This is a genomic window from Flavonifractor sp. An4, from assembly GCF_002161755.1.
Taxonomy (GTDB): domain Bacteria; phylum Bacillota; class Clostridia; order Oscillospirales; family Oscillospiraceae; genus Flavonifractor; species Flavonifractor avicola.
The window spans coordinates 115,344-168,818 of record NZ_NFIL01000003.1; the positions used below are offsets into that span (position 1 = coordinate 115,344).

The window sequence follows — 53,475 nt, forward strand, 5'->3', positions numbered from 1 at the left end:
AATTCGGCGGAGTTCCATTCAAGGATTGGGTGGCAGCTATATTGTCCACGAACTTTCTCTCCGTGACTAATACCTTCGTATTCACTTCGAGAAGCACTTTCATCTCCTCGGATTCCTGTGAAGGCCATTCCCCTAAAATGAGGATTATTGGTATACTCTCTCAGTAAGATGATTTGAGGCGCAGTTTTATGCACACTACAACACCATCGCATCGTCTGCGCTGGCGGTCCAAATTCCCTCCATGTGACTTTCGGGTCGAAGTCAGACTTTGCTCTTAAAAATTCAATCTTTGCGTCTTTACAGTGCTGTTCAATCTCTTCGACTATTTTATATGTATCCGGGAATTCCATTCCCGTATCGCCAAATAGCACTTTGAATTTATTGTGCGGCAAAGCACGCTGCACCAGATCGAGGGCTACTACACTATCCTTGCCGCCACTGAACGCCACATAGAAGACATCGACCCGATCCATGTATTCAACATAAATGTTGTATATTTTCTTTATTGTTTCTGCGGCCAGTTTCTCCAACAAATCCCGGTTCTTTTCGACCATAGCGGGAATATCAACAAAGCGGAGAGGTTGTCCATCGGGCTCTGGCTCGTCCATAATCACAATTTCAGGTGGGGTATAAAGACTGCCGCCTTTGGTCTTGGCAACCTGCCGTCCCCGGTAGAAATAATTGTTGGCTTCCGCCCACATATAGGGGTAGGAGTCATTCTTTGCATAATTCCAATACCGGTCAAATCCAAGAATATCCAGTTCTTTGTAATACACCGGACGAGGTTCCTTACTGAAGGAAAGCGGTGAGCTGTTCAGCAGCAGTCCGCCCGTCTCGGCATCCCAGGTATATGAGTACATATTAGTCGGTGTCCTTCCTTTGCCTCTGTGCTTTTGCTCTGATAATGAGCGATTCTATTTCTGAGTATCTACGGCGGGCAAGATATCCATTGTCACTCAGATATTGAAGCACGGGGGCTTTTTTCATCTCTATTTGATTGTTGTTGGCCAGCAGGTCAATGATCAAGTCATCAAAGCTGCCGATGCCTGCGGAACGCTTCACAATTGCACCGGCGCATTCAGTTCCATTAAAGCTGCTATGTAGGAGCAGATATTTCTGACTGTAACTTGCCACATAATGTTCCAACAAGAAGCTGTTCCAGGGAAATCCCACATAGGGGAGTGCGCCAAAGTTCGTTACTTCCGGCAAGGGAATATACTTTTCCGTACAGATTCGGTCCAGCACCTCATCTATGTCAGCAACGGGGAACTGGGCCGCTGCTTTCGATACAAATTGATCCCGGCTGATTCTCAGGCTGTTTTCGTAAACGGTATCAAAGTATATGGTCGTAGCGAGGCTATCCGCCAATCCCTGAAGCTCAGACAGCGTGAAACTATCATGACTTCTTGCATATTTTGCAAACACATCCACCATCGAGATTTCCTGACCCGAGCGGCTGATGATATTTCCTTTGAACGAAAATTTATCACCTAATTTTGCCTTTAGTGCATCCCGGAACCCATACACGGAGAGGGTGTGATTTTCCTCTATGATATAGGGATATTTTGCCCGGATTGCATCATAAAGCTCATTACCACCAATGAAATCCCTTTCGTCAATGGTCCTCTGGATGATTTCAGCAATTCCATCCAATTCTTCATCAGACAAATGGACAATACTTTCGTGGAAGTATTCGCTGCGGCCATTGTTGACGAATTCAACATTGCTGGCAAGGATCAACTTTATTTTACTCTGTGGAAGATGCGGCAGTGCAGCAAAAAGCTCATCATAAGTCGCCGGTCTTCCAAAGTTTTGCAAGCAAGAGCGAACTTCCGATAGCGGGTCCATGCTGACATCGGGCGTTTTCGATATAAAACTTCTGTTGATGAAAAATCTTCCGTTTCCGATAGAGGTCAAGTACGCTTTCAGCATATCGGCATCGTGAATATGGTAGTCCAAGAACACATCAGAAAATTCGGCAAAAATCGCTTGATAATAAATAGCTGCTTTCCCGTCTGCAAAGGCGCTCTCGATGTAATCCAGCAGTTCTTCCTTTCGATCTTCGCTCAACATGACATCTGGGAGAAAGGCTTTCCCCTCGTAAAGAATGCATAGTTGCTTGATTTTGTTGCTGATGTCATCATCAGAGTCAGTCAGCTCTGTGGCATGGGTTGCTGTGTAATACCTCTTAAATTTGCGTATCTCAAGAGGCGAATCCATACGGAATCCCTTCATGAAATATTCTCTGAGCACTTGCTCATAACCTTCATTCCTGTAAGGACTCGCAGAATCTATGTCCGCTTTTGTAGGAACAGTCTGTTGCGGCTCAGCCCCAATGAACATAAGAAACTTCTGCAAAGCCGCTCGGAAGCGATTATGCTGCCTCGCATTGTAACTCAAAAAATCCGCATCGTTTAAGAGTAAGCGAATCGTTTCCTGCGCAGCTTGCCGATCAGAAGTGTAAAGTTGCCAAGAAGGCAGTTGGTGTTCTCTTGCAAACACCTCACAATTATTTATTGCCGAAGAATAACTCCGACTGGTAGCATCGGCCATTTTCAGTGTTTCCGACAGGTATCGAGAAAAACTTCTGCTGTTTATCTCATCCGACTGTTCACTCGCAACAGATTTTGACATTGTATCGTTTGCGATATTATGTGTGTGTTGTGGCTGAAATGTCTGAGTGGCGGTGTTGGATTCCTCAACTGCTGTTTCCTCAATGCCAATACGAGAATAGAGCCCTTCTTTTATGTAGTTGTAGTAATATCGCCCTGCAGCAACAATTTTATTGATCTGCTTTCTGCGGGTTATTCTGAAGAATTTATTTTGTTCAATTGTGCGCTGAACTTTCTTTATGGTTTCGATGTCTGTTGTCTGGAACAACGGTTTTTGCAGGACTTTTATTTTCAAGCAAAAGGTTTCGATTTCAGAATAACAAATATAAAAGTCAGAAAGCTGGGCAGGAGACACTTGTTCGGCAAGATACCGCATGAAATCATCTTTAACGGTTTTTCCATCGATTATCATTGCTCTTGCCTCCTTCAGTAATTTTTGATACTCGTCATGGGAGTCATGATACAAACTTGCAACCCCTGTAAAAAGTCTGGTAGCCGGTTTGAAAACTGTGCGTCCCAAATATGCTGACTCCATGCTTTTCATTTGAAATGAGATTCCGTTTGTATTACGATACACCGCATCAATTTCTATGCCCCGATGAACTGCCATTGCTCTTAAATCGTGAGATACTGCCTTAACTGCGTCTGAGCGTGTGAGCTCGCCTTTCATAGAGGCAAGGATCCCTTCTAACAGGATAGCGGCTTCATATTTATCCCAGGACGGTTGCCTCTCTGCCATATACAACTACTCCTTTGAAGATGTTTGCGTGTTTGAACTATTTTTTGATTCTTTTACATATTCCATAATATCGCCGAAATCACAGTCGAGGGTCTCACATATACGGCCCAAAATAGCGAGATTTACCGTTTCATCTCGCCGTAGCTTTGTCATTGTATTCGGCGCAATATCTGCGGCTTTTCTCAAATCCGCTTTGCTCATTTTCTTATCTACAAGTAACTTCCACATACGGTTATAAGAAAGCGCCATGTACTCTCTCCTTCTTCCAGATAATACAGATATTTTGTAAGGTGATTCTCAAAGAACGGGCCTTAATGCACACTTGACTTATATTTTACCGCTAATCTCTATTATCTTCAAGAGCGTATCGCAATTTTATGCGAACGCACAATCTCTCCGGCAGAAGAAAAGCAGGGACTTGCCGGGAGCGCATTGCCGACAAGTCCCCGCCGTTCTTCCGTTAGTTTCTTTCTCTGCATTAAATCTCAGTTAGAGTGAGTCCTTCTGGGCGGTTCACAATGAACCGCCCCTGGGTCCAGCACATGAGCGCAGCCTCCCCTTGGTGGAAGGTTTTAAAAATTCGATTCCTTCAAAAGTGGTTTGTACAACTTTTTGGTACAAACCACTTTCTCTTTATTTTACAGTATAGAGATTGGAGGTACTGCTGCCGTTGGGACGGTATCGGGGGGCTTTGACCAGATATCCGGCTTTTTCCAAATCGGATACAGCCCGCTTGACCGTGGAGCGGGACAGCTTCATGTCCGAGGCGATGGTCTTGATGCCGGGCCAGCACTTGCCCTCAGCGTCTGACCGATCCCGCAGGTACATATAAACTGCCCTTGCTCTGGAGGGCAGTTCGGTGTCGGCGTAGATGGTTCCAAAGTAGCTCATGTGTTTTCTTCCTCCATGGATTTGATACTTTTACCCCGCTTTCGGGTTCTCTCCTGTACTGGTTCATGCGCCATACCGCCGTGTCCGGACACCGCATAGCCCCGGTGTTCCGCTGCTTCCTCTGCCTTGGCAGACTTCGGAAGATTCCGTTCCAGATCCACACGATTGGCATAGGCCACCGCTCGGTTTGCCCGCTCCGGCACAGTGTACGGCTCCCCGAAGGTGATGCCCCAGTTCAGGAAGAGCTGGAGCCGGGTCCGCATGGGATGGGTACCGGTTTTCATGACAATGAAGCTGCCCTTGGGGATGGATTTCAGCTCGTCAGGGGTGAGTAGTGCCCGTTCCATCATCTGCAGGCTCTGGCTGGGATCGTTCTTCCCTCGGCTCACCGAGCCGGAGAGGACGGTGCGGCTGCCCAGGGCTTTGGACAGGACTTCCGCAGTCTGGCTGTTGGGGGCGAAACCGCCGAAGATGGTGTCCTGGCAGTTGTCCTGAATGATTTCGCAGCCTTCCTTGCCGTAGTTTTTCTCCAGCTGCGCCAACGACTGGATGATGGGTACCAGCGTCAGCCGGCGAGATCGACCGGCGGAGAACAGGGGCAGAATATCAAAGGGCGGCATGGTTCCAAACTCGTCGCAGAACAGCACCACCCGGTTTTTCAGCTTGCCGCCGTTCTCATCGGCCACGGCAAACAGCTCCCGGCTGAGATTCTGAATCATCAGACCGGCCATAAAGTTCTTGGTGGTGTCCTCCTCCGGCAGGATCAGGAAGATGGCGGACCTCTCCGACGCAAACTTCTCGGCGTCGATGGCGCTGTCAAAGCACAGGATCTGCTCCAGTTCGCTGTCCAAGAAGGCATTCAGCCGGGACAGGACCGTGGACATGACGGAGGCCATGGCCTGCTCGGCGCTGTTGAGGGCGGCTCCGGCGAACCACCGCGCCTTGTGGTCCGGAGGCAGCTTGCCCATCAGAAGCTGGAAGTGGCTCTTGCCCTTGACGCCACTGGGTTCCAGAAGATCCTGCACCAGCTTGAACACGGAGACGATGTGTCGGCGCTCCTGGGGATGGTCTTCGTCGGGCGGCAGGAACTCAGCCAGCATCAGGATGACAGAGGTGAGCAGACCTTCGGCGGCATCGTAGAAGAAGGCGTTTTGCCCACGGTTGCTGTCATCGCCGTCCGGGTTGACAATGGTCTTGGACAGGATCTTGGCGTATTTTTCTGCTTTTGCGCGGGCCGCCAGATTCCCCGGCTCCTTTCGGGCGATATCCATGTACCGGTTGACCAGCGTCAGCAGATTGTTGCCATCCGAGCGGGTGGGATTACGCAGGTCGATAACAGAGATATTGTACCCATAGCACTCCTTGGCGATGGTTCCGTAATTCCGGGCAAGGTCGCCCTTGCTGTCCAGCGCCAGCCAGCTCATGCCGCTGGCACAGGCATATTCCAGATTGGGATAGAGGAAATAGGCTGTCTTGCCGATGCCGGAAGCGCCGATCATGAGGCAGTGGATATCGTCGCTGTCCACCAGAGCGGTAAGCTCGCCCTTCTTGCCCTTGCACCCCAGCACCAGCCCCTGCTCCGCGGGGCGGTTGTGGCCGCTGCGCCAGTCCCTGACCCGGAACGGGACATGGGCATAGATCTTTTTGATCTCCTTTGCGGTGGCCCACCTCGCGGTACCGTGCTGTCCGTCGCCCACCGTCCTGGACTTGATGCCGCTCAGGGTGTAGCAGTGGGACAGCGCAGCAAGTCCTCCGATGACAAGAAACATTCCGGCGCCGGCCAGAATCAGGAGAGCCACCTTTGACTCCTTGAGCTGCTCCAACAGAGTTATCCAAAACTCTGGCATAATGTGTTCACCTCGCATTTCTGTTCTCTGACTGTAGTCAAGTCATCGTTCCAGTCCTTGTTCTCCGGAACGAGCCGTTCCACGGTGTAGTCCGCTTCCAGCTGGGCCATCATGCGCTGGTTGGCCAGGTGGCCAGCCTCGTCGTTGTCCAGACAAAGCAGCACGGTGTGAATCTGGGGCATCCGCTCCAGCATCTTCGCCACCGGCTGGATGGAGGTGCCGCAGCAGGCCACATAGCTGTGGCGCTGCCAGTCCTCCGGATGGAGCGTGATGTAGGAGAGCATATCGATGGGCGCCTCGAACACATAGAGGCTTTCGTCTGTTCCCATATGGTGAAAACTGTAGCGGGGATTGCAGCCCTCCACATTGAGCCGGAAGGCTTTTCCGTAGCTGTTGGTACTCCGTTTGTGGGCGTGACGCGGGACGCCTTCCTCATCTGTGCCCACAAATACTGCATTGTGGTATTTCGCATCTTCGTACAGGAGCCTTTCCCTGGCGAAGTGGGCTACCACACTTCGGTCAATGTTCCGATGCTTCACCAGATAGGCATAGACCCTGCGCATATCGGAGTGGACCGGCGGCAGGACAAAGGGCTTTGGCGGCTCCACCACCCGCTCTGCGGCAGAGGGGTAGATGGTACCCACTTCTCCGCCCAGCAGCATGGTCACCGCTTCGGGATAGCTGAGGTTGTAGAAGCGCTGCACAAAGCTGACGGCGTGACCGCCCCTCTCCTCGGCATGGTCGTACCACTCGTTTCCGCGGACGGTGACGCTGTGGTCCTTGGCCAGCCGTTTCTCTCTGCCGGACGGAATCAGCTTCTCGCCACGGAACCGGAGGAACTCCTCCAAGTCCACAGCGGCGGCACGCTGCCTTTGCTCTTCTGTAAAGTGAATATAGGTTGACATGGTTCCCTCCTGTTACATGGTCTGCTGATACGACACCTGCTCCTCGTGATCGTCTGCCTTGTGGCCTATGGCCATACGTTTCTCCATCAGGCGTGTGCGCCGTTTGGAGTCAATGCGGATTCCGGCCGGGTTATGAGGCGGTACAGAATTATCCCGGAAGATCCGGCTCATGTGATGGAGCAGCTTGGTTGCCGCCAGCATCACGGACGGATCACGGAACTGGTCGAAGCGGTCGAGGAAGAATTGAGCGTACTGGTTGCCCTGGGCGGCTGAGCGTGTGAACCACTCCCTGGCCTGCTCCCGATCCTGCTCCACATCCCGGCCCAGGAGATACAGCTTGCCCAGGGTATATTGGGCAAAGGAATTTCCCTGTTCGGCGGCAGCGGTCAGGTACTCCAGAGCTTTTCTCACATCCTTCTTTACAGACTCGCCGGCGAGGTAGAGCTTTCCCAAACGATATTGGGCAAACTGGTTTCCATGCCCGGCAGCCTTATCCAGCCAGCGCAATGCCTCCGCTGTGCGTTTCTGAGAAAGGAGCAGTTTCCCAAGGGCGTATTCCGAGAAGTCATTTCCGGCCTCTGCGGACAATCGAAACCACCGCTCGGCTTTTTCATGATCCCGCATGGTGGAGAGGTCGTCCCGGTAGAACTTACCCAGCTGGTGGGCTGCCACCGTATATCCCTCTGCCCAGAGCTGCTCCAGCTCCCGAACCGCTTCCGCGTGTTCCTCATCCAGCGCATAGACATCCTGCAGCACGGATTTGGCGGCACGGTAGCGCTGTGCCTGATCGTATACGCTGGTGGATCGATGTTCCTCCTGTGCTTCCTCCGGCTCAGGCTCGTCCTGCAGTGCTTCATCTTCAAAAGTTGGGAGGCCGAGACGGATGTTCTCGGCCTCCCGGATGATGTCGTTCTTGATTCTGCGAAACTCCCTCTGCTGGGAGAGCGGGAGATGCTCCCGTGGTGTGCGGCTGCCGTAGCACTCGTTCAGCTCGTCCCGGATCTGATTCCAGATTTCGTAGCACTGCGCTACTTCCGGCTGTCGGGACAGCTCATCCACGATGGTGTCCACCAACGCTTTCAGTGGCTTTTTCAAATAGCCATACTGCTTTTTCCCGGTGGTGGTTTCCAGAGCCTGCACCAGCTGGCGCATCTGCTCCTCGATGACGGGGTTGTCGCAGAGCTGGTGATTCATCCTGTGGATCAGCTCCCGCATGGTGTCCTGGGCTGTCTCGACCAGATCTTTGTAGGCTACATCCTTCCGCTCGTAGATCTGATTCATCTCATCCCGGAAGATAGTGTTGGTCAGCTTGGAGCGCATGGCCGCAATGCCTTCTCTGGTCAGGAAGCCCTCCTTGGGATTGTCCGACCAGACCATCATGTGGATATGGGGGTGATGTCCCTCATTGTGGAAGGCTGCGTACCAGCGGAAGTGATCCACCGGTATCCGCATAGCCCTGGCCAGATCCTGTGTGTGCATCATGAGCAGAGTGCGCCACGCATCCGCGTTGTCGTATTCCAGGCGGGCGGCATCTTCCCGGCGCAGGGAGTAGATGATGGTCCACACATTTCCTTCATGGGCCTCCAGCTCGGACATGGCTGCATTCAGGTCAACTGCCGGAGCGGAGCTGAACAGGCCGTGTGCGCCGTGACGCTCCACACGAGGACGGGTGGCAATGTAGGACATGTATCCGCTCTCTGAGTTCATCTCATGAAGGTTTGCATCCAGCGCCATGGTGATGAATGCGGAGGCAGTTCCAAGCGTTGGGGTCTTGCAGTAGTCCTCGTACTCGAACAGCTCCGCAGCATCGGGAAAGTCATGGAGCAGCTTTTGGATCAGCTCCCGCTGGCCTTTGGTAACCGGACCGTTTCCGGACAGCTTCTCCACGCCTTCACGGGTGGCGATGTACTTCATGTACCCGCCGGCCTTGTCCGATTGGATATAGCCGCTTTTCTGTACGAGCTTTGCCATGGGTTACACCGACTTCTGGAAGTCCAGTGCGTCCTTGAAGGAGATGCGCCCGTTGGTGCGCTTCATATCCCGGATGGCTTTTCCGCGCAGGCGCTGGTATTCGCCTTCGTCGATGTCGGTGTCGTAAGCGATGATCTGTCCCAGCACATGGAGATCCACGCCCTGCTTGAACAGGAGCGAGCCCATGCGCCCGGTATAGTAATCCAGTGTGCCGGTCATCATGGCAGAGAGTGCTTCGGGCAGAAAGGCGCCGGCGTTCTTGGTATGCAGATAGCCAAGATAGAATTCCACTGCTTTTTCGATGAACTCACTTTGGGTTCTACAGTTATCTGACCGATAGGTGTCCTCAATCTGCTCCTTCACAGATGGGGTCATCCATACAGTTACCTTCTGTTTTCCTTTTACCATAGTACCTCCTTGTTTGTTGGAACCGCTGTAAAACCCTTGGTACAGCGGCGTTCTCGTAAAATGGAGCGTTCCTGCTGCTGTTTAGGCTCAAAAGGAACGGCCTATCCAAAAGCCTGAAACTGCCCGCACTGCGGGCAGTTGTGAATGGCTCGGCGCACAAGGAGCGTCGGGCCTTTCTCCTGCTTGCCTTTCGTCGGCCTCCACCTCCCTCGAAAAGCGGCACAAACCCCGCCTGTTTCCCCAGGGCGGGGTACTCGGTCGGTCAGCCGCTGAAAGCCGCACACAGCGGCCCACAGGGGGCAACACGGCGCTACATCTGCATCTCCGGGGATGCCGGACTCTGCTCCGACAGATAGTTCGCACTGCACTCCTCCAGACTTTGGCCCCAGTACTCCTGACAGTAGGTGTTCATCCTGGGGAGGAGCAGGGCCTGTTCCTCGGCGCTGAGGCGATACTTGAACGCCTCCTCATCGCCGTTGCCCCGCTGCAGATACACCTCCAGCGTGTCACAGACACGGCGGGCATCCAGATCGTAGTTGGCATAGATGTTCAGCCAGTCATCGTTCTCGGTGGTACAGACGTTGGTTCCGAACACCTCGTCCGCATGGAACGATACTTCCATGTAGAACTCCAGCAGGTTGTCGTTCTGAATAATATCCTCCGCAAAGGAGATGTCCTCTGCGTGGAGCGTCCGGATACCGGTGAGATACTGGGGCTCCGTTTCGTATGTGATCTCTTTTCCCTGCAGACGATCCAGGAAGGTGCGCCACTGTTCGTCCGGTGACGCGGCGCTTTTCTTCGTGGCGAAGTAGACGGCGGTGCTGACATCCTGAATGCGGAATCGCTTCCAGCCGTCCATGATGTTGAGGGCATCGAGGTAGCCGCTGTCCAGGTCAATGTCGAATGCACCGACCACTCTGCCGGTGTTATCCAGCCGCTCCGACACATATGTTTCGAACTGCTCACGGGACAGTTTCTCTCCACGGGGAAACATTTCAGTGAAGTGTGCGGGGGCGTCGCCGTCTGCCTTGCGGATATAGCTGCGAAGGCGTCGGGCAGTTTGCAGGAACTCCATATGTTCTTCCGTCAGGAAGTAGTCGGCACTGCCGCCCTCCGTGACATGGAAAACGGCGAAGCGCCGTGTGGCCTCCCGAGCCTCCTTCTCCGCCTGCTGCTCTGCCCAGAGCTCGTGGCTGATGCGCTCGTACTCCCGCTGAGGAAGCTGGTTGCACATTTCATCAAGGACATTCTCCAGATGCTCCTCCAGCGTTTCATCTTTCAGATGCTTGCTGAGGGCGTCGTACCAACGCTCGTCAATCCAGAGGGTGATGTCTTTGCTGTTCACTGCGACGCCTCCACTTCTTCTGCGGGTTTGGGCGTGACAGGCTTCGGGCTGCGGCGGGACTTGTTCGGAGCAGCGGCGTTTACATCGCTCTCGTCGATGTATTCACGCACCGGAGCGGGCACATATTTTTCATAGAGTTTCACCAGCGCATCCGTCATCTCACGGTCCAGGTCAAGCTCCTTCTTGCCCATGTAGCGTTTGAGCGCCGAGAGCTTCTCCTCATCGAAGGTGATGGTCAGGTTCACTTGTTTCATTGGCACTTCCTTTCTCAGTTGTAGTTGATGTATTCGATCTCCAGCCAGTGGGTCCAGCCGCGGCCTTCCAGCTTGGTCTTGACCACACCGTACTTGGTGCCCATGGCCTCGATGACCTCGCCGTTTCCGATGTAGACGCCGATGTGTCCGTCGTGCCAGACGGCAAGGCCGGGAGTATCCGGCATGGTATCAATGGGACCGGACACCGATGCGGAGTAGTACATCTGGTTTGCTCCCAGGTCGGGCATGCCGTTGGTGGCATAGTCAATGGTGAGGGTTTCGGGATTCAGCCAGCCATAGCCTTTGATGAGACCGACGCAGTCCGTTGTCCGTCCTCCCAGCCAGTTGGCCCGGATGAAGTCTGCGTAGGTACCAACGCCATCCGGATACTGCTCCAACTTATAGGCGAAGAGCGAATCGGTGAGGACACTGCCGTAGGTTCCCCAGACATAACCCCAGCCGGACTCCCAGGCATGGATGGCGTAGGTCACAAGGTCAGCGGCATTCTTGGTGGTGGGATCGGTGAAGGTGGAGATGTCCAGCACAATGCTGCTCCCATCCCCTCGGAGATACTCGCCGCTGTAGCTGCCGCCACCCACGGCACCGGCTATCATGGTATAGATGTGGTCGATGTTGCTTTTGTCATCCTCCGTGATTGCTCTGCCCAGATGGGCTTCCAGATTGGCGTATGCCTGGTACAGCGAGATCGGCACCGCGACGGTATATTCTTCTTCCTCTGTACTGGTAGTCCCGTCCTCCAGAGTCACTTCCACGGTTCGGGTTCGGGTTTCGGTGGTGTAGAAGCACCCCACGAAGCTGTTCGCCGCCCGTGTGGACGGGGCGTCCTCCCCAAAGCAGAGGGCATAAAAAACAGCCTTGACACGGATGGGGTCAAGGCTGTTGCCGCTGTCCATCTGCCCATTGGCAGAGGACACCGCCGAGTCCAGAAGAGAAAAGGCCGAGCGCATCTCCTCAATGTGATACCGGAACTCCGCAGGGACTTCGGCGGAGAACTCGCCTCCATAGAAGCACGCCTCCACCGAATAGTTGTTGTGTTCTGAACCGCCGGAACCAATGGCGCAGAGCAGGGCGATCAAAAGAATGACCGGTGAAAAGACTGCCACCAGAATCCAGCCCACACCTTTTCGGGTCTTTTCATTGGTGAGGAGCATGGCGGCGGCTTTTGCGATTGCCGCAGGCACAGCCATCAGCGACCACCTGCCGATCCGAAGAGTTTCTCCTTGTAGGACGGAGCATGAACCTCCAGCAGGTATCGCTCATTGCCGCACTTATACAGGCAGACGCCCCTCTGAGGAAACTTGATGAGGTTGTATTCCGACTCCTCCAGCTGAAGCATATCCATGTAGGATCGCTTGTCGATGGAGCCGGCGTTGAACAGGAACTGGTGGGGCGGGATGCTGAACAGGGGCTTTGTCATCTCACGGACGCCTTCCTGGTCAAAGTCCTCCAGATTCTGACTGGCCAGAAGCATGGCGGATTCTTTCTTTCGCACACGCTTCAGGCAGTTGCGGATGTACTCGATAGCAGTGGGGTTGGACAGCCAGATATACAGCTCGTCCAGAGCCGCCACGGTATTGCCCACGGTCAGAAGCTTGTCGGACATGAAGGACAGCACATTGAAGAGCATGGCGTTGCGGACATTCTTGGCGGCACTGAGCATCCTTTTCACGCCGAACACCAGAAAGCGGCTGGAGGTGATGTTGGTGTGTCCGTTGAAGAACTGGGCGTCGGCCCCCTTGCACATGGAGTGCAGGCCAAGCAGCACCTCCTGCAGGAGCTTTTCAGTATAGAGCTGGTGCTGACCGGCATCGTAGTTTTTGAATTCCTGCTCGATGAGGTCGTACAGATCGGAGAGAATGGGATAGTCCTCCGGACGCATCCGGCTGAAGTTGGTGCGCTCGGTGATGCCAAACTTCTGATACAGCTTGGACAGCATGATCTCAATGGTATCGATATGCGCGTCGCTGAAATCCTTATAGGCCCGGAAGAAGTCCTTCAGGAAGGAGATGTGCTGGGCCAGCAGGGTGCTTTTGCGAAAGGCCTCCGGCGCGTCGGTGGCATTGGGATCGCCGCCGTCATCCCAGCACTTGGGTTCCAGCACATTGATGATGTACTGTCCGGCCATGAGGTCGGCGAAGCAGCCGCCCACCGCCTCGCACATCTCCTGCTGTTCGTGTTCGGCGTCCAGGGAAATGATGGACTTGCCGGACTCCAACAGGTTCAGGATAAGCAGCTTCATGAGGTAGGATTTGCCCTGACCGGAGTTGCCCAGGATCAGGATGTTGGCGGAGGTCTTATCCTCGTCCCGCTGGTCGAAGTCCACCAGAATGTTGCTGCCGTATTTGTCTTTGCCAATGTAGAAGCCCTTGGGGTCCAGTTTGCCGGAGTAGTTGAAGGGATAGAGATTTGCCACGCTGGAGGCGGGCAGCACCCGTTCAAACTGGACGCCGAAGGCATTGTGACCGCTGGGATTGACACAGCGGAAGCCCTGCTGCTGGCGGAGCAGGAGCTTGTCGACATTCAGCTTGCTCCGTACCAGCTCCGTCAGCACATCGGTCTGGAGCAGCTTGAGGGTGTTGTAGTCCGAGGCGGTCAGCTCGATATAGACCGCACAGTGGAGCAGCGGCTCACGGTTGCGGTGCATGGCGGCCACCAGGGTCGCCACATCCTGCAGGTTGCTCTCGGCGGTGACCGTCTGCTGCAGGTCATTGGTGTTGGAACTGTTCATGCGGTTTTTGTTGGCTGCGTTCTGGATGATTCGCTTTTCCTCTGCGGGCGTGACCTGCCGGGTGTAGATCCGCAGGGTGATGCCGTCCTTTTCTCCCAGGTGGCGGAGGATGGCCTGCTCGTCCGTGCTGGTGGGGTATTCCCGAAGGGCCCAGACGCAGCGGTAGGTGTTGCCGCAGATGAAGTGGTCCGGCATGAAGCTGACCACTGAGGGAGCGATCATGTCCAGGAAGGACTTGATGTTCGCCTCCTCACGGCCCTGAGGTGCGGGGTTTACTCGTTTCTTTGCCATGGAATTCCTCCCTTTATTCGCCCACAATGACCCAGCGGTCACCGTCGTAGTCCTCGTACTGCTCGGTGGTCACATTCTGCTCGAAGTAGACGCCCAGCATCCGTTTGAGATCCTGCTCGGCGGCCCGGCGGGTGGTGAATCCGTTGTCATTGATGCTCTGCTCGATGCGGCTGAGGTACGGAAACACATCCGTATCCTTTTCCTTCCGCAGCCGGATGATGATATAAAACTCCCGGCTGGAGGCCATCAGCACCTGAATGCGGTCCAGGTGTGTGCTGTCCTGCTCCAGAAGCCTGCGTATGGCAGGGAGCTCCTCGCAGGTCTGCCGTTCCTGATAGAAGGTCTTGTTCCGTTCAAAGGACTCCTTGGAGTTGAGCGCCAGCATCTCGATCTCGGCCTGTCCCTTGACCACATTCAGCAGAGCGTAGATTCTGGCGCTGATGCTGGAGTCCGGCAGGACGCTGATGTTGGTGGGCTTGATGATGAAGAATACCAGGTCGCCCATGCGGGTGGCGATGCAGTAGTCTTTGACGCTGTCGATCCCCATGAGCTGCCGGGTAGACTGGGCCGACTTATCTTTTTTCTTTCTGCTCATACTGTGATCCCTCCTTTGGAAAAGAGCGCCGGAAACAGGCCGGTGCAGCGGATGGTGACGCGGCAGGTCACCGTCTTGGGGTGCTGGCGGAACCAGTATTTTGCCCGGACATTTCTCGCACCATCGCAGCGGGAGCTTTCACACAGGCGTCCGCCCACATAGCTTTTCAGAAGGGCCCGCAGACTGCGGAAGCCGTGATAATATCTGCCGTCCTCACTGCGGCAGCACCACTTGTTTTGGGACTCGTGCCAGAAATACGCATTGTCACACTCCCAGCGTCTGCGTTTCCGGCTCCACCGAAGGGTCAGCGAAGCAGACAGATCTTTTTCTTCGTATCCTTCGGTTTCCTCAAAAGAGAAAGGAGGCGCCGTACCGAACATGGTTTCGTCATAGCTCATATCACATTCTCCATTCATAAAATTGCTGTCTGGTGATCAGGAAGGCCACCGCATACCGGATAAAGTCCAGAATGCTGGTGCCGTCAAACCGGATGCTGAGGAAGGCGTAGACCGCCGTCAGCACCAGCGGAATAAAAATTCCGGTCTGGGTCAGCGCCAGGACGGAGAGCAAAAGCCCTACGCCGATGACGCCCACATCCTTGAGTTCCCAAAGCCACAGCATTGCTTTGGCGGTCAGGTTATCGGGATAGATGTACAGGATAGTTCACCTCCAAGAAAAAAGCCGCCGGGGTTCATTCCCCGGCGTCCATGCGGTATCTCATTCGTTGGTCGTTTCCTCGGTCTGGTTCTGCGCCTCATATTCGGCCAGCGCCTGTTCGATGAGTCCGATGACGAACTCCTTCTGGCTGATCTTCCGGCCGCGCTTCTTTTCGGCGGCGATGAAGTTCTTCAGCCGCTGATCCAGTTCCTCAGAGATTTGGAATGCCAAGGTTTTGGTTGCTGCCATGATCGTTTTTCCTCCTTCGAAGTGTTCTTTGAGTACCAGTTCCACATATTCTCCCAAGGTGCTCAGCGCCAGCTGCTCTTTCTCCGCAATGACCTTGGCGTGGAGGTCTGCGGGAATCATTGCACAGAGATTCTTTTTCGCATTCATGGAGCGTTCTCCTTTCTGTATTTTGCAGGCAAAGCATACTGCACCCAAGGACAAATAGCTATTCACACAACCCAACAAAGAAGCAAGCGTAAACGAAGCAGAAGCAACAAGGCACATTCAGCTTGCCAGAAGCACCAGCGAAATGCCATGGAGAACATAGTCCACGCACGGAATGGCAACGGAATTGCCCAGTGCTTTGTAGCGGGCTGAGTCCGAGGCGCCGGGGATGGCTGTCCAATTGTCCGGGAAGCCCTGAAGGCGCTCACACTCCAGTGGGGTCAGCCTGCGAATCAGCTTTGGCCGGCCTGTCCCTTGCAGCACAAGATCTGTGGCATCCTTATGCTGACGGGCACTCTGGGTGCTGACCACCTCGCCGTCCTTGAACACATCCACCCGCTGCCTGCTGAATACCGCATGGTGGTCGGTTGCGGTCAAGGTATAGGCGATGTCCTGCTGATAGCCGATGCCGTTCCCACCGTTTTTGGGTTGCCTGTCGATGGCGTTGCCGGTGATGCAGAATACCGGTTCCTGCTCTACCAACGGCACATTGTTGCCGCCGGTACCGTACCGTGCGGACATGGTGGGAGCGACCCGATGCGGACCGGTGTAGCGGGAGTCGATGCCGTGGTTCTCATAGACCAGCGGCTGGTGTCCGTGTTCCTGGGCTCGGAGAGTCCCTGTCACATTTTCACTGCATTCCATGACGCTGCCGCCCTGGTCGTTGAGGCACAAAACCGATGGCATGCAGTTCCCGCCAGCGCTGCCCTTCAGCGTGGGGGCGAGTTCTTCGCCATAGCCGATGCCTCCGGCGGATGCTCCTGCACCGGCAGAGAAACCGGCAGTCAGGACGCAAGGGTAGCCCTGTCCGGCCTGACCGCCCCCTGCACTCAGGGATGTATGGCGCTCCGGCGTCAGGAAACAATCGCCGTTGCCCTTGGCCACTACACCTTCCGCAATGAAGGTTTGCTGCTTCATTCCCGGTTGGGCGCCCAAGGCTCCGGCCACATCGTGCAGATCCCGGACTTCATCTCTCTGATTTGCCGCAAAGGCAATCGGCTGGAGCAGACCGTTTCGGCCTGTGGACATCCCGCAGTTTACGCCAAGCGTTGCCGCAACATCGCCGGTCAAATCGCCATTGTACCCATCAAAGCCTTCCACATCATCCTTGTCTGGCTGTGTGACAAAGGTCTGCATTTGCATATTGTTAGTGGCCATTAGGGCGCCGGACACTCCGTGCAGGTTGATACCTTCATCCCTCTGGTTGATATGGTACGCTTCCAACTTGGTGGCGTCGCCGTCCGGTGGAGCGACTCCAGATTGGATTTCCAGCGCCCGTTTGAGCTTCTTGGGGAGCTCTTTTCCTCGCTCAAGGGCCCGGCGCAGGATACCCAGGCAGGCTTTCGGGGTCAAATAGTATTTGTCCGGCGGATCGTCCTGCAAAATCTGCGACAAGGAAGATTCTTTTTCTTCTCTGGGGGACACCCCAGTATTGAGCGTCAAGGCATCGCCACGCCAGGGAGAAATCAGTTCCCAATACGATTCGCCCAGCAGATTCCCAGCGCCCGGTGTCAGGTCGAGGGACTGAAACACCACCGACTTTAATTCGGACGATCTCCTCGAGGACGATCCGGAAGTCCTCTCCTTTGGGAGTTCCGCTGGAGAAGGCTCCGGGAACATTCTCCCACACCATAAATCGAGGTCGTATATAGAGAGCTGTTCTGTTTCGTAATCGTTCTGCATTTCTCATCTCCTTTACAAGTCTGACCTGTTCCATGAACAAGCCGGAGCGCGCGCCGGAGAGACCGGCGCGGTTTCCGGCCACAGACAAGTCCTGACAGGGAGAGCCGCCGCAGATGATGTCCACCGGCGGCAGCTCCGCACCGTCAAGCTTTGTGATATCGCCTACATGGACCATATCGGGAAATCGAAGCCGGGTCACCTCTATCGGGAATGCTTCGATCTCGCTGGCCCACACAGGAACGATGCCGTTGTGAATGGCGGCCAGCGGGAATCCCCCGATCCCGTCAAACAGGCTGCCCATCGTCGGCGCAAGTTTCGCATCGTTCATTTCCGTGCGGACACGAAAATTCACTCGCTCCGCTGCGCCTCCTCTCCCCACACAAGCCGCGGTATCGGGCTTGTGCGGGGGCCCCATGCTGTTTGTTCTCATTTGGCTACCGCCTGAACGATGGTTCTTGTGGTGGAGACTGCGGCCTGGGCGGTGTAGACCGCAGACATGATGTTGGCTCTTGTGGTGGTATCCAGGCCAAAGGCTCCGGCGATACGGGGGATCTCACCGGCGGACAGCATCAGGCCAAGGCCCAGAAGCGCATTATCTTTAAACACCATCAATCCGGCTATCAATATGGTGGATTGCAGGAAAGCGGTCAGGCACAGGCCGATGATCTGCTTGCACCACTGGATGAAGCCGTCGGTATAGCCGCGGGGCACGCTGAACATATAGAGACTGCCTACCGCAATTTGAATCAGAAGGATACCGCCGCGCTTCAGGTTTGCAAAGAATACCTTGATCACCGCATAGGCCATCAGGATAATACAGAACAGCAGCATGATCGGGCTGGTGATGGATGCAAACCCAAAGTATGAGCCGGATGTCATGCCTGTCAGGGAATCCACTCCGCTGAGCGTATCGACAATCTCGGTCGCCACCTCGCCAATGGAGGTCCCATATCCGGTAATTCCGGCGGTGAGGCTGGCCTGCAGCGTGACAGAGAGTTCATAGAGCCGAACCGGCACCACGGTAAACAGGCTTACCGCCATAAAGCCCTTGATGGCGTTGAGGGCGATCTCCTTGACATTTCCTCTGCCGGAGGAGTATTCAATGCCGCATTCAAAGCAGGCCACCACCAGGCCGGTGCCGTAGAGCGCCCAGGCCAGATAGGAGAAAAACAGTACCACGCTCTGCACCCAGCTCATCTCGAACAGCTCAACGCCCATGTTCCCCATCTCGGCAAAGAAGTTCCCGAGGAAGCCCATGACCTGGCCATAGATCCAGTCAACGATCTGTCCGAGGATGGTGTCGGCAACAAAATCCCAAATAAACAATGGTTCGCTCACCTCTTTTCGGGGCGAGGCCGCACCAACTGCCTGGGATAAAGGGCCGGGGGCCGCACAGCTGGTACGGCCCCTGGGTCACTTACTTACATGGTCTGCTGCCACTGAGGGTCAGCCGTCTGGGTCTGCTCCTGAAATACCTCCAGGTAGTCGGAAACCGCCTCCGTGAGCTGCCGGTAGTCCCGGCTGTTGGGATGGTAGACATACCAGTCCGCTTTCCCGTAGTCATCCCAGATGTAGGGGGTGATCCCGTTTTTGAAGTTCGGGTTGTTGGTCTGCTTTTTCCCGAGGATGTCGGAAAGGTTCAGGAGCAGCGCATCCACCTGGCCTTCGTTCCGGTTCAGAATGGAGATGCGAAGGGCATGGTATTGATTTGCCACAATTCCAGTGACGAACTGGATCTTTGCCCGGTTCAGCTCATTCAGACGCACATAGCAGGCCCGGCCTACATAAGTGGCATCAGGGTACTTCGGGGCAACGATCCTGTGAAGCTCTTGCTCAAAAAAGTTCATATGCCCTCCTCAGATGCCCACGATGTCCCAGAGATACATGGGAGCCGTCAGAGTAAACACCAGGCAGGCAAAGAGGATGGCCGGAGCCGCCCACTCAAACTGACCGGACTTCCGATACTCGAAATAAGCGGTACCCAGCTTGGCAAAGAAGAACACCGCCAGGATCAGGTCAATGGCGGGAAACACCACGTTGTTGACCACAGTCTTGATCTGAGCGGATGCGGTGGTCCAGGTACTCTCCACGGCGCCGGCCACATCCCCGGTCCCTGCGGCAAAGGCCGTGGTTGCCGTCAGGCAGACCATAGCCAGCACCACGATCATCATAACAATCAGGCGTTTGCAGTTATATTTACGCATAGATGAACCTCCATTGTGAGTTTGTTAATTTGCGGGGGCGATATGCCAGTCTTCCCATAGGTCGCCCGAAATCCGAATGGAATCCGTTAGGTTCATGGACAGCATGCCTGCCGGCGTCCAGCAGTCCAGGAGCCAGGTGTACGGCGTATAGCTTCCATCGGGATACCAGATGGGGGTGAAATGGGTCGGCCTGTTATATGTGCTGTAGGGATTATTCTTGAAGGCGAAGGCGGAGCGTTTGCCGCTGACGCTTCGATCCAGAAGCCGCCAGAATCCTTCGTAGTTGAACTCCGGGAAATAGGTCACGGCATTTTGCGCCGCAGTCACGGCAGAGCTCTGGGTCGTGCTGACATTGGCAGTCACAGTCTGCTGGATGCCGTAACCGCTTTTGGCGGTCGTGGCGCTTGCTGTGGGGGACATGCTATCCGGCGTAATGGCCATGGAAGCCGACAGGCTGGCGGAGTAGCCGCTATAATCAAACTCCCACCAGCCTTGATCCTCCCACCAGCCGTTGTCCACCCAGTGGTACCAGCGGTCCGTGTGGGATTTGCCCTCGCTGTCCGTCCACCGGTCCGTGTGCCAGCACTTCTCCCAGTTTTCAACCCACACCCAATTCTCCTGCCACCAGGGAGACCAGATGCCCCAGGAGGCAGAGGTCACTTCCTCTTTCTCCGGGATGCTCACCAGGGTAAAGTCATCGTTTCGGTCATCGGCCACGGGATTGGGGGGATCGTTCCCGTCCAGATCAACGATATTGGCAGTGATGGTGCTTTGGGCCGTGCCGCCGCCCTGGACTCGGACCCGGATGGTGCAGACACAGGGTTCCTCCGGCGTATGCCATTTCACCCAGACCAGCTGGCTGTCTCCCTCCGGGTAATAGACATTGCTGACCGTATAGGTGCTGCCTTCGATCACAAACTGCACGGTGACCGGGTTGTCCGGGTCAGACTGACCGCCGGACACCTCCACGGAGGTGATCACATCTGTGTCCACCCGGTATTCGTAGTCAAACTCGTCGATCTCCGGCGGCTCCAGCTCGTCGTTGAACCGGACAATGCCAATGCCCAGAGAGGAGATGATCTGGTCGTTGCTCACCTTGCTGGTGGTGCTGCCCGACCAGGCGGGATACCCCAGGTCTGCTTCCTCCAGAAAGATGGCCAGCGGCAGGTTCTGATGGGTCAGCGAGCCCATCCAGTATCGAAGATCACCGTCAACTGTCTTATCATAAAGGGCAGCTTCGGTTGCGGTCATAGCGTAGTTGGCGCCGCCGTAAACCAGGTATGCAATCGGCTCAATGACGATTTTATAATCACCGCAAATCAGGGTGTCAAAATCCATCCCAACATACCCGGCAATGGCCCGAATGACCTGTTCATCCGTAAAATAACTGCGGATGGCATCAATGCTGGCCGGATAGCTGCCGGAGGAGATAATGCGGGGAAGGCTTTGGGCTGGACGTATGCAAGTATATCCGCCTACAATTGGCCGTAGAGATGCACCGCTGTTATAAGATAGCTTGCTTATCTTTCCAAAGTGGATCACATTGGTACCCGGCATTTTGTTGCTCCAATCTATCGTGTTTCCTATGACCGCATGGCTACTTGTTTCAACAACAGAAATGCGGACGCCGTCCATGCCGGGGTTCCAATAGCTGGTGGATGTTCCGTTGCCCAGATTGCCTCCGCCGCTATCAATATTCTCATCGCCAATGGCGTAAGCAGGCACAGCGATTCCCAGCATCAGGACGACGGAAAGAATAAGCGCAAGAATTCGCTTCATAGAGGACCTCCTTTCGGATTTTTGGGCAAAAGAGAAGGCGCAGTCGGGATTGACTGCGCCTTCTTTACAATAATTGGTTAGTTTCCGCCACCCATTGTGCCGATTTTATTACCGTTTTCGTATATATCATTTCCTTCGATGACGGTGTTCTCGCCGCTGTTCTCCACATAACCGAAGCCGGGCACATAGACCTGACCGGCGCTGTTGGTGCTTCCGGCAGCAGGCTCTGTTTCGGTGGGGGTGACTGTGGGCGGCTCCTCATAGGTGGGCGGCTCCTCGTCCTCGGTCCTGCGTTCCTCCTCCGGCACATCTTCTGCGTCGTGGTTCTCCGGCAGTGTCGAGGTTCCATCTGGGGCTTCCGGCTTTTCAGGCTGCTCCGGTTTGACCGGGTCGGCCTGGATGGTCTGCTCCAAACCGCTGGAGTCGGCGCCCTGGGCGGGATCGGTTTCGGATGCGTCCGGCACCTCCACCTGGATGTCCACATCCGTCTGCCCGTCGCTGTTGATACTCACATCCGGGTCGCCACTTTGCGCCGGCTCATCGGATACCACACCGGAAGGAATCTCGGCTTTGCCGCCAAACCGGGCGGCGATTCCAATCGCAACGGCCGCACAGAGCAGGCAGCCGATGGAGATGAGGATCATTTTCTTCGTCTTTTCTGTCATAGCGCATACCTCCCTTGAACATTTTTCTTGTTAAGTGGACAATACCACATCTTTTCGCGGAAGTCTATTGCAAAGGAGAAACCTTTTTAGAAGAGCGGGATATACTTCGCTTCCGTGTGCAAAGTCATGTTGGCAGAGGGCAGAAGGTTTCCGAGAAAGCGTACCGGAACCTCCAAGTGAATCTCCACCACAGCGGTGTAACCCTCGCTCTGACCGGAACTGAGGCCGTTGTTCTCCAACTCCACAGACAAACCGGAGATTATGTACTCGATCTCTCCGCCTGAACGCTTCTGGTACCCCTGTGCCGTATTTTCCAGGCCCAGGGTTTCGGAAAGCTGACCGTATACATCGCCGGTGTCGATGCTCTCATCCCAGCGGCCTGTGCCGTCCGGATACCATCCGGCGGCATAGCCCTCCCGCACGGCGTGGTACACATCGTCATAGTTGTCATTGACGGTGGAGATCACTGCCTGCTGTGCGGCTTCCTTCACGCCCTGGGCGATGATCCATAACCGGCAGAATTCCGCCACGGCACAGAACAGCATCAGCAAGACCAGCACAATGGCCAGGATCATGGGGGCGCCCTCGCCGGAGCGACGGCGAAAAATAGCCTTTCTCACTTCCAGTACACCTCCGACTTTCCTGTGGCCTCCGCAGTCAGCGTAATAGGGAATGAGCCCAGCCCCCCGAAGAGGCCGATATCCGTTTCCAGCGTCAGGGTCACAGTGACCTCATCGTTGAGTTGGATGCGTCCGGTGGCGGACCACCGGATGTCAGGGTCAAGCCCGGTGCTGTCGGTAAGCGCCGCCGCACGGCGAGTGGTTTCCGTACCGACCCGGCCGGCAATTTCCGCCTCACGCACCAGCTCCACGGCATAGGTGTCCAGCTGCTGTTTGGTGATATAGACCGGCAGCACACGGACCACCAGCGCCAGCACCAGCATGGCGCATACCACCAGGACGCAAACATCGATATAGCCTTCGCCGGAGCGCCGTTTCAGTAATTTTCTCATGGCGACCTCCTTTAGAACAGGCTCCCCAGGGAGTTGACGATCTGGTACACGATGATGACGATATAGGTCATCATAAAGCACAGGAGCATGATAAAGCTGAATACCCGGATCTTGGGCGGGATCTTGGCGGCCTTGGCTTTGAGCCGCTGCAGCTCCTGTGCTTTCAGATCATGGGAGAGCATCTGAAAATACATCCTGCCATCGTCGCCCCGGAGGATGCCGATGAGGCCGCGGACGATGTCTGAAATGATGGCTGAGCCCATTCTGGCCTCAAAGCGGATGAGCGCCGCCTCGTAAGAGGAGGACCGCATATCCGCAGTCAGCACATCCAGCTCACGACCAAAGTCAGGCCCGGCGTGTTTCTTGTAGTTTTCCAGAATCCGCAGCACATCCCGGCTGGCAGCCAGCTCCTGATGGATGGTGGCGACGAACCGGGGCAGCTCGCCTTCGATCAGTTCCATTCTGGCCTTGACCAGCTCGTCAGCACGGCGGCTCTCCTTGAACCAGGTCAGAACGGCCAGCACCACGATGAGGGGGCTCAGGATGGGCAGGATCAGCAGGCACGGGATGATGCCGAGCAGGATGAGGCAGGGCTTCAGAATTGAATAAGCCGAGTAGACCTGGGGCGTCATATCCAACCCTGCCGCCGTGAGCTTGCTCTCCAGACGGCGGTATTTGTATTCGTCCATTCGGATCAGCGGAGCCAGCTTCAATGCCCAGCCGAGGATCAGCGCCTCCAGAGATTTGACCAGACTGCGTTCCCGCCGCCCAGCAGAGATGAGCGCCCGTTCCGCAGCCAGCCGGGGAATTTTCAGCAGGTCGGCAAGGACAAAATACAGTCCGGCGGCCAGTGCGGCGCCGAACAGAAATAAAAGTGCGCCCATTTCCTCACCTCCGATACTCGATGGGCTGCGTCAGCTTCACCACAAAGGCAAAGGACACGAATACAGCTGCGATGCAGACGGCGATGACCATCTGGCCGGGGATGGTGTCCACCAGAGTGTGATACCAGTCCGTGTTGATAAACCGCACCAGCGGGATATTGATCAGCACCAGGATCGCCATGGTGACGAATTCCTTGCGGGGGCCGAAGACCAGATTTTCCAGTTCTCCGTTGACTACCCGCATATCCGACAGCTTGCTGACGATGGGAGTCAGGGTGCTTTTCAGGCTGCGGTCTGTCTGGCAGGCGGATACCGCCTCGCACCACTCCTGCCATACCTCGTTGTCGATGGCATATTTCAGGTCATGAAGCGCGGCGTCCATGTCCGGGTCAATGTGCTTGATGCGGGTGAGAAACCGCTGGAACACCTCCTGCACCGGGTGGTGCAGGTACCGGACATTTTCCTCCACCGCCTGCTGGAAGTTTTCCGTGCGCAGATAGGCGGTGGTGATGACCGACAGCGCCGTTTCCAGCTCGGCGGCCACATCCTTTTTGAAGCCTCCGGCCGTCAGCTTGACATACCAGAACGGCATCAGCATAAAGCCGACGGCCAGTACGGGGACGAGGAAGGCGTTCCCGGCAAGAATGGCGATGCAGGCGCCCAGGGCAAACAGCACCAGAGATGCCATGCACACCATGGGGAATTTTCCCTCCCGCCCGGATGCGGCCAATACCGCCTGGGCTTCTGTGATCTCCCGGCGAAAGAAACCGGCCTTTTTGCGCTTGGTCGTCTCATTGATGTCCGCCCGGATGCTGCCGGGGGCGGCAGTCAGCCGGGAAAAGATGCTGTCGCTCATTTCTGCGGGGGAGATCCCCAGCACCATAAAAAGCCCGGCGATCATGCCCACGCAGGCGATCAGTTGGATCGTTGTCATGCAGTTTCCTCCTTCCTCTGGATAAACTGCTCCAGCTCACCGTGGGGCATGCCGTTTTCGATGAACCGGCGCTGCAGGCTCCCGGACATCTCCTCACACTTCTGGTGATGTCCCTCGATGATAAAACGGTCGCCCTCCAGACGGTTTTCCGTGATGTTGTACTCATAGAGCTTATGAAGCCTGCGGCTTCCGTCTGGCAGGATCTCGCACTCGGAGATGTTGGTGATGCGGCGCTGCTTGTTCTCCAGCTGGCGGCAATAGACCACGATGGGATAAGCCTCGGTGACATAGCCCATGAGCGTATCGTCGGGGGTGTCCACGGCCCGCTTGCACAGGGACACCATGCGCCGATAGGTACCCTCACTGGAGCTGGAGTGGATGGTGGTGAGAACGGCCACACCCACACGGGCGGCTTCCTGGGCAGCATTGGCCTCCGGGCCGCGCATCTCACCAACTGCGATGATGTCGGGGTTGAAACGAAGGGCAATGTCCAGCAGTGCGATCTGGTCGATGCGCTGCCGCTCATTCTCGCTGTCACGGGTCTGGGTATGGACGACGGAATTGACCACCCTGCCGTTCTGCTCCCGGATGAGCTGAAGCTCACGGGAGCCGTCCTCAATGGTGAAGATCCGCTTGCGGTCGGGAATGGTGGACATGAGCCAGCCCGCCACGGTGGTTTTGCCGGAGCTGGTGGCGCCAGCCACACAGATGGACACGCCATAGCGCAGGCAGGCGGACAGAAAGTCCAGCATTTCCTCCGTAGCGGTTCCGCTGCCCACAAAGTCCTCCTTGGTCAGATTCTTGGGATTGACGATTCGGATGGAGGCCGCAACACCTGCGTCCTCGTCCAGCACGGGGGTCTTAATGACCGAAACACGGATGTTTTTGGCCAGACGGGAGGTGATGATGGGACTGGCGTTGTCCAGCACCTTGCCGGAGTTCTGCAGCATACGGCGGATGACATTGGCCGCATGGTCCGGCGAGTCAAAGTGTTCCTCCAGCTTGACGGTGCGGCCGTCGGAATATTGGATCTCGATGTCCCGCCAGGAATTGATGTCGATCTCCTCGATGCCGTCTGCAAAGATGTACTTGGTGAGGAAACCGTATTCGGCCATTTCCGTGTACAGAGCGTCCACCAGCTCGCCCTGCGTCATGCCGTCCACAGCCATTCGGTTGTCCTGCAGATACCGGGCGATGCGGCGCTTCATCTGCTCCTTGGCCTCATCCCCGCTGTCGGTAATCAGGGTGGCATAGGCGCCGGAGAGGTAGGACTGCACCTGACTGAGTACCTCCCCGAAGGGCATCCCCTCGGCCTGGGGAGCGAAGAAGACTTCGCTTGCCTTGGGGGCGACCTTGGCTTCCGCAAAGATGGACCGTCCGGTATCCTCCTCAAAGGCGATATCATGCACCTCGGCCGGTTCTGGCCTGGCTTCCACCGGGGCGGCGACCGGGTGCGCAGCAAATATGGAATTGCTTCTCTTGTCGCCAAGCATCAGAACACCTCCTTGCAGATTTTCTCGATCTCCCGGCGAAACGCCTTGCTGTCCTTCATGGAGAGGTCATTCAGGAGCGTCCCCTCCAGATACTGCTCCTCCAGTTCCTGAGAGTACGGCAGCTTGAAAGCAACGCTGCCCAGCACTTGACCGATACGGTCGGCAGCCTGCAGAGGCTTGATATTGGACGCAGCTTTATACTGCTTGTCCTCGTCCCAGTGCAGTTCCCGGAGGAGCGGGAGCTGGCTGGACAGGTACCCGATGGACTTCAGATCGCAGTTGGCCAGCCGGAGGACGCTGTCGGCCTCCATGAGCGCCACGGCGGAGAGGATGTCATTGGCGATATAGCTGGAGCAGTCGATGACCACATAGGGGGCGATCTCACGCAGACCGCGGATGAGTTCCTCGGCCTGCTGCTTGGTGCAGGCCGCGTAGGTATACTCGTTCTCGCCCTTTCGCAGCCCCAGTATGGTCAGATAGGACAGCTTTTTGTGGGTGGTCAGGTTGTGCTTGATGAGGTTGACGGAGATGCGCTGGGCCGCAAAGATGCTGCCCAGGGATTTATCGCACTCCAGCTCGGAGGGCGGGCAGATGCAGGGCATCATGGGGGCGGTCATGTCACAGAGCAGCAGCGCCACATTTTTCTTCTGGGAGGCCAGATGCTTTGCGATCTTCACCGCGGTAACCGTTTTACCGCAGCCGGGGCTTCCCCACACGGCGAGAACGCCACCGCCGGACTCCACAACAGGTTCCAGTTCCTCCGGCTCCGTGTTTCGACGAAACAGGCTTCCTTTGATGAAGTTCATTCTCCAGCCGCCTCGCTCTCTGCGGCAGGATCAGCGCCCTCGCTTTCCTCGGTTTCAGCGCTTTCCGCATTTTCAGCGCCCTCCGCCGCCTCAGCCTCCGGCTCGGCGTACAGTTCCTCGATCAGAGCGTCCTGCGCCGCGATAAATTCATCGGCATTCTCAGGTGCGCCGCGGTAGACCAGGGCCAGATGCAGCTCGCTTTCCTGTTCCAGTCCGGCCAGCACCTTGGCCTGCTCGGTGGTCACCAGAAGCGTTACGGTAGAGGGAAGCTCTTTTTCATCCTCAACAGCCTCGCCGGTGTTGGCGTCGTAACCGGAGGAAGCGGTGACGGAGATGACCTCTACATACTGCAGCTCAGGCGGGATCACGGTTTCGCCCATACCCTTGTAGTCGGCCACAAGGACGGAGACGATGTCTCCGCTCTCCAGCTTGCCGGAAAGGCCGGTGGCAAAGCTCTTGATAGTGACCGAGATGGCCTGTTTGTTCCCGTCCAGACTGTACAGATAGGCGTTCTCAGCGGCGGGCTCATAGGAGAGCTTGCTGTCCAGAATGTAGTCGCCCATCTTCAGGTCGGCGGTGGCATACTTGCCAATGACGTCATCCTTGTCTGTCATAATGCCGGAGGGCAGGTTATAAGCGCCCACCTCCACGGTCTGCACCATCTCGGCGGTGATCTCGTCGCCCTCCTTGATGTCGGCGGTGACGCGGACGATTTCAGTCTTCTCGCTGGCGCTGCGGCTGAACAGGGGCGTCACCCCAAAGCAGATGAGGAGCGCAAGAAGGATACACAGCACACCGACCACGGTGCGGTTGCGAAAGATTTTCATATGAGCCTCCTTATAAGAAATATGCGGGGATGAAAGCCACCGCGAAATACGGAACCAGCGGCTGCTTTGCCGATGCGCCCTCCCGCAGTGCCGGGATCACCCGCATGGCAAAGGAAACGAAAAGGAGCGCAGCGGCCATAAGACACAAGCCGGTGATTACCCGGTCAACTCCCAGAACAAATCCAACGGCGGCGGCTAACCGCCAATCGCCGCCCCCCATCAGGCCGAGACCTGCACAGAGGTAAAATGGGGCCATTGCCAGCAGCGCCCCCAAAAGGGAGGCGGGGCTGATGGTGATCAGCCCCGCCGCAGCAATGATGATACAGACGATGTCGCAGACCGTTCTGGTTTTCAGGTCATCCACGGCGGCATAGATGAGACCGCCGCAGAAGACCAGTGCCTGTACCCAGAGCATCAGCCCGCGTAGTTGAACATCTCCTGAATCCGCTGGGTGACGGTGGGCATGACGGTGTCGTCCAGCACAGCGTACAGACCGGCCAGCACCAGGGCGCCCAGAACGACGGCGATCAGCACCTTGACGGCGGTATCGATGTAGCCCTCGCCGGCGTTGCCGCTGACAGCCCGGCTGTGGAAGGCGGCGATGGAAGACTTGTAGCTGGCGGCGGTGGTCTTGGCGGTGTTGGCGATGTTCTTAAACAGCTTCTTCATGAAAAATACCTCCTGTAAGTAAATCAATTTTGATTGTTTGTGGATGGCTTGATGATGTAGGTTCGGTCACAGTCTTCCTGATGCGGGAGGGCTGCGGCTACGCCCTGACAAGGTAAAGGCCGGACGATGGGCAAACGTCCGGCCTACATGGTCATTTCAATACATTCTGCTTGCTCCTGACTCTGGCTGAACTGGATGGGACGAAAGCCCACCCGGTCGCAGTAATAAAACTCGCTGCCGGAAGCGTCGTAAAGCTCCACCACATCGGACAGTGCCATTCGGTATCCCCGGTATCCGGGAGGAGGGCTATCCCTGCAGATGGCATAGATCCGCTCCAGATCATTGGTTCCCAGATTCCCTTCGAATACCTGGGTATAGTTGCCGGCATCCGGTTCTCCGAACTTTTTGACCAGATCCTCATATCCGATGAAACGCATGGTGACATCCACATCTTTTCGGAGCTGCCAGATGCGGCAGCCCTTCTGCGGCTGACCCAGCTCCTCACCGGGTACCTCACCGGCAGTCAGGCGGTCGAATACGCCCTCCTCCCACTGGGGAGCCAGGTTCATTCTGGCCAGATAACGGGACAGCTCATCGGTCTGGAACATTTCGTCCACAACGGCGGTGCTGTCCTTTACATAGCCCACCATATTGCCATAGAAGATCAGGCGGTTTTGGTTGTCTACTGTGAAACGAATCAGGGTGCATCACCTCCTTCCGGACAACCGGTTTACATCTGCTGACTCATAGCCTGCTCGGGAGCGTCGCTTTTCTGCTCCTGCTGCTCCTGGAGCTTCTGCTCGTAAGCGTCGTTGACCGCCTCCACCAGCGCGGTCCGTGCCTCGGCGGTAATGGCGTGGAAGGTGTCGTTGTATTTGGTTTCGCCATTTTTCTTGTAGGACTCCTGGGGCATGGAGATGAAGCGCCCCTTGTCGGACTCAATGACCCGGATGCCGTGGACGGCAAAGGCGCCGCCGATGGTGGCGCTGGCATAGGCTTTGGTCTTGAAGTCCCCATCCACCATACGGTCGATTCGCGCCTCCACCTGGGGCGTGGGGGTTTCCTGCTGCTTTTTCTTCTGTGTTGCCATGTGACAAATCTCCTTTCTTTCTTTACATGGATGGATGACTCATTTCGAGACCGGCGGGCGATTCCTGCCGGAGTTGCTCCAGCCGCTCTCTGGCCCAGTCGGGCAGATGCTCCTCCCGGAGAATGCCGATAAAGTCGCTGCGGTTCCAGCGTGTCTGCTCTCCATCGCCAAGACAGGTGGCGTATACCGCTCTGCCTGCGGCGGTGGGGACGCAGCCAAAGCCGCCGGTGGCCAGCCAGAGCTGATTTTCCGGCGCCCAGCAGGACTCCTTCAGTGTGAACGGACTCATGACCAGCACCTTGCCCTCCAGATTTTGGCCGGTCATATCGTCGCACTGGGAGCCGGTGAACAGCTTCAGCTCTGCCTGTGCCTTGCGGAAGTCGTTGACGAAGCCGTCCAGCACGGCGGGGTGGCTCTCCACGGTAAACTCATAATTGCGGTCGCTGGGCGGGATGAAGGTGGAGGCGGCCCACGCTTTGTTTTGCGGGCTGAATCGTCCGTCGTACTGCTTTTGCTGAAGCGTGGCGGACAGCACCCACCCCACACGTTTGAATCCGAAATTATCGATGACACTTCTGGCGCAGTCACGGTCCAGGTGCATCCCATCAAAGCCCCGGCGGATGGATTCCTCGATGGCCTGCTTACAGGCGATGTTCTCCAAGTGGCTTGCCCGCCAGAGGGCCACCTCGTTTTGCCGTTTGGCCTCGGCGAAGGAACTGAGATAGAGGTAGGCGTGGTCTTTAGTCATTGGCTTTCCCACTTTCAAGGATCGCCTTGGTCAGCGCATCGCTCCATGTGGTCTTGTGGTCATCGGATACCACCAGAACAGCGCCGTCCACGCTGAACACACAGAGGTTATCGTACAGGATGCCGGCATCCGCAAAGGCTTCGGCGGGGATGGGGAGCATATCTTCATCGCAGCCGTGGCAGCCGTCGCACATATCCCCATCGTCCTCCTGGGCCTCCCAGTCGGCCAGCATATCCTCCATCAGGCTGTGGGCCAGTCGCAGCAGAGTTGTCGTGGCGGCAGCCTTCTCCGCAGGCTCCATCTCCTGCTTGAGCAGGACGATGGCGTTTTCCAGGGTGTGCAGCTCCAGCGTTTCCTCCCTGTCCAGCCCGCTTAAGGTCAGGGCGGCGGGCTGGATGACGGCCTTGCCGTCGCTTGTGTACTTGATAAATGTCATGTTCATTCCTCCTGTTTGAGTTCTTTTGTGGGTTCATGGATCAGGGTGTATTTTCCCTCCTCCTCATCCGCGGCAGACAGGTTGAAAAGGTTGAGCTGCCAATGCCTTGCGGAATTGTGGCGGCGGGGGTCGTAATTGGTGATGACGATCTCCTCATACTCGCTTCCGGCCTTCTGCGACATGCTGTTGGGGCGAGTGGTGTGGAAGATGTAAAACTCCTTGTACAGCTCCACGATGAAGGGGCAGTAGTTGTAGGACACCATCACATACCCCTGGCACTCCAGAAGGGCGTCGTGGAGGCGCTGATGATCTTCCTTGGGAAACACCGCCGCATAACAGTCCTCCGCATCGTAATAGGGCGGATCAAAATACAGAAATGCGTCTGGCCGGTCGTACTGACGGGCGACCTCCACACAGTCCTTGTTTTCGATGACGACATTTGCCAGCCTGCGGGAGCACTCCCAAATCAGGTAGAAGAAACGGCGGATGTCGCAGGATTTTCCGGCAAAGGACTTGGCACCGCCGCTGAAGCTGTATCGGATCAGCTTGAAAAAGTCGGCGGCCCGCCGCACATCGCCGCGAGGCGCCCGTTCCAGCATCATCCTTCGGATGGTCTCGGCATCCGGCGGCTCCAGATACCGCTCCGTCAGCTCCATCTCCTCGTCCAGATAGTCATCGGTGAATTCCTCTTTGGAGAAGAACTTATACAGCACATTGAAATCGTCGCGTGTATTCAGCGGCAGAAAACCCAACTCCAGCAGAAGCGCCATGGTCCTGTTTTTGACACAGCAGAACAGGTTGGTCAGGTCACTGTTGAAGTCGTTGTAGACCTCCATACATCCCGGCTGGATGGGGCGGCTCAGGGTCACTGTGCCGCTGCCGCCGAACACATCAATAAACCGGGAATACCGCGAGGGAGACAGCTTTCGGATCAGCCACAGCAGCTTGCTTTTACCGCCCACCCAGGGGATGAAGCTTTTCAAGCGGTATCACCGCCCTCCAGCGGAAGGGATATCTGTCCGCTGTCGATGGATTGCTCCAGCGCCTTGGTGAGACCGCGTTCCGCGTGGGCGATCTTCTTGATCCGGCTCCGGAGCTGCCGGATCGTTCTGCGCAGTTCTTCCTCAGTACCGGCGTAATAATAGCCGGAAGCCGAGCTGCAGATGGGGACGCCATCCCCACGCAGGCTGTTGATCAACCGGCGCAGGTCGGGGCCGCGGATCTGGAAAGCTGCCTCCAGCTCCCGGCTGGATACGACCCTTTCCGCTCCCTTGTGATAGGTCTTCAGGTACGCAGCGATGGGGTTTGTCGTGGTCATGCGGGCTCCTTTCCGGGGCTGTCACCCGAAAAGAGCGCAAAAAATCAGGGGCCGTTTGTCCCTTTCGGGTAACGGCCCCTGTGGTGTTCAGGCTATTTCATTTCTTATTTCATCACCTCCGTTGCGGCGGCTGGTCTGTGGGTGGCTTTTCACATGGACATGGTCGGCTCCATATCCGGCTGACTGTACTCATAGACCAGCTCTGTGCCGTTCCAGGATACGAAGCCATGCGCAGCGGCGGACAGACCCATGTTCTTCATCCTCTGGTTGGCATACCCCTCCGCATCAAAGCAGGAGGCAAGCAGCTCGTCCCTGGGGTATACGCCGTCCCGTTTCGCCAGCTCTTTTCCGAAATCGGCGAGTTCCATGTCACGGGGCATGAAGTGATAGCAGTGGAGGTTCTGTGCCAGATCCAGGGCGTAATCCAGACGGTGGCAATCCTCCAGCTCCATCACAGCCTGCCATTTATCCAGCCACTGGGGTCCTCCCTGCCCCTGTTCCGCCCAGACATAGCCGAAGTCGATGGCGTGACGGACGAGTTCCGCTGCGGAGCCGTACTGAGAGAGGATGTCCTTCAGCTGCGGGAGGCAGCAGCCCACATCCACAGCAATGCACTCGCTCAAAGACTCCACCTCCAGTGCGTCCAGCGCCAGGAGAAGCTCGTCCGGGTGTGCGGCATCCATATACTCGCCGGTGTCCGGGAATCCCACCCACACGCCGTCCGTATTGAAGCGGCTTGCCAGCCTGACTCGGATACCGTAGTCGCCTTTGTCGGGATTCAGCGTCGGGGCGCCATCCAGAAACGGATCGATCAGGGAGGTGACCCTGATGAAGTGCCCGTCGCAGAAGGTGTTCCCACCTTTCTGGCGGTAAGCTGCCCCCACTTTCTCCGGGTCAAGAAATGCACGTGCCTGGGAGGCAGGGCGCTGGATCTGTTCCATGATAAATTTGCCAAGTCGGGCATCGTCCCCGGCGCCGTAGAACAGGTCGTAGTGATCCAATTGACTGGCAATCAGCATCACATCGCAGGTCATCCTCGGCTGCTCGATCTGCATGGCCCCTCGGAACAGGAGACTTTCTTTGACCGTCATGTTCTCGAACCGCCGCTCCAGCCAGTCGTGCTGGGACTTGGTCATTTCAAAGCCGTCCAGGAGATCAAGGAGCCGCCTGGTTTGCCGATTTGCCATCACATCATCTCCATTCCGGCCTTCTCTGCCTGCATTTCTTCGCTGCGGATCGGCTCGCCATCCCTGCGCTGGACCAGCCCATAGGGGGTCAGCAGTGCGTTGTTTGACGCCATGACATCCTTGCCGTAGCTGTAGAGGACAATGTGCTTTTGCAAAATAGACCGGGAATGCTCATCCACAATGAAGCGAAGCTCCTCTACGGCCACCTCCTCGGGGGTCCGCTGATCCGGCTCGATCAGGTAGTCATCCAGATTTTCCGCAATTCGGACAGCGGCAGCGATATCGTGACAATCCGCCGCAAGGATAACCGCCTTGTATGTGGAGAGGTCTCCTTGCGCGACCATCTCCTTGAAGCATTTGGCCAACTCGTTCAGTTCGTGAACATCATTGCAGTCCATGCTTTCCAGAAGCGCGGGCATCGCGCTGTCCTCCACCTGGACAGACATTTCCGACCATGAGGCGCCTCCGTAAGCCTCCAGAACAGCGTCCAGCCGTTCCTGCGTAGCGGGCAGATCCAGGCACATCCTGTTGTCCGGCTGCTCATCGGAGTGGGAGGGACACTTGCCGACCGTCAGGCGGATGCCATATTCCGGCGCTTCGGGGATCAAGGCCAGGCTGTCATATACCTGCTTCAGCTCGTTGTGCTGCGTGACATAACCACCGTTTGCAAAGACGCCGCCCTCCTCAAATCGGGCGTTTCTGCCGAGCTTCTCAAAGTCCAGGTACTCGAAGATGGGGTCGGGGACTTTGTCAAGTGCGGGGATGAAATCATTCTCGGCGTAGAATCTGCCCAGCTGCTCATCCGTTGAGGCGTTGACCACGTGGCAGCAGTCTGTGCTGTAGGCCAGATCGATCATGGTGGCAACACTGATGGGGCCGTACTTTTTGGCCACCTCCATGTTGAACAGCCCTTCAAAGGCAGTCTTTTCTCTGCCGTTCATCTGTCCCAGACAGGTTGCCAAAGCGTTAAGCTGATAGAGATCGCATTCATGGGCCAAATGGTCTTGCAGGAAGACAAAGCCATGGTGTTCGAGGAATTCCCATCTCGGCTTTTCGCCCAGCGTCATCTGAAGCTTGTCCAGCGCATCCAGAAGGCCGTAGTAGGTAGCCGGAAGCTCCAGCTCGCACCACCGGTTCGTCTTCTCCCCGAACAGCTCCACACGAAACACTTTATCCAAGGGTCATCCCTCCCATCGTCGTTCCATGCTCCATATCATTCGCCTCGTCCGGGGGACAAGGCTCACTCATTTTGCCGGAACTCCTCTCCCCACCGAACCCGCTGTGCCGGGCTTCGGCGGGGGCCCCGGTTTGTACATAGTCTTCCTGGTACTTGGCGGGGTCAGCGCCGGGGGCATCCCAGCCGCACATACTGCCCACCTCCATGGCCTGCCGCTGAATGGGGCTGACTCCCAGTTTTTCGTTCAGCTCGTCCGCCAGCTCCACATTTTTCTCCTTGTCGCCGGTGTCCCAATCGGAGGGGTAGTAGCCGGTCTCGCCCCGGCGGATGCAGATGAGATCGCCGGTGGACCTGAGGGTGGAGAAGCACATCTCCGGCAGGCCGTCTGCCACTCTGGGCGCGAACTGCTCCGCCTCGGTTCGGATGTCCCAATTGTCCTCCATGCTCCACAGGTGGACATACAGCTCGTCGTCGCCGACGCAGATCTCCCGCTGTTCGAAACCCTCGCCCCAGCCATCCGAGGCCTGGCCGGAGACGTACTCCTTCAGGGTGGTCAGATCTTCCGGGGTGAGGGCGCCGACCACCCGGCACTCAGCCACGCCCCATAGCCGGCCGTTCCGCTCCTCGACGGTGAACACGGCGGATTTGACCTTCTGGTTGACGCTGTCATCCTTGCCATACCAGTGCATGATGCCGCTCTCGGCTTCTTCCGGCATCCGGTTGTTGATCAGGGCTCTGAGGATCTCGCCCTCATAGCACCGCAGCAGCCTTCCGTCCAGCGGGGTGCTGTCGTCCTCCATCTCCCCATACTCGTTGCGGGTGTAGAGATCGGCGGTCAGGGGCATATACAGCTTCAGGGTGGTGGGCTCGGGCGGCAGAACGGTGAAGCTGTCCTCACCGATGATCAGCGCCAGGGTTCTGCCGTTGTCCCACTTCATGTGGAACTGCCCAGCATCGTCGATGTAGTCCAGAGTCCCTGTGCTGCCCGGCTCCAGCGGGGCATACGGGTCTTTCATCTCTCTGAGCTTGATCCTCGAACCTGCGGGGAACTGTTCCCGCAGGAAGTCCAGCCATTCTTTTGGTGCTGACATTTACATTCCTCCCATATTCATATTTTGGCCGGGATTGTTTTCATAGTCCGCAAGAGAATGGGGATTTTCTTCGCCATAAAGGTCGAAGAGGATGTCATCCACCTGTTTGCGGACAGCCGGGTCATCCGTCAGAGTCTCATACCGGAAACCCGTCACATCCCGATACGGCAGTTCCTGCCGGATGGCAGCCAGATAGGTTTGGGGATCGTGATACTCCCGCTGTTCCCCATTGGCAAAGGTCGCACGCCCCACGGCCCTGTTCTGCTGGGCCATCTGCTGCTGACGCAGGTCATAGCAGTAGAGATACCCCTGGTAGTCGCCGGGAAACGGGGTGCAGCGCAGGCAGTAGCGGTAATGCTCCGTTTCTGCGATGTAGCCATAACTCCGGCCGTCCTCGGTGATGGCCCCGCCGTTCCGATAGCAGTAGGCTCTCATCGATGCCAGGTCCTTCAACGGGCCATCGGCACGAAGGGTGTCCACCACTTCCTGAAGGTCATCCTTAAATTCCCCGGTGTTGAATTGGTCTTCGTTATGGGGCCACCAGGAATGGTGAAATCCTTTTCCGGAAGAACCGAAATCCATCCGCACATGGCCCACTGTACCGGCCTGAAGGTCCCGTTCTTCTTCCACCTGAGAATAGAACAGGCCCGCCTCCTCACGGGAAGCGGGCCTGAGTTTATATTTGGGTGGAGTCTTCAACCCATACTGTTTGCAAAATTCCGTGAGTGTGATCTCATCGCCGAGAAAATCCAGCGCATCACCAATCTCACGGTAGTCCTGATTATCCGGAAAGGAAATCGGTTCCGGCACAACGATAGAACCAGCGTGATTAACCACAACCAGAATTTCCAGCGTACAGGGTGAGCCCGGATCATTGTCACTGCCTCGCAGATCATATACATGCCAACCGTCCGGCACAGTGTGGGTGTCTACTCGCGCATTGGTGAACAGGGCAGGCTTCCCAAACAGCTCGATATGCTCATACTCCTCAGTCATCGCATTGACGCTCATTATTTCACCTCTTTCCCCTTGGTATAGCTACACAACATACCACAGCTCAGCGGAAATGGCTATGGCCAAAAGGCATCTTGCCGGAAAAGTGGAGATACCCGGCGACAGCGGCTCCCAGTGCCGCCATAGATGCTATTGTGATCATTATTTTCTTCTTCATTCACATTCCTCCCAATCATTGGATCGTGTTGTTCAGGTCACCTGCATATCGAGGAGAGAATACGCCGCCAGCTTTACGCAGAGCAGTTCGGTTTCGTGGGGCATCAGGAAAGCCCTTCCATCTCCATCGCCTGCGTTTCCTCAGCAAAGGGGCTGCTGCACCGGCGAATCAGGCCAAATTCCGTGCGCCGGACTCCGTCCTCCACCATGGCGTCCTCGCCCAGCTTCTCGAAATCCATATACCCGTCGATGGTATCGATCAGTTCATCATCGGCACCGATGCGCCGAAGGACCGTTTGCCCGTATTCATAGGCGTCCTCCGGGATGCGCTCGTAGTCGTCCAGATTCATGGCATAGCGGAGCGCCTCCTGCATGGTCCCTGGCTGTTCCACAGAAAGAACCGACAGATATTTCAGCAGCTCACCATCGTCACACTGCATCCCCTCAATGGCCCAGGCCAATTCGTTTGCGTCTTCCACGCAGACCCCTGTAGTGGGAATATGCTCGTCCATATAGGGAACAGAAAACGACACTCTGGTGATTGCTGCCTCGGCAAAACAATCGATGCCCAGTGTTCTTTTTACTCGCTCCAATTCCTCTTTCGTTGCCGGAAGGCAGACGATCGCTTGCGCCTTAGCGGAGGAGAGGTCGAGCTGGACCTTCGACTTTTTCTCTCTGACAAGCGCATCATCCTGCTTGCGGAGCACATAGCCTGCATGGGTATAGGCGCCGCCATGGTCGGCATAGTATTCTGCGCCGATCTTCGCAAAGTCCAGGTAGGGCCAGGCGGCTTCAGGGAATCTGGGATCGCCCTGAATCTGGCCTGCAACAGCGACATAACGGCCAAGTGTCACATCTGAATTGACATTGGGAATGAGGATGTAGTCCGGCACCTGTTCCGCCACACGAATCATATCACTCAGGTCATTGATGCTGCTGCCATCCAATGCGCCGGCATAGATGTTCCGTTCACGGGAGTCCATTTTGGCAATGATGCTGGAAAGCTGATTCAGCTGTGCAAGCTGCGTTCTGGAATCGGGGTCAAGCCCGCTGAGGTACGACGGCAGATTAGCGATCACGCTTTTGATCTCGACGATCTCTGTTTTGCCCGTTCTGCTGGCCTCATCAAGCCGGCTGACCGCTTCTGTCATAGCGTCATGCGATGCGGGAAAATGGAGCGGGACAATGGCCGGACTGCCGCTTCGTTTCATGAAGAGTTGGATCATGCCATTCCCCCTATCTGAAAGTCCTGTTCCCGCTGATAGGCTTCTGCCGGGTCATCCGCCATCAGTTCCTCCAGACTCAGCGCACCCTGGTAGGCGATATAGCCGCGGTCAGTAAACACGCCGGACTCCTGATCCATGTGCTGCAGGCCATACCGCTCGTAGTCATAGAACTCGTCCAGATTGGGGTCATACTCAAAATGACCGGATTTCTGGATCATGTATTTTCCGTATTCCGCAGGGGTATGTGCGCCGGGGGCAAATGCAAAGAGATCCAGGTTTTCCGCCAGATGCCGGATCTGACCGGCGCACTCCGGCTTGGCCATGCTGACTGCGGCCCCCAGCTTCTCACGGGCGTCATATGAAAGCTTGTCCATGACCAGCGCCAGCTCATTGAGCTCGTGTATGTTTTCGCACCGGAAGTCCAGTACCACATCCACTTCCTCGGGAAATGAGCTTTCACTCATCCAAAGACACCTATTCTCAGGCGCAATGCCGCTGCGCTGCATGGCGCGTTCAATCTGGCCTTTGGAGGCAGGGAGGTATATCCAGGTGACATTTTGGGTGTTCTCCGGTTCCTGTCGGGAAGATATTCCGATAGCGGTCAGATCGGCCTCATAGTGATAGCAGGGCAGGTGCTTTCCATCGTAGAGCTGCGAGAGCTGCATACCGTTGTCATAGACCACACCGTAGCGGGTGATGGTTCCCTCGTTGCCCTCAATCAGCAAGATGGCGGTTTCCTCTCCGTCCAACTGCTCCAGTTCCTCCATGCTGGCACACCCGCCATGGATGTTCATGTAGTGATCACGGCCAACCTCTTTCAAATTTGTGAAGTCCGTGATCACCGTTGCCTGCTGGCAGCAAAAGGTCAGGTTGATGAGATCCTTCATGCTGGTGAGCTGCAGTTTTTCGGCCATGGCCTGAAATTGCGAAAACTCGCCCACATCAAAGCTGTCCAGCCGCTTAGCCAGATAGTCCAGCTCGTCCAGATTGACCCTGGCACCTTCCAGCCGATACAGCACAGGCCAGGCGCTGTCGAGTGCGTCCACATGGCAGTCGGCATCCGATACATGGCCGATTTCCAGTGACTCCAACAGCGCAACGCAGTGGTCGTATTGATTTCTGGGAATGGGCAGGGGGATCGTCGCAACACCATATTCCGGGTGGTCGGCGTTGCTCAGAACTGCTTTCATGATCAATTTGCATCACCTTTCTTTTTCTCAAAATTCAAAATCGCATCACCGTACTTGGCCAGAAGCAGAGCGCAGATAATCAGGTGGAACGCCTCATCTGTGACCAATTCGGGGGATGCGAGATCGGCAATGGTAATGTTTTGGCTGCCGGTGGAAATGGCTTTGGCCGCCTGATAAACGCTGTAAAGCTCCGGCTGGATGCCGGCCAGCCGGAGGGACTGGAAATCAAATCCGCAGGCATCAAACTTCCAGATCATCCTGCGCCAGATATCGTCGTAGGCTGTCAGGAGAAACAGTGCGGCCTGGTTGCGCTGCGACAATCGGCGGCAACGTGTTCGCCAGTGCATCCAACGGCTACGGTGTTCGTCAGAATGGAAGGCTTGCAGAGGATATGGGTAGATCTCCTGTGCCAACCGTTTCCAAAGCCTCATTCTCAGCTTGCCACGGAGGCAGTCCTCAATTACTTTCGCAAGGCTGAGCGACCCGGTCTCGATTCGTTCCCCCAGGCAAGTGCATTCACACAGCGGGCAGGGATTTTCCTTTGAGTAGTTTGTGCAGTACTGGCAATCGACATCTTCAGACTGATAGTGAAATGTAGGTCGGCGTAGGCCGTGACCTCTGGGCTTGAAATGGGGCGGGGTCATCATCATCTGCTCCATCTGGTATAAGGGGGTATCTCTCATGAAGTAGCGCGTCATGGGTGGTGTGCTCCTTTCGGTGAAATAAAAAAGCGCCGGAGTCTTATTTCTAAAACTCCGGCGCTCGGTGTATTACATGGTCAGTTCCTGGCTTTGAGAATCCAAGGAGTGCTGCTCCTGCTCTCGCATGCGCTCCAGGATGTTGGGCATTCCACGTAGGATCTGTTCCTGAACACTTTTAATGCATTGTTCCTGGTCGACAGTCAAATCAACTCCGGCATCCAGTGTGTCGGTGCAGCATCGATAGATTTCGGTGAGCTGTGCTTCGTTAAAAATCAGCTGTTTGGAGACGAGACCGGCACGGATGGCGAAGTCCTGCTTGGCTCCCGTATAGTTATCCTGAAAGTAATGGCCTTGGTTGAGACCTGTGCGGTCACAGCTCCAGTCCCATGTGACGAAATGGACGCCAAGCCGGGTGGGGTGGGCAGCCAGCACTGTGCCGTTGAAGTCGGCCAGCAGGCGGTAGTCGCCGGTCAGGCTTTGGGCCTGCAGGGGCGGAGCCTGTTCCAGCAGCGTCATGTACTCCCGCACTGTGCAGGCCAGATCAGTGACTCGCTCACAGGCTCGTTCCCGTTCCGCCGTTGCCACATCCTCCTGCCAGTAGCGAACCCCTCCGCCCTCTGTGATCCGGCAGAGGGGGAGACCATCCCATTCCACCGGGAGAAGATCATCCTGCTCCGGCTGCGTGGTGAAGCCTTCCCGGCCAAGCACCGTGCAAAGTTCTCGGTAAAATTGTTCTCTATCCATCTTGTTGTGATGCTCCATCAGAAAGACCTCCAGTCATTTCAATTTATACGCCCGCGCAAATAAAAAAAGCCGCCACCTGAATATAGGTGACGGCCACAGAACTTCAGAACGAAGTGGATTGTACTACATTTTGGTACAATCCACTTCGTTCACAAAAAATTAACAAAATATTTTTTGGAGAACACGAATTATTTCCGTATTTTCACCTCGAAAGCGGGCTGAAAAGCGCCGGGATTTAGTTCAAGTCCTCACCCCATAGGGGAAAGGCCGGATGATATCTTTTTCTTGTGCAGTAAAATTTGGACACGAAAAAAGCCCGGAAACCGCATGGTTCCGGGCTTTTTCGGTGCGATATCTTTTTTGGTCGCACAATGTGGTTGCGGGGGGAGGATTTGAACCTCCGACCTCCGGGTTATGAGCCCGACGAGCTACCAAACTGCTCTACCCCGCGATATGGTGCCGGAGACCGGGGTCGAACCGGCACGGGATTACTCCCACGGGATTTTAAGTCCCGGGCGTCTGCCAATTCCGCCACTCCGGCGTGGAGGGCTCCAGTCTCGCGTTTTCTGAGTGCCTAAATAGAATACCACAGAGGGGATGGTATGTCAACCCCTGATTTAAAAAATAAAGAGAAAAAATTGACTGCCGGACAGAAAGCAAAAAACCAAAAGAGACACGCAAAAGCGTGTCTCTTTTGGTACGGCTGAAGGGATTCGAACCCCCGACCTTTTGGTTCGTAGCCAAACACTCTATCCAACTGAGCTACAGCCGCATATCAACTGAGGTGTTTCTCTCTCTCGCTGACAGCTTAATTATATTAGCACAGCTTTAGACAGAATGCAAGACTTTTTTTAAAATTTTTCAAAAAATTTCAGAGGGCCTATTTATGCCCCTCTTCCGCGATAATGCGCTCCAGACAGCCCATCAGATCTGCCATGGTTTCCAGCCGCACCCCCATGTTGAGAATATGTTCCCGAAGGTGGGGCGGCATGGAATCAAACTGGGGCCGGATTGCCGGATCGATATACGCCATTCTATCACCTCCTGCCGGTTAGTCTGCATAGCTAGTATAGCCGGCAGGAGAAAAAAGGATACAGCGGGCATCAAAAAACGCGCCTCTGAAACAGAGACGCGGAAATTTTGGTCTGTCCCCACCGCAGGGAGCGATTGCCGCCCTGCGGTGGGACAGTGGGTAGTGCGTTGAAAAGAGAGAGAAGAGAGGAGGAGTAATGTCATTGTTATCTCTGGTATCCTGACAATCTCTATGATACCAGATTCCGCACCGAAGTGGTGAACCGTTTCGGAACTTATTGTGAACGAATTATGAACGCATGAGTATGTTACAGCAGTGTGATAAATTGGCTGTTGGCCCAGCCCACCATGCCGTCAAGCCGGACCACATACCAGTCCTCCCATTGGTTGAGGATGGTAAGGCGGGTACCGTCGTAGGCCCTGGCCAGCACAGCGGCGGTGGTGGAGGGTTTATCGCGGATATTCAGATAGCCCCAGGAGACGTCCACAACGGCGGGACGGGGGGACTGAGGCTCCAGGAAGGGCAGACCAAAATACTCCGTCAGGGAGAGAACGATATTGCGGGCAATGGCATCCAGGTTGTTCTGCACCCAGGCGGCGTCGTCCGGGTTATCGTGATAGCCCAGCTCCAGGAACACCGAGGGGGCACGCACCCGCCGTACCTCGCCGATGGAGGTGGTAGACTCGGCCCGAACCTTATTGGGCAGGGGGTAGATGGTTTTCAGGCCATTGGCAATGAGCTGGGCGGCCCGCTTGCCCTCTGTGGAGCTGGGATAATAGAAAACCACGATACCCCGGGCCTGACCGTATTGCTCTTCCGGTGCGGCGTTGGAGTGGAGAGCCAGGTGGAGATCGTAGTTCCCGGCGTTGGAGGCCCGGATAGAGGACAGGGCGGTCATGTCCGGGGTGTTGCGGGAAAAACGGATGCCGGCAGCGGTGAGGTAGGGCTCCATAGCGTCTGCCAGACGATTCATCCACTCCTCTTCCGTGCCGCCGTTGACGTACAGGTTGTTCTCCTGGGTGGAGGGGGAGAGGTAGATAATGGGCATAAAAATAACCTCCTTTTCCCCATGCTATGCGGGAGAAGGGAGGCCTGCGCACCAGAAACAGTCCCCGGTGCGTAAAACGCACCGGGGACGGCGAAAGGATGTATGTAAATAACTCAGTCTACCTTGGGACCGGCGGCTACCAGAGCCTTGCCGGCATCGTTGGTGGTGTACTTGGCGAAGTTCTTCACGAAGCGGGCGGCCAGATCCTTGGCCTTGGTGTCCCACTCAGTGGGATCGGCGTAGGTGTTGCGGGGGTCCAGAATGTTGGTATCCACGCCGGGCAGGGCGGTGGGGACAGCCAGATTGAAGTAGGGGATGGTCTTGGTCTCCGCCTTCAGAATGGAGCCGTCCAGGATGGCGTCAATGATACCACGGGTATCCTTGATGGAGATCCGCTTGCCGGTGCCGTTCCAGCCGGTGTTTACCAGGTAGGCCTTGGCGCCCGACTTGGCCATCTTCTTCACCAGTTCCTCGCCGTACTTGGTGGGATGGAGTTCCAGGAAGGCCTGGCCGAAGCAGGCGGAGAAAGTGGGGGTGGGCTCGGTGATGCCGCGCTCGGTGCCCGCCAGCTTGGAGGTGAAGCCGGACAGGAAGTAGTACTCGGTCTGCTCCGGGGTCAGGATGGACACAGGAGGCAGCACGCCGAAGGCGTCGGCGGACAGGAAGATCACGTTCTTGGCGTCGGGACCGGCGGATACGGGCCGGACGATCTTCTCGATGTGGTCAATGGGATAGGAGACACGGGTGTTCTCGGTGACGGAGTCATCATTAAAGTCACAGTGGCCGTTCTCGTCCACAGTGACGTTCTCCAGCAGAGCGTTGCGCTTAATGGCATTGTAGATATCGGGCTCGGACTCCTTATCCAGGTTGATGACCTTGGCGTAGCAGCCGCCCTCGAAGTTGAAAATGCCGTTATCATCCCAGCCGTGCTCGTCGTCGCCGATGAGCAGGCGCTTGGGATCGGTGGACAGGGTGGTCTTGCCGGTGCCGGACAGGCCGAAGAACAGGGCGGTGTTCTCGCCATTCATGTCGGTGTTGGCAGAGCAGTGCATGGAGGCCATACCCTTTAGGGGCAGGAAGTAGTTCATCATGGAGAACATACCCTTCTTCATCTCGCCTCCGTACCAGGTATTCAGGATAACCTGCTCCCGGGAGGTGAGATTGAAGATGGCGGCAGTCTCAGAGTTGAGACCCAGTTCCTTGTAGTTTTCCACCTTGGCCTTGGAGGCATTGTAGGAGATAAAGTCGGGCTGGAAGTGTTCCAGCTCCTCCTCGGTGGGCTGGATGAACATATTTTTCACAAAGTGAGCCTGCCAGGCCACTTCCATGATGAAGCGGATGGCCATACGGGTATCAGCGTTGGCGCCGCAGAACACGTCCATGACGTACAGCTTCTTATTGGACAGCTCCTGAATGGCCAGCTGCTTGCAGGTATCCCAAGCCTGCTGAGAAGCGGGCTTGTTGTCATTCTTGAATTCATCGGAGGTCCACCACACGGTGTCTCTGGAGGTGTCGTCCATAACGATGAACTTATCTTTAGGAGAACGGCCGGTATAGATGCCGGTCATGACGTTAACGGCGCCCAGATCAGTGACCTGGCCCTTATCATAGCCCTCCAGCTCAGGCCTGGTCTCTTCCTGGAACAGGACCTCATAGGAGGGGTTGTGGAGGATCTCGGTGACGCCGGTGATGCCGTATTGATTCAAATCAATGTTTGCCATAATGCATGACCTCTTTCCCGTATTGATCTCTCTGGGGCTCTGGCGGGGCGGACAAGCCCCGGAAGTTACAAATCCCATGGGATAATCATACACAGATTTGGGCATAATGTCAATTCCCCTGTGCCAGGCGATTTTGCAATTTTCTTTCCCGGCAGTTTCAATCTGCCTTTTGAAGTACCAGGAACTTCAAGCTCCAAGCGCCCGAAGCGCACGGGCCAGAAGGGCAAACTCTTGGATGCCCAGCCGCTCGCCGCGGACCCCCTCAGGCAGTCCGGCGTCGGCAATGGCCTGCCGCAGTTGATCCTTGCTCAACCGGTCGCCGAAAGCGGCAGACAGACCGTTGAGCAGGGTCTTGCGGCGCTGGGCAAAGGAGGCGCGCACGACCCGGAAGAAGAAGTCGTCCTCCACCAGGGTCTGTACCGGCTCAGACCGGGGCACCATGCGGATCACTGCCGAGGTCACCTTGGGGGCAGGCAGAAAGCACTCCGGAGGCACTTCAAAGAGATACTCCGGCTGGGTGTAGTACTGGCAGAACAGAGAGAAGGCACCATAATCCGCCGTACCGGGATCGGCGCAGATCCGTTTGGCCACTTCCCGCTGGATCATTACCGTGATGGAGGCAAAGCAGCCTGCCTCAATGAGGGCGGTAATGACGGGGGTGGTAATGTTGTAGGGCAGGTTGGCGCAGGCCACCGGGGTGAGGCCGGGAAACTGTTCCGCAGCCAGAGCGGCCAGATCCAGCTTCATGGCGTCCCCGGGGATGACAGTCACATTGTCAAAGGGAGAGAGGGTCTCCGCCAGAATGGGCAGCAGATCCCGGTCCAACTCAATGGCAGCTACCCTGCCTGCCCGGCGGGCCAGCTGAACGGTGAGAGGACCGATGCCCGGTCCGATCTCCAGAGCGCCGCAGGTCTCGTCGGCGCCAGAGGCGTCGGCAATGTCCTGGGGCACCCAGCCCTGAATGAGAAAATTCTGGCCCATGCTTTTGGAAAAACGAAAACCGTGGCGGCCCAACAGGGCCTTGATGTCATTGCTGTTGCAGAGATCCATAATCCACCTCGCACACGTATTGACACCAGTATACGGGAAACAGAATGAAAATACAAGCCTACCGCCGGGGCAGCAGGACGGTAAAGGTGGTGCCGCTGTCCGGGGTGCTGGTCACAGAGATCCTGCCCCGATGGGTTTCGGTAATGCTCTTGGCGATGGCCAGCCCCAGACCATAGCCCCCCTGAGCCCGGTCCCGGGCGGCATCCGCCCGGTAGAACCGCTCGAACAGGTGGGGCAGGTGTTACGCCGGAATGGGAGCGCCGGTGTTGTGGACGCTGAGGCGCAGCTTGTCCTGCTGGCGGGTCAGCGTAATCCGGACCTCCGGGTTAGGTGGACCGGCGTATTTCACCGCATTGTCCAGCAAAATACGTACCAGCCGCCGCAGCTGCCCCTCATCCCCGGTGAGTGTCAGCTCTGGATCGATGTGGGACTCCAGGGCCACCCCCGCCTCAAAGGCCACCGGTTCAAAGGGGAGCAGGCAGCCCTGAACCAGCTGGCTCAGATCCACCTGGGTGGGATGGGTAGGCAGCCGGGCGCTGTCCGATTTGGCCAAAAAGAGCAGGTCCTCCACCAGCCCCTTCATCTGGCGGGCCTCCTCCTGGGTGTAGCTGAGCCACTTGGATTGGCTTTCCACCGTGTCCGACGGATGGGCCAGTACGATCCCGGTATTGGCCAGAATTACGGTCAGCGGTGTTTTCAGCTCATGGGAGGCGTCGGCCACAAATTGCCTCTGCTGTTTCCAGGCCTTTTCCACCGGCCGGAGGGCCAGGGAGGCCAGAAACAGACTGACAAAGAAAAAGGCGGCCATGGCCAGCAGCCAGATCAGCAGGCAGGTGAGAAAGAGGTTGCGCAGGGTGCTGCGTTCCCAGGACAGGTCGGCGAAGGCGATACGGATGGTGCCGTCAGGCTTCTCCTCCATCAAAAAGCGCAGGCCCAGATCGGCCAGCACGCCACTGTCCTGTTCCGAGTCCATGGCCTCCTGAGCGGCCTGGGCGGCGGTCTCCTCCGATACATCCACATGGCCGCCGTCGTTGATGGAGGTGACCTGTCCATCCTCCACAGTAACGGAAAAAACGGGCACCATGGAGGCATTGCGGTCCCGGTCCATGCCGTCCTGCTCCGGCGGAGAGCCGATCTCAAACCGGGGCGGCAGCTCGTCATCTCCCCGGTTCAGCGCCATATGGAGGGCGGCGGTTCCCTGGTCAGCCAGCCTCCGGGCGTTGGAGGAGAGCAGCAGGGCAAAGACCACCGTTAAAACCAGTCCCACCAGCAGCAGGTTGATGAGGATAAACTTCCACCGCAGCCGCCGGATCATGAGACGGGCACCTCCAGATAATAGCCCACCTTCCGGACGGTGCCGATACTCACATTGGATTCCAAAAATGAGAGCTTTTTGCGCAAAAAGGAGATATATACCTCCACATTGTTGTCCTCCGCATCGGAATCCAGCCCCCAGACCCGGGCGATGATATCCTCCTTGGGTACTACGGCCCGGGGATGGACCATCAGCTGCCGCAGTACATCAAACTCCTTAAAGCCCAGACGCACCGATTTGTCCCCCTGCCGCAGGCAGCGGGTGGACAGCTCCAGGGTCAGGTCCCCGGCGGTGAGCTGCTCGCCGATGACCTCCCCCTGCCGTCGGGTGAGGGCCCGCACACGGGCCAGCAGCTCCCCGATGTCAAAGGGCTTGGTCATGTAGTCGTCAGCACCGTGGTCCAGACCGGCGATCTTGTCCGGCATCTCATCCCGGGCGGTGAGCATGAGGATGGGGGTGGACACATGGGCGTGCCGCAGGCGGCTGGCTACCTCAAAGCCGTCCAGCTTGGGCAGCATCACGTCCAGCACGATCACGTCGTATTGCTCCGTCAGGGCATAGTCCAGCCCGTCGGCCCCGTCATATACCACATCCGTCTGATAGCGCTGCTCCGCCATGATCTGGCCCAGGGCCTCCGCCAGCCGGCGCTCATCTTCTACGATTAAAACTCTCATAGGTAAGATCCTTTCCTGTTTGGTATGCGTATTTGCTGAGCAAAGGATACCGTTCCATCCTGAAATTTATCTGAAACCATTATAAAAAACAGGAAGAAAAAAAGGATTTACAGAGTGTTAACAATTCCAGGTGCCAATCCTTCAGGCTAATTTCAGCTTGAGACACTATACTGGCCCGGAATCCGGAACAGACGGGAGGACCCACCATGGAATGTGCAGAAATCATGACCCAGGAGACCCCTCAGATCCCCCAAAAGACCCGGCGGAAGCTGCCCATCAAACGAATTGTGGCCTTGGTTGTGGCGGCTGCGGTAGTCGTAGGCGGTGCTTTTGGGATCAAGATCCTTTTCTTTCAGGGCGAGACCAGGATCGCTTTGACCGAGACCACCACCTATGGCAGCCTGTCCACAGTCATTGAAGGCACCGGAACCACCATGCCTGCCGACAGCGTTACTTATACCACGGCCTCTACAACGGAGATCACCGGGGTCTATGTATCCGCCGGCGACACGGTGGCGGCGGGCGATCTGCTCTATACCCAGGACGATTCCGAGCTGGACGAGGAGATCGAGGGCTATCAGGATGAACTGACCGAGCTGCAGAACACCCTGTCCGACGCCGGCGACCAGCTGTCCGAACTGAACCAGCGGCTGGCCGATCTGACAGTGACCGCCCCCTTCTACGGCCGGATCACCGACGTGACCGCCCGGGCGGGGGACAGCGTGGGGTCGGGTACCAAGCTGGCCACCCTGGTGGACGACAGCAAGATGACCCTCACCCAGTATTTCAGCTACGCCTATGAGGACCAGATCTATGTGGGTATGAAGGCGGGGGTATCCATTGCCAGCCTCATGACCACCCTGGAGGGCACGGTCACCGAGATCAAGAAGGTGGACCGGGTCACCGCCGAGGGTACCCGCTGCTTTGCGGTGACGGTGACGGTGGATAATCCGGGGGCCCTTACCGAGGGCATGACCGGCGCGGGCTATCTGCTCACCGGCAGCGGGGAGAAGCTCTACCCGGCTGTGGAGGGGACCCTGGAATACTACGCCAGCGAGGACATCACCGCGCCGGAGAGCGGCAAGCTGACGGCTGTCAACGTGGACGACTATGAGACGGTGACGGCGGGGGCTACTCTGTTTGTCATCGACGGCTCCGACCTGGAGGATCAGGTGGAGACCACCCAGCGGAGCATCACCCAGACCCAGGAGAAGATCACCCAGACCCAGGAGAAGATCTCCGAGGCGGAGGAGAAGCGCGCAGACTACCAGGTGACGGCGGAGATGGACGGCAAGATCATCATGGTGGGCGTACAGGAGGGGGAATCCCCCCGGCAGGCGGGCCAGACCGCAGTGACCCTCTACAATCTGGACGCCATGACCATCACTGCCAACATCGACGAGCTGGATATCGACAACATCACCATGGGCATGGAGGTGGACATCACCCAGTCCGGGGCGGAGAGCGACACCCACTATACCGGCACGGTGACCGCCATCAGCTATGAGGCCACCAACACCAACGGCGTGGCCTACTTCCCCATCACCATCACCATTCCCAGTGAAGGCGCCCTGTCCGCCGGCGTCAACGTGTCCTACACCATCACCGTGGGTGACGAGTCGGAGGGTGTGCTTGCCCCCATCGCGGCGCTGAAGAGCACCAGCGAGGGCACCTGCCTCTTTGTGAAGGCGGACACCCGGCCGGACAACGCGGTGGATCTGGAGGAGGGCGTGGTGCCTGACGGCTTCTACGCCGTGCCGGTGGAGACCGGGGTGTCCAACAGCCAGTATGTCCGCATCCTCTCCGGCGTGGAGGAAGGGGTGGAGGTATTCACCCGCTATCAGCAGGCGGCCCCCTCCGGCGGCGATACCACCAGCGAGAGCGGTGAGGAGCAGGAATTTCAGGGCATGGGCGACTTTTCCGGCGGCCGGCCCGCCGGTATGGAGCAGGGCGGCGGCATGATGCCCGGCGGCAATATGGGCGGCGGTATGAGCGGCGGCCCCATGGGCTAGGAGGCGGCGAAATGAGTTTGATCCGACTGGACAATGTGTATAAGATCTACGGCGAGGGCAGGGAAAACCAGGTCAACGCCCTGGACGGCGTGACGCTGGAGATCAACCAGGGAGAGTTTGTGGCCATCATCGGTACCTCCGGCTCGGGCAAGTCCACCATGATGAACATTCTGGGCTGCCTGGATGTGCCCACCCGGGGAGAGTACTATCTGGACAGCATCCTCATCAGCCAGCGTGGGCGGCGGGAGCTGGAGCTCATCCGCTCCCGAAAGATCGCCTTCATCTTTCAGGGCTACAACCTGATCCCCTCCCTCAGCGTGTGGCAGAATGTGGCGCTGCCCATGCTCTACCAGAAGGTGCCCCTGGCCCAGAGGAAGGCGCGGGCTATGGAGGCCCTGGAGCGGGTGGAGATTGCGGCCAAGGCGGACTACCGGCCCGGCCAGCTCTCCGGCGGCCAGCAGCAGCGGGTGGCCATTGCCCGGGCTATTGCCGCCCGGTCTCCGGTCCTGATGGCCGACGAGCCCACAGGCGCCCTGGACTCCAAAACCGGCGCCCAGGTGCTGGCCCTTATGCGGGAAATGAACCGGACGGGTACCACCGTGATCCTCATTACCCACGACAACGGCATTGCCGCCCAGGCCGACCGGACGGTGCGGGTGAAGGACGGGAAGATCGTCCACGACAGCCTGTGGGACGGGGTGCTGATGGATCTGGACGTGTCGGCAAGGCGGGTGGCGCCGTGAACGCACTGGGTATGGCCCTGGAGTCCATCCGGGAGAAGAAGGGGCGCTCCTTCCTCACCATGCTGGGCATCATCATCGGCGTCACCGCCGTGCTGGTGCTGGTGGCTCTGGTGTCGGGCTACAACGCCGACATCACCGCCTACTATGAGAAGCTGGGCGTCAACAAGGTCAATGTCACTGTGACCTGGTACGACACCAGCCGCAGCGTGGATGTAATGAGCGCCCTGTATGACTACTGCGATGAGGAACTGAGCGATATGGTGGAGGGGGTGAGCCCCGATGTGTCCACCTCGCTGCCCATGAAGTACCGCACCACCACCCTGGACAGCAGCACCGTGTATCTGGGCAGCGACGAATACGCCGCCTGCAATAACTACACCCTGGAGAGCGGCCGGGATATCAGCGCCTTTGATCTTGAACAGCGCAACCGGGTGTGCGTGCTGGGGTCCTATGTGGCGGACAGCCTGTTCCAGTACGCCGACCCCATTGGGGAGACGGTATACCTGGGGGGCGAGCCCTTTACCGTGGTGGGCACCTACTACCAGAAGGACGGGGGCACCGAGGGGTCCATGGACGATATGGCTGTGATCCCCTACTCCCTGGACCGGGCTATCCTCCAGACCGACTACCTCACCGCCTTTACCGTGAAGGTGGATAAGTCGGACAACATGGAGGCGGTGATGGCCGACCTGGAGGTCTTTCTGGCCGACACCATCTCCTCCACCGTGGGGGAGTATGAGCTGGAGAACGGCAACGCAGCCATGACTGAGTCCACCGAGGAGATGACCTCCATGAGCGTGGTGCTGGGCGGCATTGCCGGTATCGCCCTGCTGGTGGGCGGCATCGGCATCATGAACATCATTTGGTGGTCATCGGCATCGTGTTCGGCATCTACCCGGCGGTGAAGGCCTCCAACCTCCAGCCGGTGGACGCCCTCCGGGCGGATTGAACAGAAGGAGGAGATTCCAATGAAACGCAAACTCTTGTCCCTGCTGACTGCGGCGGGGCTGTGCCTGGGGCTGACCGGCTATGCCGGGGCGGCCTCCTTTCCCGACGTGAGCGACGCCGACACCGCCCTGGCGGTGGAGGTGCTGTCCGGCCTGGGCATCGTCTCTGGCGGCTCCGGCGGCAACTACTACCCGGATCAGGGGCTGACCCGTGCCCAGTTCTGCAAGTTGGCGGTGCTGGCCGGGGGCCACGGGGATCAGGTGACGGGCAGCGCCTACCGCACCCTCTTTTCCGATGTGGTGGGGAGCCACTGGGCGGCTCCCTACATCAATCTGGCCTGTGAGGAGGGCCTGGTATCCGGCTATGGCAATGGTACCTTCGGCCCCGACGACCCGGTGACGGTGGGCCAGGCGGTGACGGTGGTGCTGCGCCTGCTGGGCTATACCACCGACCAGGTGGGGCCCTTCTGGCCGGAGGACTATATGGCCCTGGGCGAGCAGCTGGGGCTGCTGGAGGGGGTATCCGATGACCCGGACCATGCCCTGACCCGGGGTGAGGCGGCCCTGATGCTCTACGCCCTGCTGGGCCAGAGCGACAGCACCGGAAAGGACTACATTGACAACCTGTGTGGCTCCAAGGTGGAAAACGCCGTCCTGCTGGACACCGACGCTGAGAGCGGCGACGGGACCGAGGGTATGGTGGAGGTGTACGCCAACCAGAACCTGTCCTGGTATGAACCGGCGGCGGAGCTGGACGGCCTGGCGGGCAGCCGGGGTACCCTGCTGCTGGACCAGAGCGGACGGGTGACTGGTTTTCTGCCGGACGACACCGTGCGCTATACCCTGATTCCCGACAGTGTCACCGCCAACCGCATCAACGGCAGCTAGGCCGTCAGCAGCACTACGCCGGTGGTGGTGGGGGATACCCTGACCACCTTTGGGAACTGCTGGTACGATCTGGCTGACTGCCCCCAGCTGACCCTCTACTACAACCAGTCGGGCAATCTGGAACTGGTGGCGGCCACCGAGGGAAACGGCTATGAGGGCGTGACCCTCACGGGCTACTATGAGTCTGCCAGCCCCAACACCGCCACCCCCGACACCATCACCCTGCTGGGGATGGTGTTGGAGGTGGAGGAGAGCGCCGTGGACAGCCTGAGCGGCTGTTCGGTGGGGGATAAGATCACCGTTACCCTGGACGGGGACGGGGCGGTGATCTCCGCCGCCGCGGGTGGGCAGACCGCCCTGTACGGCGTGCTGGGGGAGGGACAGGTGGAGCTGACCTGCGGCCTTACCGTCAAGGGTACGGTCACCGGCTCCGCCGGTGCGGGGGACCTGGTGAAGGTCACCTCCAGCGGTGTGGGTAAGCTGTCGGTGTCCCAGGTGTCCGGCGGCAGCAGCCTGGATCTCAGCGTGTCCGAGGGGACCCTGGGTTCCATCCCTCTGGCGGACAACGTGCGCATCTACGAGCGGGCGGGGACCAGCGTGGTCACGGAGATCGACCTGGAGGACATCCAGACTGCCGCTGTAAAGGCCGCCGATATCGACTTCTACGCCACAAACAGCGACGGCCTGGTGAGCGTGCTGCTGCTGGATAACGTGACGGGGAACGCCTACACCTACGGCCTCATTACCATGGGCAGCAGGACGGAGGGCAGCGGCGGCATGACCTACACCAACCGCACCGTTTCGGTGGAGAACGGAGGCGGTACCACCCAGGAGTATATCACCGGCCAGTCCGGGCGTACCGGAGACATGGGAGGCATCGCGGTATCTTCCGAAGGAAAGGCGGTGTCCGTTGTCACCCTCAGCAAGACGGAGGGCGTAGACCAGAGTGCCTTTGACAGCCTGGATGCGGTGGTGATTGACGGGGTGCGGGCGCCCATCAGCGACACCGCAGAGGGCTATAACAGCGATACCGAGCAGTGGGTCACCCTGTCCCAGGCCCGGGCCTACAGCGATACCTTTACCGTGTACTACAGCGGCACTTTGGGCGTGGACGCCGTGGTTCGGGTGCTTGCAACCGAATAACAGGAAAAGAGCGTGCCGAAAGCGGCGCGCTCTTTTTGTATAAAGAAAACCACTCGCTAGGCGAGTGGTTCAAAAAAGCCTAAGGCGATGAAAAAGATAAAAAAACTCCCTTTGCTATAATAGGAGTGCGGTCTGCCAACTGCACAAACG

55 protein-coding genes, 3 tRNA genes and 2 pseudogenes (1 of these 60 cut by a window edge) are annotated in these 53,475 nt (G+C 57.1%); 5 read left to right on the forward strand and 55 right to left on the reverse strand.

The features are described from left to right. The 55 genes and pseudogenes from B5F94_RS02570 to B5F94_RS02830 all read right to left on the reverse strand — a co-directional run. Positions 1-860: the start of a phosphoadenosine phosphosulfate reductase family protein gene (locus B5F94_RS02570; protein ID WP_071430729.1), read on the reverse strand. It extends 1,501 nt beyond the left edge of the window; the window shows 860 of its 2,361 coding nt (coding positions 1-860); the start codon lies at positions 858-860; the stop codon falls past the left edge of the window. Position 861: 1 nt separating this feature from the next. Next, on the reverse strand, positions 862-3,351 hold the full coding sequence (locus tag B5F94_RS02575; protein ID WP_087233699.1) for a hypothetical protein: 2,490 nt from the start codon (positions 3,349-3,351) through the stop codon (positions 862-864). 6 nt (positions 3,352-3,357) lie between these two features. After that, on the reverse strand, positions 3,358-3,600 hold the full coding sequence (locus B5F94_RS02580) for a helix-turn-helix domain-containing protein (protein ID WP_071430733.1): 243 nt from the start codon (positions 3,598-3,600) through the stop codon (positions 3,358-3,360). A gap of 384 nt (positions 3,601-3,984) precedes the next feature. Next, positions 3,985-4,242 (reverse strand): helix-turn-helix domain-containing protein, encoded by a 258-nt coding sequence (locus B5F94_RS02585; RefSeq protein WP_071430735.1) that lies wholly within the window; start codon positions 4,240-4,242, stop codon positions 3,985-3,987. After that, entirely contained in the window at positions 4,239-6,011 is a 1,773-nt protein-coding gene (locus B5F94_RS02590) for a type IV secretory system conjugative DNA transfer family protein (protein WP_083390098.1), read from the reverse strand. Before B5F94_RS02590 ends, B5F94_RS02585 begins: the two co-directional genes overlap by 4 nt. Before the next feature lie 59 nt (positions 6,012-6,070). After that, positions 6,071-6,994, reverse strand: coding sequence for a DUF3991 and toprim domain-containing protein (locus B5F94_RS02595; RefSeq protein WP_071430738.1), 924 nt, complete (start codon positions 6,992-6,994; stop codon positions 6,071-6,073). Positions 6,995-7,006: 12 nt separating this feature from the next. Beyond that, on the reverse strand, positions 7,007-8,965 hold the full coding sequence (gene mobP3 / locus B5F94_RS02600) for a MobP3 family relaxase (protein ID WP_071430740.1): 1,959 nt from the start codon (positions 8,963-8,965) through the stop codon (positions 7,007-7,009). 3 nt (positions 8,966-8,968) lie between these two features. After that, positions 8,969-9,373 carry a hypothetical protein gene (locus B5F94_RS02605; RefSeq protein ID WP_071430742.1) on the reverse strand — a complete coding sequence of 135 codons (405 nt, stop codon included), beginning with the start codon at positions 9,371-9,373 and terminating at the stop codon, positions 8,969-8,971. Positions 9,374-9,683: 310 nt separating this feature from the next. Beyond that, positions 9,684-10,718: a hypothetical protein gene (locus B5F94_RS02610; protein WP_071430744.1), complete on the reverse strand. Its 1,035-nt coding sequence runs from the start codon at positions 10,716-10,718 to the stop codon at positions 9,684-9,686. Continuing rightward, positions 10,715-10,972 (reverse strand): DUF6103 family protein, encoded by a 258-nt coding sequence (locus B5F94_RS02615; protein WP_071430746.1) that lies wholly within the window; start codon positions 10,970-10,972, stop codon positions 10,715-10,717. The genes B5F94_RS02610 and B5F94_RS02615 overlap by 4 nt, the downstream gene beginning before the upstream one ends. 14 nt (positions 10,973-10,986) lie before the next feature. Beyond that, a complete protein-coding gene (locus B5F94_RS02620) occupies positions 10,987-12,180 on the reverse strand; it encodes a hypothetical protein (RefSeq protein ID WP_071430748.1) in 1,194 nt (397 codons plus the stop codon). Beyond that, positions 12,180-14,012, reverse strand: coding sequence for a VirB4 family type IV secretion system protein (locus tag B5F94_RS02625; protein ID WP_071430750.1), 1,833 nt, complete (start codon positions 14,010-14,012; stop codon positions 12,180-12,182). Before B5F94_RS02625 ends, B5F94_RS02620 begins: the two co-directional genes overlap by 1 nt. Before the next feature lie 13 nt (positions 14,013-14,025). After that, a complete protein-coding gene (locus B5F94_RS02630; RefSeq protein WP_071430752.1) occupies positions 14,026-14,607 on the reverse strand; it encodes a hypothetical protein in 582 nt (193 codons plus the stop codon). Continuing rightward, positions 14,604-15,005 (reverse strand): hypothetical protein, encoded by a 402-nt coding sequence (locus B5F94_RS02635; protein ID WP_071430754.1) that lies wholly within the window; start codon positions 15,003-15,005, stop codon positions 14,604-14,606. The genes B5F94_RS02630 and B5F94_RS02635 overlap by 4 nt, the downstream gene beginning before the upstream one ends. A gap of 1 nt (position 15,006) precedes the next feature. Further along, entirely contained in the window at positions 15,007-15,264 is a 258-nt protein-coding gene (locus tag B5F94_RS02640) for a hypothetical protein (RefSeq protein ID WP_071430756.1), read from the reverse strand. Between the two features lie 60 nt (positions 15,265-15,324). Beyond that, complete coding sequence (locus tag B5F94_RS02645; RefSeq protein ID WP_071430758.1) at positions 15,325-15,660, reverse strand: hypothetical protein; 336 nt, start codon at positions 15,658-15,660, stop codon at positions 15,325-15,327. A 117-nt stretch (positions 15,661-15,777) separates the two neighbouring features. Continuing rightward, positions 15,778-17,400: a DNA cytosine methyltransferase gene (locus B5F94_RS02650; RefSeq protein WP_343212779.1), complete on the reverse strand. Its 1,623-nt coding sequence runs from the start codon at positions 17,398-17,400 to the stop codon at positions 15,778-15,780. Continuing rightward, positions 17,336-17,830 (reverse strand): annotated as a pseudogene (locus B5F94_RS17110) (DNA cytosine methyltransferase); the annotation flags it as partial. The gene B5F94_RS02650 and the pseudogene B5F94_RS17110, both read right to left, overlap by 65 nt. Further along, positions 17,827-18,726: a conjugal transfer protein TrbL family protein gene (locus B5F94_RS02655; RefSeq protein ID WP_071430760.1), complete on the reverse strand. Its 900-nt coding sequence runs from the start codon at positions 18,724-18,726 to the stop codon at positions 17,827-17,829. The gene B5F94_RS02655 and the pseudogene B5F94_RS17110, both read right to left, overlap by 4 nt. Positions 18,727-18,821: 95 nt before the next feature. Then, positions 18,822-19,247 (reverse strand): hypothetical protein, encoded by a 426-nt coding sequence (locus B5F94_RS02660; RefSeq protein WP_071430762.1) that lies wholly within the window; start codon positions 19,245-19,247, stop codon positions 18,822-18,824. Positions 19,248-19,256: 9 nt separating this feature from the next. Beyond that, positions 19,257-19,604, reverse strand: a complete 348-nt coding sequence (locus tag B5F94_RS02665) for a DUF3852 domain-containing protein (RefSeq protein ID WP_071430764.1) — start codon at positions 19,602-19,604, stop codon at positions 19,257-19,259. A 24-nt stretch (positions 19,605-19,628) separates the two neighbouring features. Next, positions 19,629-21,383, reverse strand: coding sequence for a hypothetical protein (locus B5F94_RS02670; RefSeq protein ID WP_071430766.1), 1,755 nt, complete (start codon positions 21,381-21,383; stop codon positions 19,629-19,631). 77 nt (positions 21,384-21,460) lie between these two features. Beyond that, positions 21,461-22,048, reverse strand: coding sequence for a DUF6550 family protein (locus B5F94_RS02675; RefSeq protein ID WP_071430768.1), 588 nt, complete (start codon positions 22,046-22,048; stop codon positions 21,461-21,463). Positions 22,049-22,134: 86 nt separating this feature from the next. Continuing rightward, complete coding sequence (locus B5F94_RS02680; protein WP_235396415.1) at positions 22,135-22,668, reverse strand: hypothetical protein; 534 nt, start codon at positions 22,666-22,668, stop codon at positions 22,135-22,137. Further along, the gene (locus B5F94_RS02685) at positions 22,665-23,060 is read right to left on the reverse strand and encodes a DUF4320 family protein (protein ID WP_071430772.1); all 396 of its coding nucleotides are present in this window, start codon (positions 23,058-23,060) and stop codon (positions 22,665-22,667) included. Before B5F94_RS02685 ends, B5F94_RS02680 begins: the two co-directional genes overlap by 4 nt. Positions 23,061-23,071: 11 nt before the next feature. Then, on the reverse strand, positions 23,072-23,944 hold the full coding sequence (locus tag B5F94_RS02690) for a secretion protein F (RefSeq protein WP_071430774.1): 873 nt from the start codon (positions 23,942-23,944) through the stop codon (positions 23,072-23,074). A gap of 4 nt (positions 23,945-23,948) precedes the next feature. After that, positions 23,949-24,878 (reverse strand): type II secretion system F family protein, encoded by a 930-nt coding sequence (locus tag B5F94_RS02695; protein ID WP_071430776.1) that lies wholly within the window; start codon positions 24,876-24,878, stop codon positions 23,949-23,951. Continuing rightward, positions 24,875-26,371 (reverse strand): type II/IV secretion system ATPase subunit, encoded by a 1,497-nt coding sequence (locus tag B5F94_RS02700; protein WP_071430778.1) that lies wholly within the window; start codon positions 26,369-26,371, stop codon positions 24,875-24,877. Before B5F94_RS02700 ends, B5F94_RS02695 begins: the two co-directional genes overlap by 4 nt. Beyond that, entirely contained in the window at positions 26,371-27,177 is an 807-nt protein-coding gene (locus B5F94_RS02705) for an AAA family ATPase (protein WP_071430780.1), read from the reverse strand. Before B5F94_RS02705 ends, B5F94_RS02700 begins: the two co-directional genes overlap by 1 nt. Continuing rightward, positions 27,174-28,004, reverse strand: a complete 831-nt coding sequence (gene cpaB / locus B5F94_RS02710; protein ID WP_071430782.1) for a Flp pilus assembly protein CpaB — start codon at positions 28,002-28,004, stop codon at positions 27,174-27,176. Before cpaB ends, B5F94_RS02705 begins: the two co-directional genes overlap by 4 nt. Positions 28,005-28,014: 10 nt before the next feature. Continuing rightward, a complete protein-coding gene (locus B5F94_RS02715) occupies positions 28,015-28,419 on the reverse strand; it encodes an A24 family peptidase (RefSeq protein WP_071430784.1) in 405 nt (134 codons plus the stop codon). Continuing rightward, positions 28,419-28,673, reverse strand: a complete 255-nt coding sequence (locus B5F94_RS02720) for a DUF6133 family protein (RefSeq protein WP_071430786.1) — start codon at positions 28,671-28,673, stop codon at positions 28,419-28,421. Before B5F94_RS02720 ends, B5F94_RS02715 begins: the two co-directional genes overlap by 1 nt. 143 nt (positions 28,674-28,816) lie before the next feature. Continuing rightward, positions 28,817-29,323, reverse strand: coding sequence for a YodL domain-containing protein (locus tag B5F94_RS02725; protein ID WP_071430788.1), 507 nt, complete (start codon positions 29,321-29,323; stop codon positions 28,817-28,819). Between the two features lie 80 nt (positions 29,324-29,403). After that, the gene (locus tag B5F94_RS02730; RefSeq protein WP_076944460.1) at positions 29,404-29,763 is read right to left on the reverse strand and encodes a SpoVG family protein; all 360 of its coding nucleotides are present in this window, start codon (positions 29,761-29,763) and stop codon (positions 29,404-29,406) included. 22 nt (positions 29,764-29,785) lie between these two features. After that, positions 29,786-30,511: a DUF3849 domain-containing protein gene (locus B5F94_RS02735; protein ID WP_071430790.1), complete on the reverse strand. Its 726-nt coding sequence runs from the start codon at positions 30,509-30,511 to the stop codon at positions 29,786-29,788. Then, positions 30,504-30,947, reverse strand: a complete 444-nt coding sequence (locus tag B5F94_RS02740; protein ID WP_071430792.1) for a hypothetical protein — start codon at positions 30,945-30,947, stop codon at positions 30,504-30,506. Before B5F94_RS02740 ends, B5F94_RS02735 begins: the two co-directional genes overlap by 8 nt. 2 nt (positions 30,948-30,949) lie before the next feature. Then, positions 30,950-31,930, reverse strand: coding sequence for a DNA adenine methylase (locus B5F94_RS02745; RefSeq protein WP_207738183.1), 981 nt, complete (start codon positions 31,928-31,930; stop codon positions 30,950-30,952). Next, a complete protein-coding gene (locus tag B5F94_RS02750) occupies positions 31,927-32,265 on the reverse strand; it encodes a hypothetical protein (RefSeq protein ID WP_071430794.1) in 339 nt (112 codons plus the stop codon). Before B5F94_RS02750 ends, B5F94_RS02745 begins: the two co-directional genes overlap by 4 nt. A 149-nt stretch (positions 32,266-32,414) precedes the next feature. Further along, positions 32,415-33,452 carry a hypothetical protein gene (locus B5F94_RS02755; RefSeq protein ID WP_071430796.1) on the reverse strand — a complete coding sequence of 346 codons (1,038 nt, stop codon included), beginning with the start codon at positions 33,450-33,452 and terminating at the stop codon, positions 32,415-32,417. Further along, on the reverse strand, positions 33,452-34,621 hold the full coding sequence (locus B5F94_RS02760) for an antirestriction protein ArdA (protein WP_328245464.1): 1,170 nt from the start codon (positions 34,619-34,621) through the stop codon (positions 33,452-33,454). The genes B5F94_RS02755 and B5F94_RS02760 overlap by 1 nt, the downstream gene beginning before the upstream one ends. A gap of 1 nt (position 34,622) precedes the next feature. After that, on the reverse strand, positions 34,623-35,720 hold the full coding sequence (locus tag B5F94_RS02765; RefSeq protein WP_139193380.1) for a DUF4314 domain-containing protein: 1,098 nt from the start codon (positions 35,718-35,720) through the stop codon (positions 34,623-34,625). After that, positions 35,721-36,731: an LPD28 domain-containing protein gene (locus B5F94_RS02770; RefSeq protein WP_071430800.1), complete on the reverse strand. Its 1,011-nt coding sequence runs from the start codon at positions 36,729-36,731 to the stop codon at positions 35,721-35,723. A gap of 263 nt (positions 36,732-36,994) precedes the next feature. Next, positions 36,995-38,116: a DUF6329 domain-containing protein gene (locus tag B5F94_RS02775; RefSeq protein ID WP_071430801.1), complete on the reverse strand. Its 1,122-nt coding sequence runs from the start codon at positions 38,114-38,116 to the stop codon at positions 36,995-36,997. After that, a complete protein-coding gene (locus B5F94_RS02780) occupies positions 38,113-39,306 on the reverse strand; it encodes an antirestriction protein ArdA (protein ID WP_071434940.1) in 1,194 nt (397 codons plus the stop codon). The genes B5F94_RS02775 and B5F94_RS02780 overlap by 4 nt, the downstream gene beginning before the upstream one ends. Before the next feature lie 2 nt (positions 39,307-39,308). Continuing rightward, entirely contained in the window at positions 39,309-40,004 is a 696-nt protein-coding gene (locus B5F94_RS02785; protein ID WP_087327425.1) for a hypothetical protein, read from the reverse strand. Positions 40,005-40,076: 72 nt separating this feature from the next. Beyond that, positions 40,077-40,769, reverse strand: a complete 693-nt coding sequence (locus B5F94_RS02790; RefSeq protein WP_087233670.1) for a hypothetical protein — start codon at positions 40,767-40,769, stop codon at positions 40,077-40,079. Positions 40,770-41,125: 356 nt separating this feature from the next. Then, positions 41,126-41,202: transfer RNA gene (locus B5F94_RS02795), tRNA-Met, on the reverse strand. A 3-nt stretch (positions 41,203-41,205) separates the two neighbouring features. Then, positions 41,206-41,292: transfer RNA gene (locus B5F94_RS02800), tRNA-Leu, on the reverse strand. A gap of 154 nt (positions 41,293-41,446) precedes the next feature. Further along, a tRNA-Arg gene (locus tag B5F94_RS02805) sits at positions 41,447-41,523 on the reverse strand. 108 nt (positions 41,524-41,631) lie between these two features. Continuing rightward, positions 41,632-41,784, reverse strand: a complete 153-nt coding sequence (locus B5F94_RS16400; RefSeq protein WP_158094697.1) for a hypothetical protein — start codon at positions 41,782-41,784, stop codon at positions 41,632-41,634. A 307-nt stretch (positions 41,785-42,091) separates the two neighbouring features. Beyond that, positions 42,092-42,832 carry an N-acetylmuramoyl-L-alanine amidase gene (locus B5F94_RS02810; RefSeq protein ID WP_087327428.1) on the reverse strand — a complete coding sequence of 247 codons (741 nt, stop codon included), beginning with the start codon at positions 42,830-42,832 and terminating at the stop codon, positions 42,092-42,094. Positions 42,833-42,945: 113 nt separating this feature from the next. Further along, positions 42,946-44,553, reverse strand: coding sequence for a phosphoenolpyruvate carboxykinase (ATP) (gene pckA / locus B5F94_RS02815; protein WP_087189053.1), 1,608 nt, complete (start codon positions 44,551-44,553; stop codon positions 42,946-42,948). Between the two features lie 186 nt (positions 44,554-44,739). Beyond that, on the reverse strand, positions 44,740-45,603 hold the full coding sequence (gene rsmA / locus B5F94_RS02820; protein ID WP_087327430.1) for a 16S rRNA (adenine(1518)-N(6)/adenine(1519)-N(6))-dimethyltransferase RsmA: 864 nt from the start codon (positions 45,601-45,603) through the stop codon (positions 44,740-44,742). Positions 45,604-45,661: 58 nt separating this feature from the next. Continuing rightward, positions 45,662-46,918, reverse strand: a pseudogene (locus B5F94_RS02825) (HAMP domain-containing sensor histidine kinase). After that, positions 46,915-47,592 carry a response regulator transcription factor gene (locus tag B5F94_RS02830; protein WP_087327433.1) on the reverse strand — a complete coding sequence of 226 codons (678 nt, stop codon included), beginning with the start codon at positions 47,590-47,592 and terminating at the stop codon, positions 46,915-46,917. Before B5F94_RS02830 ends, B5F94_RS02825 begins: the two are co-directional and overlap by 4 nt. A gap of 206 nt (positions 47,593-47,798) precedes the next feature. On the opposite strand from B5F94_RS02830, the gene B5F94_RS02835 reads away from it, so the two are divergent. From B5F94_RS02835 to B5F94_RS16845, 5 genes are all read left to right on the forward strand, one after another. Further along, the gene (locus B5F94_RS02835) at positions 47,799-49,604 is read left to right on the forward strand and encodes an efflux RND transporter periplasmic adaptor subunit (RefSeq protein ID WP_087327436.1); all 1,806 of its coding nucleotides are present in this window, start codon (positions 47,799-47,801) and stop codon (positions 49,602-49,604) included. 11 nt (positions 49,605-49,615) lie between these two features. Continuing rightward, positions 49,616-50,347: an ABC transporter ATP-binding protein gene (locus B5F94_RS02840; RefSeq protein ID WP_087327439.1), complete on the forward strand. Its 732-nt coding sequence runs from the start codon at positions 49,616-49,618 to the stop codon at positions 50,345-50,347. Then, entirely contained in the window at positions 50,344-51,252 is a 909-nt protein-coding gene (locus B5F94_RS02845) for an ABC transporter permease (RefSeq protein WP_242965549.1), read from the forward strand. The genes B5F94_RS02840 and B5F94_RS02845 overlap by 4 nt, the downstream gene beginning before the upstream one ends. A 63-nt stretch (positions 51,253-51,315) precedes the next feature. Continuing rightward, positions 51,316-52,182 carry an S-layer homology domain-containing protein gene (locus tag B5F94_RS16840; RefSeq protein ID WP_242965550.1) on the forward strand — a complete coding sequence of 289 codons (867 nt, stop codon included), beginning with the start codon at positions 51,316-51,318 and terminating at the stop codon, positions 52,180-52,182. A gap of 21 nt (positions 52,183-52,203) precedes the next feature. Beyond that, the gene (locus B5F94_RS16845; protein ID WP_242965552.1) at positions 52,204-53,325 is read left to right on the forward strand and encodes a hypothetical protein; all 1,122 of its coding nucleotides are present in this window, start codon (positions 52,204-52,206) and stop codon (positions 53,323-53,325) included. Positions 53,326-53,475: the final 150 nt, after the last annotated feature.

Excerpts from the sequence above, each read along its gene's own strand:
- B5F94_RS02575 (WP_087233699.1), bottom strand. The coding sequence starts at position 3,351 with ATGGCAGAGAGGCAACCGTCCTGGGATAAATATGAAGCCGCTATCCTG.
- B5F94_RS02580 (WP_071430733.1), bottom strand. The coding sequence starts at position 3,600 with ATGGCGCTTTCTTATAACCGTATGTGGAAGTTACTTGTAGATAAGAAA.
- B5F94_RS02585 (WP_071430735.1), bottom strand. The coding sequence starts at position 4,242 with ATGAGCTACTTTGGAACCATCTACGCCGACACCGAACTGCCCTCCAGA.
- B5F94_RS02590 (WP_083390098.1), bottom strand. The coding sequence starts at position 6,011 with ATGTTTCTTGTCATCGGAGGACTTGCTGCGCTGTCCCACTGCTACACC.
- B5F94_RS02595 (WP_071430738.1), bottom strand. The coding sequence starts at position 6,994 with ATGTCAACCTATATTCACTTTACAGAAGAGCAAAGGCAGCGTGCCGCC.
- mobP3 (WP_071430740.1), bottom strand. The coding sequence starts at position 8,965 with ATGGCAAAGCTCGTACAGAAAAGCGGCTATATCCAATCGGACAAGGCC.
- B5F94_RS02605 (WP_071430742.1), bottom strand. The coding sequence starts at position 9,373 with ATGGTAAAAGGAAAACAGAAGGTAACTGTATGGATGACCCCATCTGTG.
- B5F94_RS02615 (WP_071430746.1), bottom strand. The coding sequence starts at position 10,972 with ATGAAACAAGTGAACCTGACCATCACCTTCGATGAGGAGAAGCTCTCG.
- B5F94_RS02620 (WP_071430748.1), bottom strand. The coding sequence starts at position 12,180 with ATGGCTGTGCCTGCGGCAATCGCAAAAGCCGCCGCCATGCTCCTCACC.
- B5F94_RS02625 (WP_071430750.1), bottom strand. The coding sequence starts at position 14,012 with ATGGCAAAGAAACGAGTAAACCCCGCACCTCAGGGCCGTGAGGAGGCG.
- B5F94_RS02630 (WP_071430752.1), bottom strand. The coding sequence starts at position 14,607 with ATGAGCAGAAAGAAAAAAGATAAGTCGGCCCAGTCTACCCGGCAGCTC.
- B5F94_RS02635 (WP_071430754.1), bottom strand. The coding sequence starts at position 15,005 with ATGAGCTATGACGAAACCATGTTCGGTACGGCGCCTCCTTTCTCTTTT.
- B5F94_RS02645 (WP_071430758.1), bottom strand. The coding sequence starts at position 15,660 with ATGAATGCGAAAAAGAATCTCTGTGCAATGATTCCCGCAGACCTCCAC.
- B5F94_RS02650 (WP_343212779.1), bottom strand. The coding sequence starts at position 17,400 with ATGCAGAACGATTACGAAACAGAACAGCTCTCTATATACGACCTCGAT.
- B5F94_RS02660 (WP_071430762.1), bottom strand. The coding sequence starts at position 19,247 with ATGAACTTTTTTGAGCAAGAGCTTCACAGGATCGTTGCCCCGAAGTAC.
- B5F94_RS02665 (WP_071430764.1), bottom strand. The coding sequence starts at position 19,604 with ATGCGTAAATATAACTGCAAACGCCTGATTGTTATGATGATCGTGGTG.
- B5F94_RS02670 (WP_071430766.1), bottom strand. The coding sequence starts at position 21,383 with ATGAAGCGAATTCTTGCGCTTATTCTTTCCGTCGTCCTGATGCTGGGA.
- B5F94_RS02675 (WP_071430768.1), bottom strand. The coding sequence starts at position 22,048 with ATGACAGAAAAGACGAAGAAAATGATCCTCATCTCCATCGGCTGCCTG.
- B5F94_RS02685 (WP_071430772.1), bottom strand. The coding sequence starts at position 23,060 with ATGAGAAAATTACTGAAACGGCGCTCCGGCGAAGGCTATATCGATGTT.
- B5F94_RS02690 (WP_071430774.1), bottom strand. The coding sequence starts at position 23,944 with ATGGGCGCACTTTTATTTCTGTTCGGCGCCGCACTGGCCGCCGGACTG.
- B5F94_RS02695 (WP_071430776.1), bottom strand. The coding sequence starts at position 24,878 with ATGACAACGATCCAACTGATCGCCTGCGTGGGCATGATCGCCGGGCTT.
- B5F94_RS02700 (WP_071430778.1), bottom strand. The coding sequence starts at position 26,371 with ATGCTTGGCGACAAGAGAAGCAATTCCATATTTGCTGCGCACCCGGTC.
- B5F94_RS02705 (WP_071430780.1), bottom strand. The coding sequence starts at position 27,177 with ATGAACTTCATCAAAGGAAGCCTGTTTCGTCGAAACACGGAGCCGGAG.
- cpaB (WP_071430782.1), bottom strand. The coding sequence starts at position 28,004 with ATGAAAATCTTTCGCAACCGCACCGTGGTCGGTGTGCTGTGTATCCTT.
- B5F94_RS02715 (WP_071430784.1), bottom strand. The coding sequence starts at position 28,419 with ATGCTCTGGGTACAGGCACTGGTCTTCTGCGGCGGTCTCATCTATGCC.
- B5F94_RS02720 (WP_071430786.1), bottom strand. The coding sequence starts at position 28,673 with ATGAAGAAGCTGTTTAAGAACATCGCCAACACCGCCAAGACCACCGCC.
- B5F94_RS02725 (WP_071430788.1), bottom strand. The coding sequence starts at position 29,323 with ATGGTGGGCTATGTAAAGGACAGCACCGCCGTTGTGGACGAAATGTTC.
- B5F94_RS02730 (WP_076944460.1), bottom strand. The coding sequence starts at position 29,763 with ATGGCAACACAGAAGAAAAAGCAGCAGGAAACCCCCACGCCCCAGGTG.
- B5F94_RS02735 (WP_071430790.1), bottom strand. The coding sequence starts at position 30,511 with ATGACTAAAGACCACGCCTACCTCTATCTCAGTTCCTTCGCCGAGGCC.
- B5F94_RS02740 (WP_071430792.1), bottom strand. The coding sequence starts at position 30,947 with ATGACATTTATCAAGTACACAAGCGACGGCAAGGCCGTCATCCAGCCC.
- B5F94_RS02750 (WP_071430794.1), bottom strand. The coding sequence starts at position 32,265 with ATGACCACGACAAACCCCATCGCTGCGTACCTGAAGACCTATCACAAG.
- B5F94_RS02755 (WP_071430796.1), bottom strand. The coding sequence starts at position 33,452 with ATGGCAAATCGGCAAACCAGGCGGCTCCTTGATCTCCTGGACGGCTTT.
- B5F94_RS02765 (WP_139193380.1), bottom strand. The coding sequence starts at position 35,720 with ATGTCAGCACCAAAAGAATGGCTGGACTTCCTGCGGGAACAGTTCCCC.
- B5F94_RS02770 (WP_071430800.1), bottom strand. The coding sequence starts at position 36,731 with ATGAGCGTCAATGCGATGACTGAGGAGTATGAGCATATCGAGCTGTTT.
- B5F94_RS02775 (WP_071430801.1), bottom strand. The coding sequence starts at position 38,116 with ATGATCCAACTCTTCATGAAACGAAGCGGCAGTCCGGCCATTGTCCCG.
- B5F94_RS02780 (WP_071434940.1), bottom strand. The coding sequence starts at position 39,306 with ATGAAAGCAGTTCTGAGCAACGCCGACCACCCGGAATATGGTGTTGCG.
- B5F94_RS02785 (WP_087327425.1), bottom strand. The coding sequence starts at position 40,004 with ATGACGCGCTACTTCATGAGAGATACCCCCTTATACCAGATGGAGCAG.
- B5F94_RS02790 (WP_087233670.1), bottom strand. The coding sequence starts at position 40,769 with ATGGAGCATCACAACAAGATGGATAGAGAACAATTTTACCGAGAACTT.
- B5F94_RS16400 (WP_158094697.1), bottom strand. The coding sequence starts at position 41,784 with ATGGCGTATATCGATCCGGCAATCCGGCCCCAGTTTGATTCCATGCCG.
- B5F94_RS02810 (WP_087327428.1), bottom strand. The coding sequence starts at position 42,832 with ATGCCCATTATCTACCTCTCCCCCTCCACCCAGGAGAACAACCTGTAC.
- pckA (WP_087189053.1), bottom strand. The coding sequence starts at position 44,553 with ATGGCAAACATTGATTTGAATCAATACGGCATCACCGGCGTCACCGAG.
- rsmA (WP_087327430.1), bottom strand. The coding sequence starts at position 45,603 with ATGGATCTCTGCAACAGCAATGACATCAAGGCCCTGTTGGGCCGCCAC.
- B5F94_RS02830 (WP_087327433.1), bottom strand. The coding sequence starts at position 47,592 with ATGAGAGTTTTAATCGTAGAAGATGAGCGCCGGCTGGCGGAGGCCCTG.
- B5F94_RS02835 (WP_087327436.1), top strand. The coding sequence starts at position 47,799 with ATGGAATGTGCAGAAATCATGACCCAGGAGACCCCTCAGATCCCCCAA.
- B5F94_RS02840 (WP_087327439.1), top strand. The coding sequence starts at position 49,616 with ATGAGTTTGATCCGACTGGACAATGTGTATAAGATCTACGGCGAGGGC.
- B5F94_RS16840 (WP_242965550.1), top strand. The coding sequence starts at position 51,316 with ATGAAACGCAAACTCTTGTCCCTGCTGACTGCGGCGGGGCTGTGCCTG.